At 43.3% G+C, this 57,671-nt stretch carries 43 protein-coding genes (1 of these 43 running past the window's edge); 30 read left to right on the top strand and 13 right to left on the bottom strand.

What is annotated here, in order from left to right:
* The 3 genes from QL919_RS09200 to QL919_RS09190 form a co-directional block, all read left to right on the top strand.
* Nucleotides 1-499, top strand: partial view of a Na+/H+ antiporter NhaC family protein gene (locus tag QL919_RS09200; RefSeq protein WP_290189249.1) — the end only. The gene continues 911 nt to the left of window position 1, outside the view; only the last 499 of its 1,410 coding nucleotides appear in the window; its start codon lies off the left edge, out of view; it ends in the stop codon at nt 497-499.
* Between the two features lie 373 nt (nt 500-872).
* The gene (locus tag QL919_RS09195) at nt 873-2,279 is read left to right on the top strand and encodes an MBL fold metallo-hydrolase (RefSeq protein ID WP_290189248.1); all 1,407 of its coding nucleotides are present in this window, start codon (nt 873-875) and stop codon (nt 2,277-2,279) included.
* 232 nt (nt 2,280-2,511) lie between these two features.
* Entirely contained in the window at nt 2,512-3,384 is an 873-nt protein-coding gene (locus QL919_RS09190) for a pirin family protein (protein WP_290189247.1), read from the top strand.
* On the opposite strand, the gene QL919_RS09185 is transcribed toward QL919_RS09190, so the two are convergent.
* Entirely contained in the window at nt 3,302-3,829 is a 528-nt protein-coding gene (locus QL919_RS09185) for a TVP38/TMEM64 family protein (protein WP_290189246.1), read from the bottom strand. The genes QL919_RS09190 and QL919_RS09185 overlap by 83 nt on opposite strands.
* 75 nt (nt 3,830-3,904) lie before the next feature.
* On the opposite strand from QL919_RS09185, the gene tnpB reads away from it, so the two are divergent.
* The 5 genes from tnpB to QL919_RS09160 all read left to right on the top strand — a co-directional run bounded on the left by tnpB (nt 3,905) and on the right by QL919_RS09160 (nt 13,009).
* Nucleotides 3,905-5,056: an IS200/IS605 family element RNA-guided endonuclease TnpB gene (gene tnpB, locus QL919_RS09180; RefSeq protein ID WP_290189245.1), complete on the top strand. Its 1,152-nt coding sequence runs from the start codon at nt 3,905-3,907 to the stop codon at nt 5,054-5,056.
* Nucleotides 5,057-5,574: 518 nt separating this feature from the next.
* Complete coding sequence (locus tag QL919_RS09175) at nt 5,575-6,708, top strand: M14-type cytosolic carboxypeptidase (RefSeq protein ID WP_290189244.1); 1,134 nt, start codon at nt 5,575-5,577, stop codon at nt 6,706-6,708.
* A 329-nt stretch (nt 6,709-7,037) separates the two neighbouring features.
* Nucleotides 7,038-9,380: an ATP-binding protein gene (locus QL919_RS09170; RefSeq protein ID WP_290189243.1), complete on the top strand. Its 2,343-nt coding sequence runs from the start codon at nt 7,038-7,040 to the stop codon at nt 9,378-9,380.
* Nucleotides 9,381-9,405: 25 nt separating this feature from the next.
* Nucleotides 9,406-10,344 carry a response regulator gene (locus QL919_RS09165; protein ID WP_290189242.1) on the top strand — a complete coding sequence of 313 codons (939 nt, stop codon included), beginning with the start codon at nt 9,406-9,408 and terminating at the stop codon, nt 10,342-10,344.
* Between the two features lie 439 nt (nt 10,345-10,783).
* Complete coding sequence (locus tag QL919_RS09160; RefSeq protein ID WP_290189241.1) at nt 10,784-13,009, top strand: PhoX family phosphatase; 2,226 nt, start codon at nt 10,784-10,786, stop codon at nt 13,007-13,009.
* A 144-nt stretch (nt 13,010-13,153) separates the two neighbouring features.
* On the opposite strand, the gene hutI is transcribed toward QL919_RS09160, so the two are convergent.
* From hutI to hutU, 5 genes are all read right to left on the bottom strand, one after another.
* Nucleotides 13,154-14,500 (bottom strand): imidazolonepropionase, encoded by a 1,347-nt coding sequence (gene hutI, locus QL919_RS09155; protein ID WP_290189240.1) that lies wholly within the window; start codon nt 14,498-14,500, stop codon nt 13,154-13,156.
* A 201-nt stretch (nt 14,501-14,701) separates the two neighbouring features.
* Nucleotides 14,702-15,838, bottom strand: a complete 1,137-nt coding sequence (locus QL919_RS09150) for a formimidoylglutamase (RefSeq protein ID WP_290189239.1) — start codon at nt 15,836-15,838, stop codon at nt 14,702-14,704.
* A gap of 34 nt (nt 15,839-15,872) precedes the next feature.
* The gene (gene hutH / locus QL919_RS09145; RefSeq protein WP_290189238.1) at nt 15,873-17,435 is read right to left on the bottom strand and encodes a histidine ammonia-lyase; all 1,563 of its coding nucleotides are present in this window, start codon (nt 17,433-17,435) and stop codon (nt 15,873-15,875) included.
* Nucleotides 17,436-17,575: 140 nt separating this feature from the next.
* Nucleotides 17,576-18,967 (bottom strand): YjiH family protein, encoded by a 1,392-nt coding sequence (locus tag QL919_RS09140; RefSeq protein WP_290189237.1) that lies wholly within the window; start codon nt 18,965-18,967, stop codon nt 17,576-17,578.
* Between the two features lie 67 nt (nt 18,968-19,034).
* Complete coding sequence (gene hutU / locus QL919_RS09135; RefSeq protein ID WP_290189236.1) at nt 19,035-20,768, bottom strand: urocanate hydratase; 1,734 nt, start codon at nt 20,766-20,768, stop codon at nt 19,035-19,037.
* Between the two features lie 284 nt (nt 20,769-21,052).
* Between hutU and QL919_RS09130 the strand changes: the two genes are divergently transcribed.
* The 3 genes from QL919_RS09130 (at nt 21,053) to truC (ending at nt 23,112) form a co-directional block, all read left to right on the top strand.
* Entirely contained in the window at nt 21,053-21,817 is a 765-nt protein-coding gene (locus tag QL919_RS09130; protein WP_290189235.1) for a UTRA domain-containing protein, read from the top strand.
* A 123-nt stretch (nt 21,818-21,940) separates the two neighbouring features.
* A complete protein-coding gene (ppiC, locus tag QL919_RS09125; protein WP_290189234.1) occupies nt 21,941-22,219 on the top strand; it encodes a peptidylprolyl isomerase PpiC in 279 nt (92 codons plus the stop codon).
* 134 nt (nt 22,220-22,353) lie between these two features.
* Nucleotides 22,354-23,112 carry a tRNA pseudouridine(65) synthase TruC gene (truC, locus tag QL919_RS09120; protein WP_290189233.1) on the top strand — a complete coding sequence of 253 codons (759 nt, stop codon included), beginning with the start codon at nt 22,354-22,356 and terminating at the stop codon, nt 23,110-23,112.
* Nucleotides 23,113-23,414: 302 nt separating this feature from the next.
* Here the strand turns inward: truC and QL919_RS09115 are convergent, their stop codons facing one another.
* Nucleotides 23,415-24,668, bottom strand: coding sequence for an HmuY family protein (locus QL919_RS09115; RefSeq protein ID WP_290189232.1), 1,254 nt, complete (start codon nt 24,666-24,668; stop codon nt 23,415-23,417).
* Nucleotides 24,669-24,761: 93 nt separating this feature from the next.
* Nucleotides 24,762-26,945, bottom strand: a complete 2,184-nt coding sequence (locus QL919_RS09110; RefSeq protein WP_290189231.1) for a TonB-dependent receptor — start codon at nt 26,943-26,945, stop codon at nt 24,762-24,764.
* A gap of 449 nt (nt 26,946-27,394) precedes the next feature.
* Between QL919_RS09110 and QL919_RS09105 the strand changes: the two genes are divergently transcribed.
* The 4 genes from QL919_RS09105 (at nt 27,395) to QL919_RS09090 (ending at nt 31,449) form a co-directional block, all read left to right on the top strand.
* Nucleotides 27,395-28,528 carry a ChuX/HutX family heme-like substrate-binding protein gene (locus QL919_RS09105; RefSeq protein ID WP_290189230.1) on the top strand — a complete coding sequence of 378 codons (1,134 nt, stop codon included), beginning with the start codon at nt 27,395-27,397 and terminating at the stop codon, nt 28,526-28,528.
* A 152-nt stretch (nt 28,529-28,680) separates the two neighbouring features.
* Nucleotides 28,681-29,541, top strand: a complete 861-nt coding sequence (locus QL919_RS09100) for an ABC transporter substrate-binding protein (RefSeq protein WP_290189229.1) — start codon at nt 28,681-28,683, stop codon at nt 29,539-29,541.
* 48 nt (nt 29,542-29,589) lie between these two features.
* Nucleotides 29,590-30,576 (top strand): iron ABC transporter permease, encoded by a 987-nt coding sequence (locus QL919_RS09095; RefSeq protein ID WP_290189228.1) that lies wholly within the window; start codon nt 29,590-29,592, stop codon nt 30,574-30,576.
* Nucleotides 30,577-30,591: 15 nt separating this feature from the next.
* Nucleotides 30,592-31,449: an ABC transporter ATP-binding protein gene (locus QL919_RS09090; RefSeq protein WP_290189227.1), complete on the top strand. Its 858-nt coding sequence runs from the start codon at nt 30,592-30,594 to the stop codon at nt 31,447-31,449.
* Between the two features lie 122 nt (nt 31,450-31,571).
* Here QL919_RS09090 and QL919_RS09085 read toward each other — a convergent pair whose 3' ends face one another.
* Complete coding sequence (locus QL919_RS09085; protein WP_290189226.1) at nt 31,572-32,402, bottom strand: LysR family transcriptional regulator; 831 nt, start codon at nt 32,400-32,402, stop codon at nt 31,572-31,574.
* A 341-nt stretch (nt 32,403-32,743) separates the two neighbouring features.
* Between QL919_RS09085 and QL919_RS09080 the strand changes: the two genes are divergently transcribed.
* Nucleotides 32,744-33,592, top strand: coding sequence for an SDR family NAD(P)-dependent oxidoreductase (locus QL919_RS09080; RefSeq protein WP_290189225.1), 849 nt, complete (start codon nt 32,744-32,746; stop codon nt 33,590-33,592).
* A 199-nt stretch (nt 33,593-33,791) separates the two neighbouring features.
* Here the strand turns inward: QL919_RS09080 and QL919_RS09075 are convergent, their stop codons facing one another.
* The gene (locus tag QL919_RS09075; RefSeq protein WP_290189224.1) at nt 33,792-33,968 is read right to left on the bottom strand and encodes a hypothetical protein; all 177 of its coding nucleotides are present in this window, start codon (nt 33,966-33,968) and stop codon (nt 33,792-33,794) included.
* A gap of 186 nt (nt 33,969-34,154) precedes the next feature.
* On the opposite strand from QL919_RS09075, the gene QL919_RS09070 reads away from it, so the two are divergent.
* From QL919_RS09070 to QL919_RS09050, 5 genes are all read left to right on the top strand, one after another.
* Nucleotides 34,155-35,042: an ABC transporter ATP-binding protein gene (locus QL919_RS09070; protein ID WP_290189223.1), complete on the top strand. Its 888-nt coding sequence runs from the start codon at nt 34,155-34,157 to the stop codon at nt 35,040-35,042.
* A 96-nt stretch (nt 35,043-35,138) separates the two neighbouring features.
* Nucleotides 35,139-36,821 carry an ABC transporter permease subunit gene (locus QL919_RS09065; RefSeq protein WP_290189222.1) on the top strand — a complete coding sequence of 561 codons (1,683 nt, stop codon included), beginning with the start codon at nt 35,139-35,141 and terminating at the stop codon, nt 36,819-36,821.
* A 77-nt stretch (nt 36,822-36,898) separates the two neighbouring features.
* Nucleotides 36,899-37,891 (top strand): ABC transporter substrate-binding protein, encoded by a 993-nt coding sequence (locus QL919_RS09060; protein ID WP_290189221.1) that lies wholly within the window; start codon nt 36,899-36,901, stop codon nt 37,889-37,891.
* 68 nt (nt 37,892-37,959) lie between these two features.
* Entirely contained in the window at nt 37,960-39,102 is a 1,143-nt protein-coding gene (locus QL919_RS09055) for a TIGR03364 family FAD-dependent oxidoreductase (protein WP_290189220.1), read from the top strand.
* A complete protein-coding gene (locus QL919_RS09050) occupies nt 39,102-39,836 on the top strand; it encodes an HAD family hydrolase (protein WP_290189219.1) in 735 nt (244 codons plus the stop codon). Before QL919_RS09055 ends, QL919_RS09050 begins: the two co-directional genes overlap by 1 nt.
* A gap of 1,157 nt (nt 39,837-40,993) precedes the next feature.
* On the opposite strand, the gene QL919_RS09045 is transcribed toward QL919_RS09050, so the two are convergent.
* On the bottom strand, nt 40,994-41,389 hold the full coding sequence (locus tag QL919_RS09045; protein WP_290189218.1) for a lysozyme inhibitor LprI family protein: 396 nt from the start codon (nt 41,387-41,389) through the stop codon (nt 40,994-40,996).
* A 369-nt stretch (nt 41,390-41,758) separates the two neighbouring features.
* Between QL919_RS09045 and QL919_RS09040 the strand changes: the two genes are divergently transcribed.
* The 6 genes from QL919_RS09040 (at nt 41,759) to QL919_RS09015 (ending at nt 51,854) form a co-directional block, all read left to right on the top strand.
* A complete protein-coding gene (locus QL919_RS09040; protein ID WP_290189217.1) occupies nt 41,759-44,119 on the top strand; it encodes a class I SAM-dependent DNA methyltransferase in 2,361 nt (786 codons plus the stop codon).
* Nucleotides 44,119-45,465 carry a restriction endonuclease subunit S gene (locus tag QL919_RS09035; RefSeq protein WP_290189216.1) on the top strand — a complete coding sequence of 449 codons (1,347 nt, stop codon included), beginning with the start codon at nt 44,119-44,121 and terminating at the stop codon, nt 45,463-45,465. Before QL919_RS09040 ends, QL919_RS09035 begins: the two co-directional genes overlap by 1 nt.
* Before the next feature lie 61 nt (nt 45,466-45,526).
* On the top strand, nt 45,527-46,288 hold the full coding sequence (locus tag QL919_RS09030; RefSeq protein WP_290189215.1) for a hypothetical protein: 762 nt from the start codon (nt 45,527-45,529) through the stop codon (nt 46,286-46,288).
* A gap of 167 nt (nt 46,289-46,455) precedes the next feature.
* Nucleotides 46,456-47,178 (top strand): hypothetical protein, encoded by a 723-nt coding sequence (locus QL919_RS09025; protein WP_290189214.1) that lies wholly within the window; start codon nt 46,456-46,458, stop codon nt 47,176-47,178.
* A 226-nt stretch (nt 47,179-47,404) separates the two neighbouring features.
* Nucleotides 47,405-50,686: a DEAD/DEAH box helicase family protein gene (locus tag QL919_RS09020; protein WP_290189213.1), complete on the top strand. Its 3,282-nt coding sequence runs from the start codon at nt 47,405-47,407 to the stop codon at nt 50,684-50,686.
* 550 nt (nt 50,687-51,236) lie between these two features.
* Nucleotides 51,237-51,854, top strand: coding sequence for a trimeric intracellular cation channel family protein (locus tag QL919_RS09015; RefSeq protein WP_201542825.1), 618 nt, complete (start codon nt 51,237-51,239; stop codon nt 51,852-51,854).
* A 391-nt stretch (nt 51,855-52,245) separates the two neighbouring features.
* Here the strand turns inward: QL919_RS09015 and QL919_RS09010 are convergent, their stop codons facing one another.
* Both QL919_RS09010 and QL919_RS09005 read right to left on the bottom strand, forming a co-directional pair.
* Entirely contained in the window at nt 52,246-52,548 is a 303-nt protein-coding gene (locus tag QL919_RS09010) for a helix-turn-helix domain-containing protein (protein ID WP_011512377.1), read from the bottom strand.
* A gap of 1 nt (nt 52,549) precedes the next feature.
* The gene (locus QL919_RS09005) at nt 52,550-52,897 is read right to left on the bottom strand and encodes a type II toxin-antitoxin system RelE/ParE family toxin (protein WP_290189212.1); all 348 of its coding nucleotides are present in this window, start codon (nt 52,895-52,897) and stop codon (nt 52,550-52,552) included.
* Nucleotides 52,898-53,367: 470 nt separating this feature from the next.
* Here QL919_RS09005 and QL919_RS09000 point away from each other — a divergent pair, with 470 nt between their 5' ends.
* From QL919_RS09000 to QL919_RS08990, 3 genes are all read left to right on the top strand, one after another.
* Complete coding sequence (locus QL919_RS09000; RefSeq protein ID WP_045456021.1) at nt 53,368-53,808, top strand: YbaN family protein; 441 nt, start codon at nt 53,368-53,370, stop codon at nt 53,806-53,808.
* Between the two features lie 236 nt (nt 53,809-54,044).
* Nucleotides 54,045-56,531: a TonB-dependent hemoglobin/transferrin/lactoferrin family receptor gene (locus tag QL919_RS08995; protein WP_290189211.1), complete on the top strand. Its 2,487-nt coding sequence runs from the start codon at nt 54,045-54,047 to the stop codon at nt 56,529-56,531.
* A gap of 142 nt (nt 56,532-56,673) precedes the next feature.
* Nucleotides 56,674-57,252 carry a biliverdin-producing heme oxygenase gene (locus QL919_RS08990; protein ID WP_290189210.1) on the top strand — a complete coding sequence of 193 codons (579 nt, stop codon included), beginning with the start codon at nt 56,674-56,676 and terminating at the stop codon, nt 57,250-57,252.
* Nucleotides 57,253-57,671: the final 419 nt, after the last annotated feature.

Raw genomic sequence — 57,671 nt, 5'->3', positions numbered from 1 at the left:
CATGATATCGCGTGGCGGTGTGCAAAGTATTTTCTTTACCCAAGCGATTGTGGTATTGGCACTGAGTCTTGGTGGACTGATGACCGCATTAGGCATCTTGCCAGCGCTGTTGTCAGGTATAAAACAATCACTAACCACATCAGGGCGTGCGATATTTGCCGCTGCCATGTCTGCGCTGAGTATCAACGTGTTAATTGGTGAGCAGTATTTGAGTATATTGTTATCAGGAACGGCCTTTCGTCAGACATTCGAACGTTTGAATTTACATCCTAAGAACCTATCACGCACTATCGAAGATGCAGGAACTGTCATCAATCCGCTGGTGCCTTGGAGTGTGTGTGGCGTATTTATCAGCCAAGCGTTAGGCGTGCCAGTGCTTGATTATCTGCCTTACGCGTTCTTTTGTTATCTGTCGCTACTGCTGACCTTAATATTCGGTTTTAGCGGTATTACGATTAGTCGTCTAAATAGTCCTGCCACTGATAAACGCATGACATAAAGTGCTGCTCTGATGCCTGACATGAATGGTTAACCATCACTTATCAAGCATCAGTTTATCAACTATCAACCTATTAATCGGTCTGTTCGCAGGCCGATTTTTTTGCCATGCAATTATTAAAAAACCCTTAAAAACTGTCTCATTAAGCGTAGCGTTTATTGCTGCTATCTGGCGGTCATAAAGCTACATAAAGACCGCTATGTATATATATGTTGTTATATATTGATGGGCATCCATAGTCTATGCTAACTTTTAGAACTTGATACATCCATTCAAAATATAAACGGACTAAATATATTGGCTATAGGACACTTTCTGCTGTAATTGATAAGTAGCCGTTTCTGTAATGATATAGCTAATAAGGGATACGGTGATGCTGCTCGAAAAAATAAAAACACCTGGATTGTCGCATTTGTCCTATCTAATAGGTTCAGGTAATCAAGCCGCAGTGATTGACCCACGTCGTGATTGTGCAATTTATGTTGAAAAAGCACGTGCGGCAGGGCTTGAGATTACTCATATATTCGAAACCCATCGCAATGAAGACTTGGTCTCTGGTGCTCCCACTTTGGCACAAATAACGGGGGCGACCGTACTTCATGGTCCGAATCCAGAGAAGCCCATTGTCTATGCGCAGACGGCGCATCATGGTGACTGCTTTGCCATCGGTCAGCTTGAGGTTCGAGTGATAGAAACGCCTGGGCACACTGATGACCATCTTGCCTATGCTCTATTTGATACGGCTTATCCAGATAGAGCCGTTGGAGTATTTACAGGCGATGCGTTATTCGTAGGTGACGTGGGTCGCACAGATTTTTATCCAGAGAGGCGCGAGGAGGTGGCAGGTCTGCTTTATGATTCGCTACAAAAGATATTAGCGCTTGGTGATCAAGCGATTATCTATCCTGCTCATGGTGCAGGTTCTGTTTGCGGCTCGGGTATGGCAGAACGAGAGTTCTCTACTGTCGGTCATGAAAGATTGAATAACCCGCGTCTACAGATTATGGACCGAGACGCCTTTATGCAATTCAAAGTCAGTGAAAATCATTATCAGCCACCGTACTTTAGACTCATGGAGCGTTTGAATATGGAGGGTGGTGAGGCACCACCATCTGTCATGCGCCCACGCAACCTGTCGTTACAGCAATTCAAAGACTGTGATGCTGAGCACATTATCGATATTCGGGAGCCGATGGCTTATGCATCCGGTCATTTCCCTAATGCCATGAGCTTGCCAGTAGGGATGATTTCTGCTTTTGCCGGATGGTTCATCGGTGATGGGGAGTGCTCGGTGCTGGTTGCCTCTGATGAAGAGCAGCTTGCCACTGCAATGGAGCATCTGGTGAGAATCGCGCTCGATGATATCGTCGGTGGTTATGTGGGCGTCATTGCAGCTGCCAAGCAAGGAGAACAGATGGCACAAATCCAGATGATTGGTACCGACGAGGTGAAAAGACGTCTTGATGACCCATCATTTGCTAAGATGATTACGAATGCTCGTAGTGAGAGCGCGGCTCATTTTAATAATAGCGGTTGGATATTGCTGGATGTCCGAGATGCTGATGAACGAGCAGCCGACGCCATAGAAGGGTCAAAGCATATCTATGTGGGACATCTAAACGAGCGCTGGACTGAGTTGGACAAAGATTGCCACTATACATTGATGTGTGCCAGTGGCCAACGCGCAACAGTTGCGGCAGGTTGGCTGGTAAGCCGAGGTTTTGATAAGGTTGATATTTATCTTGGCGGCATGAGTGCTTGGAGTGCCAGTCAGACATAGCTCTATAGTGTTATGCTTTTAGTGTCCATAAACTTTTCATTGTTTGAAAAGCTTATTAAGGACAGACCGTTAAGTCAGCTAAGCAGAATGACCGGTGAGAACGTTCTCAAAATAAGAACTCTGTTTTGCTATTTACCCTGTTTATATAGTCATTGATTACCCCATATAGTATTCATGTAGAAATAATCCAATATGGATTGCAAGTATTGAATAAAAATATAGGAGTACAAGTATGAGTACTACATCTGAACAGAATCGTACAATCTTACAGCAGTTGCCTGGTATGCCGACTTCGGACGGCGCTGGGGTAAAATTAACTCGTATTATTGGCACCCCTCAGCTCGATATGTTAGATCCTTTTCTGATGCTTGATTGCTTCGAGAGTGACGATGCTGATGACTATGTCGCTGGCTTCCCCACACATCCGCATCGTGGTTTTGAGACGGTGACTTATCTGTTGAATGGTCGTATGCGTCATAAGGACAATGCTGGTAACGAAGGCGTAATTGAGCCGGGCGGCGTACAATGGATGACTGCTGCTAAAGGTATTTTGCATTCAGAGATGCCAGAGCAAGAAGAAGGCCTGTTAAAAGGGTTTCAGCTGTGGGTGAATTTGCCAGCCAAAGCAAAAATGGGTGAGCCTGAGTATCAAGAGTTTCCGCCGGAATCCACGCCACTTGAGCACCGTGAGAATGGCACTGAGATTCGAGTCATCGCAGGCGAGACCAATCAAGGTACGGTAGGACCAGTCATAAATCAGTACACGTATCCTACCTATATGGATGTCAGCCTACCTGCTAATACAGGTTTTGAGCAGTCATTAGCAATTGATCACAATGCCTTTATTTATGTGATAGAAGGTGAAGTGGCAGTGCAAAATGTTGAAAAAGTGAGCGCTAAAAACTTAGCGATACTAAGTAAAGGCGATACTGTGAGCGTGACGAGTGGGGACAAGGGCGCAAGGTTTTTACTGATTGCAGGCAAGCCGCTTAACGAATCAGTTGCTCGTATGGGACCGTTCGTCATGAATACGCAAGCGGAAATACGTCAAGCGGTTGAGGATTTCCATAGTGGTAAATTTGCGCCAGTTGCGTGCCAGCATTAACGAATACAAAAGTACCTGCGAGCATACCGACTTGGCTGACCCAGTAGAATGTCCTCGCTTTAATCGCGGTGACGCCCATGAGTAAATTAATCAAAAAGAACGGAAATATCGGCACGAGGCGTAGGGTAAATAAGTAAAACCCGCCTTCTTTTTCAACGCCAGCATCAATGGCTGCTAAGCGTTCAGGAAAACGCTGCTTAATCGTATCACGCAGTAAATAACGTGAGGTTAAAAAGGCGAGTGTCGCACCAATGCTAGAGGCAAACGAGGCAACCAATAAACCTTGCCATAAGCCAAATAAAGCCCCAGCTGCTAAGGTTAAAATAGCTGCACCTGGTAAAGATAGGGCGGTGACGATGACATACAGCAAAAAGAACCCACCAATAATTAATAGTGGTGATTGCGCTTTGTAGTCGTTAAATTGCGCCATCGACCCTTTTAACATTTTCAGCGCAGAATTCCCCTACTTCTAAAGTAGAGGGATGAATGCGTCAGACTTTTGATATGGTACAATAGCTTCATGCCAAAACAAATCCTAAAAGCCCATAAAGTAAGATTATACCCCAATGAAGAACAGCAAATATTCTTTGCCAAATCATTCGGCTGTACACGCTTTATCTGGAATAGGATGCTTAGTGACAAGATTGATCATTACAACGAGCATAAGACCGAGCTTAAAAATACCCCTGCTCACTATAAAAAAGAATTTGAATGGCTTAAAGAAGTCGATAGTCTGGCACTGGCTAACGTCCAGCAAAACCTAAGAGCCGCTTATAGTAAATTCTTCAAAGGCGGTTTTGGCTTTCCTAAGTTCAAGAAAAAAGGCCATCGTGACAGCTACACCACCAATAATCAAAAGGGCACAGTAGCGATAACAGCTAACAGCGTTAAACTGCCTAAGATTGGTCATATCAAAGCCAAGTTTCCAGCCATGATAAATGGTTTGATTAAGAGCGCCACGGTCAGTAAAGAGCCTACAGGTAAGTATTTTGTCAGTTTACTGGTTGAGACTATTGTAGAGCCATTACCAAAAACCTACTCAAACATCGGCATTGATTTAGGCTTAACAGACTTCATCGTCTTATCAGACGGTACAAGAGTTGCTAACCCTAAGTTTTTGTCAAAGCTACAATGCAAACTGGCGCGTGAGCAAAAGATTTTAGCCAAACGTAGAGAATTCGCTAAGACCGCTAATCGTAAACTTAGTGACAGTCGTAACTACCAAAAGCAAAAAATCAAAGTTGCCAAAGTCTACGAGCGTATCACGAATTGCCGAAAAGACTTTCTACACAAACTCTCATTCAATCTCATCAAAAACCACGATGTGATTGCCATTGAGGACTTGAACGTCAAAGGCATGGTTAAGAATAAAAAGTTAGCTAAAGCCATATCAGACAGCTCATGGTCAGCGTTTACCACCATGCTGGCTTATAAAGCCGATTGGTACGGCAAAACGCTGGTGAAAATAGACAGATGGTATCCATCTTCTAAAACCTGCTCAGGGTGCGCTCATGTGCTGACTAAGGCTGAGCTACCATTACAGGTGAGATCATGGAATTGTCCGAGTTGCCAGCAAAAGCATGATAGAGATATAAACGCCAGTATCAACATCCTAAACGAAGGATTGAAGTTGGCAACACTCAAAACCGTCGGTGCGACGGGGTTAGCTTAGTCCATTTGCCTAACCGCTGATACAAAACATCGTATCAAGTATGGGTATTACCTAAGAAACCGCCACCTCTTTAGGTGGTCGGTAGTTCATCAGTTTTTATGTGACAGTCATAAGTATCAATCGTTTACTTTATGTTGAGTGATTACTCAAATATAAGCATTATAACTCCGCCACATAACGACTGAAAGGAATTGTAATGTTTTTTGAATGATTGTTCAAGTTTGTTTTATTACGGGTTTCTATAGTCTGGTTCTCAACATGGTGCGTGGGAAATGGTTGATAAGTGATAAGTGATAAGTGCGACTGTTTAAAAGTGGGTTTGATAGTAGGTTAGGATTAGTGAACTGATAATGTTGGTGATACACTAACCATTTTTACATCACGCTCTAATAAAAGATAAAGCGATGGTTGCAATAAAGCAGGCTGCGGCACTGTTTCAACCCTTGACATACTTCTCAAAGAGCCACCATAAAGGTTCATTAGGCATTTATTCACTAGCTATTAATTAAGGAAAGAGTATGTATATCACTGCTAATTTCGACGCAGGTAATATTGACGTTATTAATTTAGATAATAAAAAAGACATTCAATTGGCGATTCGCCCAGACGTTGGTGACGAGTTTTTCCAATGGTTTAACTTTCGTTTGTCAGGTGAGATTGGTGAGCAATATGTTCTCAATATTGTCAATGCAGGAGAGGCATCCTATGTTAAGGGGTGGGAGCATTACCAAGCCGTCGCATCGTACGATCGGGAATATTGGTTCCGTCTGCCTACCACTTATAAAGATGGCAAGCTAACCATCGTGGCAGAGCTAGAATGTAACACCATTCAAATTGCGTATTTTGCCCCTTACAGTTATGAGCGTCATCAAGATTTATTGGCTGCTGTACAAACGCATCCGTTGGTGACATTAGAGCACTTAGGAGAAACGCTTGATAAGCGCGACTTAACCTTGGTTAAAATTGGTGATAGTAATAATGCTGCGAATAAACGCAATATTTGGATCACTGCGCGTCAGCATCCCGGTGAGACGATGGCTGAATGGTTGGTTGAGGGATTGTTGTATAGCCTATTAGACAGTGATAACGCCACTGCTAAGCTGTTATTAGAAAAGGCGAACGTCTATATCGTACCGAATATGAACCCCGACGGTAGCGTGCGCGGACATCTTCGTACCAACGCCGTCGGGACTAACCTAAACCGCGAATGGTTGAACCCAAGCTTAGAGAAAAGCCCTGAAGTGTTTCATGTGATTAATAAAATGGAAGAGACGGGCGTTGACCTGTTTTATGATGTGCACGGCGATGAAGCACTGCCTTATGTGTTCCTTGCCGGCTCTCAAGGGACACCTAGTTATAATGACCGCCTTGCAAGTCTACGTGAAAGATTTTCAGACGTACTAAAGCTAGCCAGTGCTGATTTTCAGTCTGAATTTGGTTATGACATTGATGCGCCAGGTACAGCAAATATGACGGTGGCCACTAATTGGGTGGCTGAACGCTTTGATTGTCTGGCCAATACTTTAGAGATGCCATTCAAAGATAATGATAATCTACCTGATATGGATGCGGGCTGGTCACCAGAACGTTCTGTTAAATTAGGGGAAGCATCGTTAATAGCCATGTTAGCAGTGGTTGATAACTTACGTTAATTGACACGTAGGTTAACCAATGATTTGACGTCAGGGAGTGATTTAATCTAATGTGTGAAAGTTATCTAGGCCTTTAACAACAAGCTGTCAGATAAGAATCCCCTTGTAGCACGGAGTTACAAGGGGATTTTTATTGTGTAATGGTGGGCCTACTAAGAGCAAGCTTAAATTTGAAAGCACTTTAATAGCAAACACGATTCTTGTCATCGTATTGTCATAACCGCACCGTATCCTTGAGCTCACTATAAATAGCGGTTGCGTAGCACTCACATCTTTAGTCATTTATTGGTTTATGGATAATAGTCAGCGCGTAGACATTAGGTGTGTTTATGAAGGTTGTTGGTCGGTTTGCTAGTATCTCTACCCGTATATTGATTATCTTAGCATTGGCTTTTTTGCTTATTGTTTTGTTGGCGTATTGGGTCATCGAGACCCAAGCCAAGCCCCGCATACTGGAGATGACCTCAGAGATAGTGGTGGAGACAGGTAATGAAGCCATTAATAGCATTATGGTCAGTATCAACCATGTTGACGGGCTAGCCAAAGCCACTAGCACAATGGCAGGAGGCTTGCCAAAACAAGACAGGCTTTATAAAGAAACGTTTGGCAACCTCATGCAGCAGACGGACCAACGAATTGTGGGCGGTGGGGTTTGGTTTGATCCTAATATGTATGCTCAAGGCCGAGAACGGAAGTCATTTGTGTGGGCACGTGATGAGTCAGGGGTGATGCAGCCATTAGAGCGTCAAACACCTAATCCTTATTATCGAGACTGGTGGTACATTCCTGCGATGTATGCGCGTCATGACCACTGTGTCTGGAGTCGTGCCTATATTGATCCTGTAAGTAATCAGCCAATGATGACATGTGCCAAGGCTTTGTATGACAGCCGTAATCAGGCTTTTGATGGGGTGGTGAGCTTTAACCTGTTATTGGACAACCTCGGTGCTGCCATGAGTAAATGGCAAGATAAGCTCGGCGGCTATGTATTTTTAGTAGACTTAGATAATCGGTTTTTAACCTTTCCAGATCAATCAATGGTCACGCAAGCGACTGAGAATAATCCGCAAGGTGAAGTCGTAACGGCGCGCCAGTTGGCTGATAGCAATCCTAATTTTAGTCCTATAGCGGACAGCCTAGATAGTATCAATGATAGGCTGATTGATGAAGCGGTGGCCAAAGATGAAGGCCGCTTTACGCTCGCTGCCCGTAGTATCTTAAGCACCACCAATCTGGACAAAATTAGCGAGCAAGAGTCAAAACTGCTCTCCGCACTACTGCTGTTAAATATCGATCAAATGTTTAATTTAGTAGACAGTCATTTGGTTGATACCATCTCTGTGCCCAATGACTTTGTGTTGCAGCAGCCTGCAACTGCTTTTGTCTTTCGTATGCCCTTTACCTATTGGAAAATGGTCGTGGTCAAGCCTGATAATGACATGATGAGCGTGGCAAATGCCCTGTCCAATAAACTGACTCAAGCCATGTTATTGGGCTTTATCCCTATCTTATTGTTGACTGCATGGGTATTTCGTCGCTACTTTACTCGCCCGCTAAAGCATATGGCGCAGGCAGTTGCTGATCTGGGCACGCTGATTGAACAAAAAAAATATCAGCAATTAAGCGCGCACAAACTGCCACACTCAAAAGTCAGTGAAATCCAAATCATCAGTGAGCAGACCAATCAGCTGATTGACCGCATCGTCGAAAACGAAGGCGCGCTTGCTGAAATCAACGTCCATCTAGAAAAGCAAGTCGCTGCCCGTACGCAAGACTTACAGCAAGCCATGAATGAGCTAAAAGCCTCACAAGTGCAGCTGGTACGCTCCGAAAAAATGGCCACATTAGGCCAAATGGTGGCAGGCGTGGCGCACGAGGTCAACACTCCGCTCGGCTATGTGCGCAGTAATATGGAGCTGGTAGGTGATAATCTCACACGTTTTGATGAGTTGATACAGCATACTGATCAATTATTGCACGCCTTAAAAGCGCCAAGTGTCAATCAAGAAAAAGTCGAGCAAGTGATAGAGCAAACATTACAATGCTGCGAGGAAATTAAAGAAGATGAGGTCAGTGAAGATTTGGCAGGCTTGATTAAAGACGGCCTGTATGGCGTCGATCAGATTGCAGAGCTGGTAGTCAGCTTACGCGACTTTTCTCGAATTGATGAATCTAAAGTAAAAGAGGTCGATATCAATGACTGCATCACCACCTCACTTGTCATGGCGCGCAATAATCTAAAAACCTTAGACGTCAGCACCGACCTAACCGAGCTGCCGTTGATTCAATGTAACCCTTCACAAATCAACCAAGTGTTATTGAACCTATTTAATAATGCTGCCCAAGCCATGCCGCTCGATCATAAAGGCAAGTTGCAGGTGATCTCGTCTATCGATGAGGCGCAGCAGCACATTGTTGTGAGTGTCAAAGACAATGGTGTCGGTATCAAAGAAAGTACGCTGGCACATATTTTTGAGCCATTTTTTACTACCAAAAAAGCTGGTGAAGGTACAGGCTTGGGACTGGCTATTAGCGCCCAAATTATTGAGCAGCATCATGGACGCATGGAGGTCAACTCAGTCGTTGGAGAGGGCACTACATTCACCCTTGTGCTACCAGTACAGTCTATTGCGCATAAAAACAAACCTGCCCACGCCTTATTTGAAAGTTAAGAGGCTTTAAAAAAAAGAGAATGTCATGCAAAAACCAAAAATTGCCTTTATTGACGATGAGCCGCGCATTTTACGCAGTTTAAAAATGCACTTTCGCCAGTCGCACGATGTGTTTACGACGACCAATTCCACTGAGCTGATGGAGTATGTCAGCACGCATGATGTACAAGTCGTTATTAGCGACCAGCGTATGCCAGATAAGCAAGGCACAGAAGTATTGCGTGATATTAAAGAGGTTTCACCAAATACCATTCGTATTTTATTAACAGGTTATGCGGACTTAAATGCTGTGATCGAATCGGTCAACGAAGGTGAGATCTATCGCTATATAACCAAACCTTGGCAAAATGATGAGCTAAAAAAAATCGTCAACAAAGCGACAGAAATTGCTCAGCAAACGCAAGACATTTTTCCTACGGTTATTCAAGACAAAGAAAGTCAGGGCTATATGCATAGCAGCAGTGCTAGCAAGCGTCATATACTGGTGTTAGATGATGATGAGAGTGTCTATCAGCAAATAAAAAGTCATTTTAAGAGCGCTTATACAGTGAGCTGGGCAAGCAATCTTGAACAGGCTGCAAATTTATTACAAAAAAGGCGTTTTGGTGTCACCATTGCCGACGCGATGCTAAATGAGGAAAATATCACCCCCGTTGTGTATGCTCTAAAAAATATCCAGCCAGACTTGATGGTTTTGATGTTGACTGAGTTTAAAGATGCACACATGGTGATTGACTTGATCAATAAAGGTCAGGTATATCGCTGTTTACCACGACCGACCAATTTGTCTATGCTGAGTATCAGTCTTGATCGCGCATTTGATCATCATGAAAGGCTGGTGCAGCAGCCGATATTGGCGGCGCGACACCATGTTGAAGCGGTTCCTGCGTCAGAGACTTTCAGTTTTTCTGAGAGGTTAAAAGGTTTTTTTACCAAATTCAGGGGTTGGCGGTTTGGTGGATAAGGCTAATCGATAATTGCCAAAGAAAGAATATTGATAGCGGCTATGACGCGACGTGACTTTAGCAACGACTATATTTGTGAGGGATGGTTTTAAATTGTTAGATGAGACCTGCTTTGTATTTAACGCCCTAACTATAGTCAAAATATCCTAAAAACGCTGCGGTATTGCTGATATCAATTTTTTGTAGCCTCTATCTGCGTAGGCACAGCAAGCAAGAAAATTGATATCAGCAGCGCGTGATGTATCGATATTACTTTTCGCTGACTATATCAACACTACGAGGTTTTTTTATAGGTTGTTATCTAAATATTTGTCATCAGACTGTCATGGAGTTTCAGTAGACTCAAACATAAATCGTATCTTGGTCGTTACAACGATAACGCCGCGATATTTTTATACCAACCAAGCCTACTAAATGCAGCCTAAAAGGTGACTGAACATGACCTCATTGAATAACAAGCAGCCGCTTGCGCACGAAGTTGTTGAAGACTCTAACCTGACTGATAATATTGACTTTCAAACCATTATCAATCGCCGTATGAATCGCCGAAGTATCCTAAAAGGTGGCACAGGGTTGACGGCGGCGGCGTTTTTTGGTGCACTACCTTTGGTTGGCTGTAGTGACGATGATGATAGCAATTTGGCTGTTAAACCCAGCGACGATAACAGTGCCGCTATTCCTGCGCAAGGTAACTTAAAACGTCCTGAGACCTTGAAGTTTGCAGCTGTACCACATTCAACAGCCGACACGATGAGCGTGGCGGCAGGTTATAAAGCCGAGATGATATTACCACTAGGCATGCCGCTGATATCTGGTATCGATGATTGGAAAGACAATCGTGAGCAGTCTGCTGAGTCGTTTGAGTGGCGTATGGGCGACAACCATGATGGCATGTGGTTCTTTGGTAAAAACGGCAATGCGTACGACGCCAAAGCGTCAGAAAATGGTTTGCTAGTCATGAACCATGAATATGTAAACAGTAGTGAGCTTAGCCCATTTGGTTATCATGTCATCCAAGATAGTAACGCTGCGGCAATTTTTCAAAACCGTCGCCTCGCAAGCGACGTGCGCCGTGAGGTCAACTGTCATGGGGTCGCGGTGGTTGAGATGCGCCGCCGCGCTGATGGTATGGGTTATGAGATGGTGCCCAATTCGAAATACAATCGCCGCATTACCAGCAGTACGACTGCCCAATTAACAGGTCCTGTTGCGGGCTCTGATTTGGTTAAGACCAAGTTTGATCCGACAGGGTTTCAAACTCGCGGTATTAATAATAACTGCGGAGCAGGTCTCTCACCTTGGGGTACTTATCTGACCACAGAAGAGAACTTTTTAGGCGTATTTGCCCGAGGGCAAGATGCCAATCAACTGAGCGCTGGACATAACTACGGTCGTGAGCGCTACGGGGCAACAGAGGATTTCCCTGGTTGGGAATATCTGTGGCATACGCCTGATGCCAAAGATGCTACTATCCCTGACGAGTTTTCACGTTGGGATATGACCGCCGTCGGTGCCAGCGCTGCCGACGACTACCGTCATGCATTCAATACCTTTGGTTATATCACCGAGATTGACCCTTTTGACCAACATGCTATACCGCAAAAACGTACGGCATTGGGTCGTTTCGCTCATGAAAACTGTGCCTATGCACCTGTTGAGAAAGGTAAACCCGTGGTCTTTTATATGGGCGACGATGCCCGCGGCGAATATATTTATAAGTTCGTCTCCAAGACAATGTGGTCAAATGCTGATATCGGCGGCGGCTTAAAAGTGGGCAATAAATATTTGGACGATGGCACGCTATATGTTGCTATTTTTAATGAAGATGGCAGCGGGGCGTGGAAAGCACTTGTCCATGGTCAAAATGGATTGGATACCTCTAATACTGTCTTGCCGTTCCATGGACAAGATGAGGTGTTGGTCTTTGCCCGTGCCGCTGCAGATGTCGTTGGGGCGACTAAGATGGATCGACCTGAATGGGTATCGGTCAGCCCGATAACGGGTGAGGTATATGTGACCTTGACCAATAATAAATATCGCGGCGTAAGTGACGATCAACCGCTCTCAGCGTCGAATCCGCGCAGCTATCAAGTTGGTGGCAAAGTGCGCGGTAATGACAATGGCCATATCATTCGCTGGGCAGAAGCAGGTGGCGATCATGCGGCAACAAGTTTTGAGTGGGATATTTATTTGTTTGCTTCACCAGGTGATTTGTCAGCGGAAAACTTATCACAGCTAAATGACAACAACGATTTATCATCGCCAGACGGGCTGTATTTTGATCCACGTGGGGTGTTGTGGATTCAGACAGATGATGGCGCTTATACGGATACCAGCAGTTGTATGTTGCTTGCGGCGCTACCGGGCAAAGTCAGCGATGGTTCGCTTATGACCACTTCAGCAGGGCAGCAAACCCGAGTCGGCATGCCTGCCAGTAATGACAATATCAAACGCTTTTTCGTCGGTCCTGAGGGCTGCGAGGTGACTGGTATCACTATGACGCCAGACTTTAAAACCCTCTTTATTAATATTCAACATCCAGGCAACAGCTGGGGCGCCGTTGCAGGTGGCAGTACCCCGCGCTCAGCGACGGTCATGATTACGCGTGAAGATGGCGATGTGATATTGGCTGAGTCATTTGATACCGTAAGCAGTAGCACTTAAGAATCTTCTTAATCTTCAACAAAAAAACCAATATGCTTGATATTCTTTTCTCTGTTTATGGAGAATAAGGATGCAAGTATATTGGTTATTGTATTTTTAAACGACGGTTTTAAGAATAGGTTATGCGTTCAGTTGTTACTTTGCTTAGGTATGCCACTGACCTTGAACCATAATACCTGCAATAGGATTTAACCCCATTTGATAAGCTAGGTCAGCAGGGCGGGCGATGTCCCATAATGCTAAATCAGCATCGTAACCCACTTCTATTTTACCTTTGTTGGCTAGACCTAACGCTTGTGCCGCATGAACAGTCGTCCCTGCCAATACTTCTTCAGTAGTGAGATAAAATAGGGTACAGCCCATATTCATCGCTAATAACAGCGACGTCAATGGCGAAGTGCCGGGGTTGCAATCTGTTGAAACGGCAATCGGAACTTGGTGTTTACGCAATGCTTCTATCGGTGGCAGCTTAGTATCACGTAGCGTATAAAAAGCACCTGGCAATAGCACGGCTACCGTGTTGCTTGCGGCCATTTTTTTAATATCGTCTTCTACTAAATGTTCAAGATGGTCGCTTGATAGTCCTTGGTATTCTGCTACCAAAGCACTAGCGCCTATGTTTGATAACTGCTCAGAATGCAACTTAACTGGTAAGTCTAATGAACGAGCGACTTCAAAGACGCGCTTGATTTGCGCAGCAGTAAAAGCGATGTTTTCACAAAATCCATCGACCGCATCGACCAAGCCCTCGCTATGCAAGATTGGCAACCACTGACAAACTTGCTCGATATACGCATCGGCATTGTCTTTATACTCTGGCGGTAGCGCATGGGCGGCTAGATAAGTGGTGCTAACATGAATGTTGTGTTTATCACCGAGCGCTCGGGCGACTTTTAGCATTTTTCGCTCAGTTTCTAAGTCCAGCCCATAGCCAGATTTGATTTCAATACTGGTCACGCCTTCTTTTATGAGCGCGAGCAGACGTTTTTCACTTTGTGCAAACAATTCTTCCTCATTCGCTGCGCGGGTGGCGCTAACGGTTGAGACAATGCCGCCACCTTGTGCCGCGATATCTTGATAACTGGCACCTTGCAATCGTGCTTCGAACTCATTGCTGCGGTTACCGCCATAAACGATATGGGTATGACAATCGATGAGTCCAGGCGTGACCCAGTTGCCATCAACGTCTTTGATTTGATCTCTTTTATAATGAGTAAGATGCGGCTTGATTTGCTCATGCGTACCAACCCATGCAATTTTGCCGTCTTTGATACCGATAGCGGCATTTTCTAATTGACCATAAGGGGTGCTTTTATTTTGATCATTGCTTTGATTGGCGCTTTGATTGGCGCTTTGGTTGTCGCGATAAATATCAAACCCGTATTGCTCTGAAAAGGTGGCAAGATTGGCATTGATAATGATGTAGTCAAACGATGTCAGAGTGGAATCGTTTATAGGCATTTGATCTGTAGAATTTATTGTATTAGTCATAATGTGCTCCTGCTTATTTTAGTTTAGAGCTAGCAATTTTGAGTAAGAAGCTACAGTCAGTTCAAATAATAGCGTTATAACTATTATAATGTGCTACTAGAGTAAATTTTCCTTGCTTGCTGTGCCTACGCAGACAGAGGCTGCGGAAAATGTACTCTAGTAGCACTGTAACTTATTTATAATGAACTGACTGTATTTCGTCTATGTTAATAGTAGATGCTGCTCGATAATAGTCGCTAAGAGGCGAGCCGCGACTTTACAGCTGCGCGAATCAACATCAAAGGTCGGGTTAATCTCGGCGATATCAGCCATCTTTACTTTGTTTGACGCCATGATAAGTTTGACCGCGCGCTCAACGAAGCTCAGCTCAATACCATAAGCTGCTGGTGCACTGACACCAGGAACGACGCTCGATGGCAAGCAGTCCATATCAATGGTTAAATAGACTACATCAACGTCGTTAATAAATACTTCTATTTGAGCCGCAATTTTTTTCCATTTCTTATTGGTGCAATCTTCGTCACTGATGATATGAACACCTAACTGCTCAGCACGGTCGAAGAGCGCGGCAGTATTGGAAAACCGACTGACGCCGATACAGCAATAGTGAAATGGCTGACCCTGTTCATCAAGGTGCTCGGCAATCTGGCGAAATGGCGTACCAGACGTGGCGACATCAGATTGGCGAATATCTAGATGCGCATCAAAGTTAATCACCCCGATGCTAGGCATTGTGCTTGCATGGCTTTCAACATGGATTTCAACATTATTTTTGACATCATTTTCAACATTACTTTCGATATTGTTAACGTCATTAGTGGGCTGATCGGTTTCTGATGACAGCGCCTGCCATAATCCTAAAAAACTGCCGTAAGCGATGGCATGACCACCACCAAGTCCAATGGGCAGCCCGCCTCGCTGAATAATATCACTTATCTTATCGGCATATTTTACTTGGGCTTTTTCAAGAGTGCGCTCGGCAAAATCATCATTATCATGACAATGGATATCACCAGCATCACCTAGTAGAGTTGGCAGTTGACCCTCATAGCGTTGTTGTAACTCAGCGATGACTGGCAGCGCCGCAAGTGCTTGGCGAATCAAGGGCGGCGCAGCTCGTGCACCCACGCGTCCTTGATTACGTCTGACACCTTGGTCACAAGCGAACCCGACCAGTCCAATGCGCTGACTGGTGCTATCAAAGGCATAAGGCTGCGCTATTTGATACCAGTAGCGGGCGCGCGCAGACTCAAACGGCTCTGCACGTCCTGTCCACCGACTCATATCAGCTGCGGTGTGGCTTACGGTTGTGCCAGTCCCAGACTTTGATATGCTCATCGCCAATCTCCTTTTGTATTTAGAGTGATACCTTTTATTTAGACTCATACCAATCACTACGCAGTGACTGCCAATATTCGGTGAGCGTGCCATCTAATACCAGTTGCTTTGCGGCTTCAATATCAGGGGCTAGGTAGCGATCTTTATCATAAAAAGTTACTTGCTCGCGTAGTTTCTGATGCGCTGTCTGTAACGGCTCTGAGGTATCTAGTCCACGATGGAAGTCGATACCTTGACCAGCAGCCAATAGCTCAATACCAACGATGGTAGCGGTATTTTGCGCCATCTCATATAGGCGGCGCGCACAATAGGTTGCCATCGATACGTGGTCTTCTTGATTGGCAGAAGTTGGAATGCTATCAACGCTGCCAGGATGGGCGATAGACTTGTTCTCTGAAGCTAGCGCCGCTGCGGTCACATGGGCAATCATAAAGCCTGAATTCACCCCCGCATTATCCACCAAGAATGGCGGTAGGCCACCTGACAAGGTTGCATCAATCAATAAAGCCACACGGCGCTCAGACATAGAGCCAATCTCGGCTATTGCCAATGCTAAAATATCTGCAGCAAAAGCAACTGGCTCAGCATGGAAGTTACCACCTGAGATAGCCATTGGGCCATCATCGTTAGTGAAAATCAGCGGATTATCGGTCACCGCATTAGATTCAATTAATAAAGTCTTGCCTGCTTGGTTGATGATATCAAGGCAAGCACCCATGACTTGTGGCTGGCAACGTAAGCAATAAGGGTCTTGTACTCTATCGTCTTGCTCGCCATCATGGGAGGCGCGGATAGCACTGCCTTTAATCAGCTGACGATGCGCTTTGGCGATTTCGATTTGACCATGATGACCACGTACTTCATGTATACGTGCGTCAAATGGGGCATCCGAGCCTTTGGCAGCATCGATAGACATAGAGCCGACGATGGTGGCTGTCTCAAGTAAATCTCGTGCTAAAAAATAACCCCGTAATGCCAGTGCCGTTGAGACCTGCGTACCATTGATAAGGGCAAGACCTTCTTTGGCTGCTAGGGTAATGGGCTCAAGACCATGCTGCGCTAATGCCTCAGCAGCGGGTACTTTTTTGCCGTCAACATAGACATCGCCTTCGCCCATCATGGCCAGCGTCATATGCGATAAAGGTGCTAAGTCACCAGAGGCCCCAACGGAGCCTTTGGCCGGAATATTTGGCGTAATTTGATTATTAATTAAGCCAAGTAAGCTATCGACCACAGCGCGGCGGACGCCAGAGACGCCTTGCGCTAAACTGGCAACTTTCATCACCATAATTAGCCTGACCACGTTGTCTGGTAGGGCCTCACCCGTACCCACCGAGTGAGAAACGATAAGGTTACGCTGCAGTAGCTCAAGTTGATCGTCACTGATACGGGTCTTTGCTAATAGGCCAAAACCGGTATTGATACCATAAGCGCTTTTATCACGCGCAATAATGGTACGTACATCTTCATGCGAGGCATCTATCGCCTCATAAGCACTGTCAGGTAACGTCAATATGACAGGTTGCTCATAAATATCGCGCAACATCTCAAAGCTTAATTGGCGTGGGTGTAGTGTTAGTTTTTTGATATCAGTCATGCGATTCATCCTAATTTTATGAGTTATATTAATTGTATTTTTTGTTGTCTATACATTTTAGTTTATGCGTTGTTGTTTATAAACAGCTAAAGGCTATGTTGTCTAAATTTCTTTAACTAATCCCGCTTGTTTCAGTCGGTCTAACTAATCCAGCCCAAATATATCGCTAAATGTCCAAAAGGTGCAGCGATTAGAATGCTAAGCACCACTCGCTCAAACCAAATAATGACCATCTTAGGTACTGACAGCGGTATCTCAGTTGCCAATACACAAGGAATCATCGCTGAAAAGAACAGTACGCTACTAATCGAAACTACGCCTGCCACATAACGGGTCAAGACCTCAGCTTCCGTTAGCAGGAGTGCAGGCAAGAACATCTCAGCCAATCCCGCTGACATACCTTTGGCAGCAATTAGTGGCTCGGGCATACCGGTTACCCAAGTGAATGGATACAAGAGCAAACCTAGCGCATCAAAGACTGGCGTATATTTGGCTAGTAAAAGGCCTGTCAACCCTACCGCGATAATAGAAGGCACAATCGCGGCTGCCATCGTCAGGCCATCTCGAAAGTTCGACCACATAATTTGTTTGAGGTCAGTCGCACGGCGCGAAGTAGCCAGTCCCAAATGATAAGCTGCTGCTAAGCGATTGCCTTGTTGGTTTTCCAAGTTTGGACGCTCGACGCTATCATCAAAACCCCGGATAGGCGGAATACGTGCGGTAATGGCAGTGACAATAAAGGTAATAATCAGTGTCGACCAAAAAAACAGATTCCAAAACTCCATTAAACCGAGCGTTTTGGCAACGATGACCATAAAGGCCGCCGACACCGTAGAAAAACCAGTTGCAATAATGATGGCTTCACGAACCGAATATTGATTTTGCAAATAGACCCGGTTGGTAATGAGCAGCCCAATAGAGTAACTGCCAACAAAGGACGCAACGGCATCAATCGCTGATGAGCCGGGCGTTTTCCAAATCGGCTTCATAATAGGCTGCATGAGCACCCCAAACATCTCCAGCAAGCCAAAACCGAGCAAAAAAGCGAGGATTAATGCGCCAATAGGGACAATCATGCCGACTGGTAATGCCAGTTTTTCAAACAAAAACGGCAACATGTCCTTTTCCATGATGATAGCAGGCGCCATATCAGTGATATACATGATGGCGAGTACCAGCCCAATAATCTTAAAGGCGGTTAATATCGTATTGGTAATATTTTTACGCCATGAACCATCGTAAATGGGTTTGCTAACGCCATAAATCATCAGTAAAAACAGTAAAAACACCGCAAGGGTGTGCTGCTGAGTGACTAGATAAGTTGCCCCGTGATCAAATAAAATGGTGCTCTTTTCACCAATAGTGAAGGGCACAAAGAACATCACCAGACCAATAGCACTAAATATGATTAGCTGTATTAGCGCTACAGGTTTGGACAGCAGCTTTTCAGGCGGCGGGCTAGCAGGTGCTGGACTGTCTAGAGGCGTTCTAGGCACGGAGCTGCCTGGGGGCAAAATATCACGTTCAGACATATTATCGTCCTTGATAAAGTGTTGATGATGTCCTTATATCATTTGGGCATATAAGGACAAGGGCAAGCTATTTAATCATCGGTAGATTTAAGCCATATTCTTTGGCTGTTTTAATGGCCAGCTCATAGCCTGCATCCGCATGACGCATAACCCCTGAGCCGCAATCATTGACCAGTACTCTTGCTAAGCGCTTGGCAGCGGCATCTGTGCCATCAGCGACGATGACCATGCCAGAGTGCTGCGAGTAGCCCATACCCACGCCGCCGCCATGATGCAATGACACCCAAGTGGCGCCGCCTGCGACATTGAGCATGCCATTTAATAATGCCCAGTCAGATACAGCGTCTGAGCCATCTTTCATACTTTCTGTTTCGCGGTTTGGGCTGGCAACAGAGCCAGTATCTAAATGGTCACGACCGATAACGATAGGACCTTTTAACTCACCACTTTTAACCATTTCGTTAAATGCCAAGCCTGCTTTATCACGTTCACCAAGACCTAACCAGCAGATACGCGCTGGCAAGCCTTGAAACTGAATGCGTTCTTTAGCCATGTCTAGCCAGCGATGAATATGCTGATTTTCAGGGAACAACTCTTTAATTTTTTGATCGGTTTTGTATATATCTTCTGGATCACCTGATAATGCGACCCAGCGGAATGGACCTTTACCTTGGCAAAACAGTGGACGTATATAAGCAGGAACAAAACCTGGGAAATTAAAGGCGTTTTTTACCCCTTCATCAAAGGCAACTTGACGAATGTTATTACCATAATCAGTCGTTGGGATACCCATTTCTTGTAGATCTAGCATGGCCTGTACGTGTATTGCACAAGACGCGGCGGCATCTTTGGTTAAGGCGGCATGTTGGTCCGGATTTTCTTGTGCCGCTTTCCATTCTTCAACTGTCCAGCCACTTGGCAGATAGCCATTGATTAAGTCGTGAGCGGAGGTTTGATCAGTTACCAAGTCAGGTTTTATCTCGCCTGCATTGGCACGCTTGACCATCTCAGGCAAGATATCCGCTGCATTACCAAGTAGTGCGATAGAGACGGCTTCACCCGCATCCGTATGCTGCTTAATCAGCTCATAAGCATGGTCAAGATTGTCGGCTTGCTTATCGACGTAACCAGTACGCAAACGGAAATCAATACTAGACTGTTGGCACTCGATGTTTAAAGAAGTCGCGCCCGCAAAGGTCGCGGCTAATGGCTGTGCGCCGCCCATACCACCAAGACCAGCGGTCAAAATCCAACGTCCTGCCCAGCTGCCGTCATAATGCTGGCGACCTGCTTCTACAAAAGTCTCATAAGTGCCTTGGACAATACCTTGAGTGCCGATATAAATCCAGCTACCGGCAGTCATTTGACCATACATAAATAGGTCTTTGCGATCGAGCTCGTTGAAATGCTCCCACGTCGCCCAGCGGGGCACAAGGTTGGAGTTGGCAATCAATACACGCGGCGCATTTTCGTGAGTCTGAAAGACGCCAACCGGTTTGCCTGATTGCACCAATAAGGTCTCATCGTCTTCTAATTCTTTGAGTGACGCTAGGATTTGATCATAGCTTTCCCAGTTACGGGCTGCACGTCCGATACCGCCATACACAACCAAGCTTTTTGGGTTTTCGGCCACATCAGGGTGTAGGTTGTTTTGCAGCATGCGATAAGGCGCTTCGGTCAGCCAGCTTTTGCAATTGAGCTTACTGCCAGTCGGCGCAGCAATGTTGCGACTCTCATCACGACGCGTAAATTCATTACTGTTGTTGGTGCCATTGTTGCTTATTTCATTGTCGGTAGTCATGATCATATCCTTTTGATTATCTATACAGTTTGCTGGTGACATTTTGGTAGTAGCATTATTGGGTATAATGAATAAGTTGTATATACAAATTATCAAAGATTATTTTTTCATGCAAGCATTTTTTTATAAATAGTTAAATTATTTATGAAGTTGCTTTGTTAGATAGGCTGTTCTCATGGTGATTATGATAATGGTCATGATATTATGTTGGCACTTTTACAGCTGCATACCTGTATAGTTGCAGTCGGCGGTTGAAGACGAGCATGACAAAGGTGAAACGTGACATGACAAAAGCAGTCCCAGCATATCAGCGGATTAAAAACGCAATATTGGATAATATTCATTCTGGAAAATGGCAGGCGGGCGAAGCTATCTCCACCGAAATGGCGTTGGCAGAAGAGTTTGAAGTATCTCGAATGACAGTAAACCGTGCTTTAAAAGAACTGAGTGAGGAGCGGGTGTTAGAGCGCAGGCAAGGGTCAGGGACGTTTGTTGCACAGCAGCAGTTCAATCATACCTTTGTAGAAGTGCGTAATATTGCTCAAGACTTAAAATCGGCCAATCGTGACTATCAGGCACAAGTGCTGAGCAAACGCGCTATTACTGCGAGCATGTTAGATGATGAGATGCGCCGTAAATTTGGTATTGATGAAGCGGTTGTATCTACTAATGCAAATGAAACTGATAGCACTACTAATAGCACTGAGACGGCTATTTTGTATGAAGTAAAAGTCATTCATTTCGCTGACGGTCAGCCGATACAATTTGAAGAGCGTTGGGTAGATGCGACAAAAGTACCAGAGTTTATCGAGCAAGATTTTAGCGTGGTGAATACCAGCGACTACTTGATTGCTGAAAGTCCACTCGAGCGTGGTAACTATACCATTCGCGCCTTAGCAGCACCTGATGAGATTGCTGAGGCGCTACAGATTGCACCGCAGTCACCGACGTTAGTACTGCGCCGCCAGACTTATTCGGCAGGAGAAGTATTGACCTTTGTGAAGATGTGGCATGCAGGGAATCGTTATCAGTTTTCAGGAGAGTTATAAGCTTTTTTTATAGCTATGTCGATAATGATTTTTGAAGAAGTAACGCATACAAGTGAGGTTAGTAACCAAAGCAAGTAGTGATATAATGCCGCGATAATCGATAATTTATGAAAGGTTTACATTATGGCTCGTACCGCTAGCGCATTACACATTTTAGTAAAAGACAAAGAGATGGCCGAAGACATTATTGCCAAGCTCAAAAAAGGCGCGCAGTTTGATGTGCTGGCAAAAAAGCACTCAACCTGCCCATCAGGTAAAAAGGGCGGTAGCTTAGGTGAGTTTGCAAAAGGTCAGATGGTACCGGCATTTGATAAAGTCTGCTTTAACGGCGAACTATTCACCCCACACTTAGTGAAAACCAAATTTGGCTGGCATGTGGTTAAGGTGCTTTACAGAATGTAAGCATTGAAATCGAAGTCGGAGTCGGAGTTTTGTAGATGTCTTGGCACGATATGATGAAAAGGGTATATCAAAGATAGTAGATACATAGTTATAGGATTCAAAGTCAAGCTATCTAAAGTAAGGACATTAAAAACATGGACATCGAAAGCGGCACCGTTAATCAAATAGACATTATCTATGAAGATGAGTTTCTGGTGGCAATCAACAAAGAAGCTGGTCTATTGGTGCATCGTAGTTGGCTGGATAAAGGCGAGACGCGCTTTGCCATGCAACTCACCCGTGATGCGGTAGGGTGCCATGTATTTCCGGTGCATAGGTTAGACAAGCCTACGTCAGGCGTGTTGTTGTTTGCCAAGAGCTCAGCCGTGGCACGCAGCCTTACCGAGGCTTTTGCGGAACACAACGTTACCAAACAATATTTAGCCGTGGTGCGCGGCTTTATGGCAGACCAAGGAGTCGTTGATTATGCATTGAGCTTTAAGCCCGATGCCATCGCCGATAAGTTTGCTGACTTGGACAAACCCGCTCAAGAAGCGGTGACTCACTGGCAGAGCTTAGCACAGGTTGATCTACCATTTGCAGTATCAAAAAAGCATGACACCACCCGCTATAGCCTGGTGCGCTTAACACCGGAAACTGGGCGCAAGCATCAGCTGCGCCGGCACATGAGACATGTATTTCATCACATCGTGGGTGATACCAGCCACGGCGACGGACGGCACAATCGATTTTTTCGTGCTCAATATGATTGCTCGCGCATGCTGCTACATGCTCAGAGTTTAGCGCTTAGTCATCCGGTCACTGGTGAGCCATTATTGATAAGAGCAGGATTAGACGATCAATGGATGCGCATTTTGGAAGCGTTTTCTTGGGTAGATAGCGTTGAAGGTTAGGCAGTGTCAGATTTAGCATTTATCTGAGGGAATCATATCATTTGAACATTCACTTACTCGCGAGACTATTTCTCTAAATATTACTCCACATAGCGTGTTCACATAATGCGAAAAACCAACTATCTTTCGCACGCATATAAAATATATCAGTAGCTATCTCAATAGACGCCCAGTAAAAAGCCCCTGTAGCATACGGCTTACAAGGGTTTTCTGGGGCGTCCTAATATTTTGTAGCGGTAAAGACAATTACCAACTGAGTCAGGATTAATATCATCATCTGTAATTTCAGTAAAAACACCAGATTAAGGCGCTGGTTGAATGTCTAGTTTAAATTCCCACGAGGTCGCCGTCGTCGCCGTACTATCAGGATAATTGATCTTATCCAAACGCACACGCGCATAGCTGTTACCTTCGGCGGATCTAATGAGCGCGCCTTGAGCACTATCAACCGGTTTGGCGTTTAGCTGATGGGTCATGCCATTGTAGGTGTACCAACCAAAATCTAGGTTCGGATAGTTGCCAGTATACGCAGGGTTGAGATCCGAGCCTTTACTGTCAATCACCCAGCTTCTGGCGCTTAGCGGCTTGTCGTAGTCTGCTGTGCTGGTAAGGTCGGCTAAGGTTGCTGCACTACCATCGGTGATAAACTGACCAGTTATAGGCTCACCTTGTGCGTCATAATATCCTGCTGGTGTGGCGGCAAGATAACCCCCAATCTTACCACTGCCCGAATCCCCACCATTTAAAATCACATCATTACGCTTAAAGCCAATTTGCCAAGCGCTGTCTTTATCGGTGCTACTTTTTCCTGTGCTTAAATCAAAATAGACCCAGCTATCATTGTCCGAGGCATCGATGGTTGTCGTCTGTACCTTATTCGGTAGCGCCGTATCAATCCAGCGAATGGTTGGGTAGCCAGATTTTCCAGCATCATTATAGTAGTTGGTAATCTGCAAGGCATAGATCGGCTGCTGGACGCTGCTGTCTGTCATGGCGCTACTATTGTCTGTAGTGACAAGATAGACGCGATTGTTCGGGTAGAGCTGATGGTTGCCTTTTAAGTTGTACTCAAACCAAGGCTGTGCATCAAATATACCGCCACTACGGTCTTCATTGTAGTGCATGGTGATGTCACGACTGGTATCAGGGTCTTGAGTTGCATTGTTATAAAGACTCAGATCTGACCAATCAATTAAGCCAAAGACGCCACCCAAACCTGCGCCAGAATCACCGCTATTTGACCAAAGCTTGACCGAACGCGCTTGGTTATCAAACTTGATATCCCATTTATCTTCGTCACACGAGCTTTCAGCTTTGGCATCAAAGTCATAACAGGTCGCGGTATTAGGTGCTAGATTGGTGACTTGCCAAGTTGCCGTTTCGCTAAAGCTGGCTGTGCTAGTAGGCGGTGTACTATCACTATTTTCGCTGCCATTACTATTCGAGTCATCACTGCCGCCCCCGCAACCAGTCATGCTGAGTGCTAAAATGCTGCAACTGAAAAATAATGCCAATTTGGTCGGCTTGGTATTCACTAATGGGATAATTGGGGTCATATCAGCTTCCTTGATGGTTGTCGTTTTATATAAAATGTGAAAAATAGCAGTGTAAATACAACTGCTTTAGGGTGATTGTCAATACAAGGTTTCTTACCAATGGTAACTGGCGCCAAGTAACCACTCACGATTATCAATGGGACGATAGTCACTGGCATCGGTGACATCTCGCTGTACGTCAAAGATGTTATTAATCGCCGCGTACAAGCTTAAGTTTGCGGTTGCGTCATAGTTGAGCTTGCTATCGAGCGTCCACCAAGACGGTGAATACACTTGTTCGCTGGTACTAATCAGCTGTTTGGATTCATAATTGAGGCGCGGGATCAGCTGTAATTTGTCATTGATTTGATAGTCTAGTGCGAGCATCGCTTTGTGATTGGGCTTATAGGTCAGTTCGGTATCCGTCACATTGTTATGCGTCTTGAGGTAAGCGTAGCTGGCTTGCAGTTTTGCGCGCTCGTCCATTTGCCAGTCAATACCAATATCACCACCATAAGTTTTGGCGCTATCAACGTTCATATATTTATAAATGGCGATGTTACCGTCAAAGGTAGCGTTGTCCTCATCGGTTTGGATCAGATCGTTCACTTCATTATAAAAACCATTCACTGTTAAATTAACACTATCGCTCAGCTGACCTTGATAGCCGATTTGGTAACTGGTTGAGGTTTCAGGCTGCAAGTCAGCATTGCCCATGACTTTATAGCCCAAATTGCTGTGGTCAAAGACGTAGTAGCGTTCTTTTAGGTTGGGCACGCGATAACCACCGCCAATACTGCTTCGAAAGACATGGTCGCGACCGCTCGCATCCAAATGGTTGTATTTGAGTGATACCTTTGGCGCCGTATGGCCACCAAAGTCCTCATCGTTTTGATAGCGAATACCACTCAACACTTCCCAGTTATCGCCGATCAGCCAATCATCTTGTAGATACAGCTCACCGACATCACGGCTGACGTCATCGCTGATAAGCTCGCTGACTTGGTTTTTCGTTTGGCTCAACTTGTCTTGCTGAACCTGACCGCCGACTTGGATAAGATGAAGGTGCTTATCGGATAGCAATAGCTCAGGTAAGTCGAGCTGGGCTTGCGCCAACGTCGTACTAATCTCTGTATCACGGGCACTAGTGATGGCTTGCTGTGTTTTAGTATTGGATTCGCTTTGATATTCCTCATGCAGCGCTTGAGCGGACAATCGATAAGTCTTGCTGCGATCATCGACATGCGGCGCGATATCAGCGCGTGCACCGATACTAAAGCGCTGCTTGCTGATGTGCTCATCTCTTTGCTGTGCCAAATAGCGCGGCGCGACATAATAATTAAAGCGACTAATATCGTCTTCTTTATAGTGGCTGGCTTCTAGCCAATATTGAGAATTTTTGACCAGTCGGCTATCGTTGCGGTCATTGTTATTACCTGATGTGTCGTTACCGTCAGGGCGGTAGCTGAGGCGGGCACTGACTTGTGATTGCTCGCTGGCATCTTTTAATCTGGGCCATGCTTCATGGTCTAAGCTTAAGCCATCATTGTCCAGATACGAGCCTGATAGACGCGCGTGAAAGCGCTGGTTTTTATCTAACGCCCCTTCCACGCTGGCTTCTACATAGCGCTTATTGGCATCTAACTTTTTACCTGATGGATTTTGCTGGCCATTGCTGGCAATCTCGGTGGTGATATGTCCTGTCGCTGTGCCAATGGGTTTGGTGATGATATTAATGACACCGCCCATGGCCGCGCTCCCAAACTGCGCTGACGCCGCTCCTTGCACCACTTCTATTTGCTCGATATCCATATTCATGTATTGATTCAAGTTTACCGTCGAGCCAGTGCTGGCGGTGATGGGTAAACCATCAATCAATACTAATACTTGATCACCGCTAAAGCCTTGCATGCTGACCTCGTAACCTGTTTTGCCATGGACTTCGCGTAAGTAGACGTTGGGTAAGAGGGCCAGCGCTTCTTTTAAAGTATGAGCATGGTTGTCCTCGAGTTGTTGGCGGCTGAGCACTTGTAGGGAAACTGGTGCATCACTCAATGCACGCTCAGAGCGTGTGGCCGTTACCACGATAGGATCTAAACGTATGCTTGGCATGGCTGCAACGCTTGTAATATTAATATTAGATTCTGTAAGAGGCAGCGCTGCTTGGACTGAAACTGGCGCCAAAGTACACAATGCTAACGTCACACTCATGGCTAATTTGCTACGACGCAACTGTAGCGGATGGGTGTGGTGTAATCTTGTATGAATCAAAGGAAGTTGAGACGCTAAAATCGACATAAATAAAACAACCATCGTAAAAGTAAAAAGTAAGAGAGTCGCACTGCCAAAAGACTTTGTGCTTCAAAAAAAGCAATCTGAAGCGACCGAGTTATCGTTTTAATGCTTAAAGGTTTTGTTGCTTGATTCATTCCTTTGAGTAATAAAGCCTAGCTATAATATTTCAAAAGATAATGATTATCAAGATATAAATGATAATTATTATCGTTTACAAAATGAAAAAATATTGTCATAATAATTTCCGTTCAAGATCGTTTAGCAGAAACAGTAAGCGGCAGTGATGAAAAATATTGTATTGATAGCAAGTCTCTTAGTGAAGTTTCGATAAGAAATGCTGTTTCAAGTACCTGTTGTATGAGCTGTCACCGCTATTTCAATATATTCATCTTTTAAATTAATGAAGCTATGCTGATTGGTTTTTTATTACCAACTATTTTATGGAGCGCACTATGAGTCACCCGTTATCTTTAAGCAAAAAAAATACTGAGTTGTGGAAACAGTACCAAGCGTTAAAAGCAAAAACGCCGATGCTGTTTCCGACAGAAGGGGCGGCTGCATTGGGGGTCAGCGAATTTGAGCTGATGTTGGCATCACCCTATAGCCAGTATATTGGTGATCAGTGCAGAGCCGTTTTAAAGCAGTTTGAGACGTTTGGTGAAATGGAAAGCATCGTCAGAAATGAGCTGGCCGTGCATGAAAAAACCGCGTCTTATCACAACCTTAAGCTTGGCGAAAAAATGGGTCTTGCACTCAACGTGGGTGGTCTAGATTTACGATTTTTTATGTGGCAATGGCAGCATATGCTGGCGGTAATTGATACCAGTCGCACGGATAAGCCATCTTATAGTATTCAGTTTTATAACGGCCAGGGTGCTGCTATCGATAAAGTCTATCTGCGAGAGTTAAGCGATGAAACTATCAATCGATGGCAAGCGATGATTGAGGAGCAGCAGCAAAAGGTGAGTAATGTGACGCTAACTTTAGAGGCACAACAGCCGGTAAATGACTGGCGTTACAAGGCGCTGAGCGAGGCGGGGCGCACACAGCTACAACAAGGCTGGCTGGCAATGACAGATGTACATCAGTTTCATTCATTATTAAAAAATCTCGATATAGATCGTGCTAGTAGCTACCGTCAAGCACCAGAACAGATGACGCAGCAGCTTGATATTAGCGCTATCGAATCGGTTTTTGAGCAAGCGCGTGATGCCAAATGTCCGATTATGATATTTGTCGGTAATAGCGGTCTCGTACAGATTCAGACTGGCACCGTACAGACGCTGAAGCGCATAGGGGATTGGTTTAATATTTTAGACAAAGACCATAATAATTTTACACTGCATCTCAAAGATAAGGCATTGGCGCAAGTGTGGAGCGTTAAGCGTCCGACCAAAGACGGTATCGTCACTTGCATTGAAGGGTTTGATCGTCATGGCGTTAGTATCTTTAGCGTGTTTGGGCAACGTATTGAAGGTACGCCTGAGCTTGAAGAATGGCAGCAGATCGTTGCTAATACGGTACAAAATCATTCATATACAGAAGCCCCAGCGTCAGTGGTAATGGCTGAAGCCGAGAATACGTAAGACCGTCATAAAAACATCAGAAAATTTTTAGGATACTGACAATTACATAACAGCTAAGCCACAGCTGTTATGTGAGCTATTTTGAGTCCTTAATGAACGTTAGTGCTCCTTTCAATAGTGTCATCTTTTAGGTTAGCAAATTAGGAATAATTATGTCTTCTGTATTATCAAAAATAATATTAACGAACAATTTGGTTATAAATACAAAATTTGCCACTCGTACGATCAGCAGTGCTGTCATCATTGGGTCATTGGCAGTGCCATCGCTTTCTGCTCAAGCTTATGAGCGTATCGTCGCTATGAGTCCCGATGTCGCCGATGTGGTTGTGGCGCTAGGAGCGACCAATAAGCTGGTGGGCAAAGATGCGACCAATAACAATCCAGCGTTAAAGAATGTACCAACCGTGGGTCTGCATCGTAATATCACCGCCGAGTCAGTGTTAGCCGTTAAGCCAGATCTGGTACTCGGCAGTTATATGGTACAGCCGGCAAGTATTTATCAGCGGCTAAACGGCTTAAAGGTTAAAGCTGTCAATGTCGCGCCCAAAGAAGAAATCAGCACCTTTGCAAGCAGTATTAAATCTATCGGCAGTTACGTTGATAAAAAATCTGCCGGGTTGCAGCTTGCAAATCGTTGGCAGGCAGAGATGAGCCCAATGGCAAAAACCGGTAAACGCTATCTGCTAAGTTACGATGGTCGTATCGTTGCAGGTAAGGGCACGGTAGGCGATGAGTTGATTCGTCGTGCTGGTGGAATTAATGCGGCAAACGTTTCGGGGTTAAAACCTATGTCGCGTGAAGGCTGGCTGGCAGCCAAGCCTGATGTCATCATTATTGCTGATCACAATCAGGCAGTGGTTGGCGGTGTCAGTCAATTTAGTAAACGTCCAGAGGTTGCGGCCAGTGCTGCTGGTAAAAATGGAGGCGTACACTTTTGGCCAGCCGACGACTTTTTACGATATGGTCTGAACTCACCGCAAGTCTTAAAAAAGCTGAACGCTGTAGCAAGATAGCCTAAGTAAGCAATAACCTCCCTTATATTCAATAAAACGATATCTCACATGGCAAATACGATTTCCGCTTCTATCCCTATACAAACTGGAAAATACAAACATAGCATCTATTATATTGCCGCTACTGTCGCATCTGTGCTGCTAATTTGGTTGGCGCTTGGTATTGGCTTTGGCGAATGGTCAAGCCCTAGCCATCTTGACGATACTATCTGGCAGCTACGCTATCCGCGTGTGGTGACGGCATTGTTGGTTGGTATGGCATTATCAGTTAGTGGTGCAGCATTACAAGCTTTATTTGAAAACCCTTTAGCTGACCCAAGTTTAATTGGTACATCAGGTGGCGCAGCGCTTGGTGTTGTTTTGGTTCTGGCACTGGGGTTTGGGGGCATTGGGATACCGTTTGCTGCGTTTACCGGAAGCGTATTGGTATGCTTGTTTATTCTTGCTTGTCATCGGTTTTTGGGTGGCGGTCAGATGGGCTTGCTGATATTGGGATTTGTGATCAGCGCTTTTTGTGCAGCTGTGGTTAGCCTAATTTTATTCATGTCTGATGACATGGTGCTGCGCTCGGCGACCAATTGGCTGTCAGGAAGTATGGCAGAAGCGGGCTTTGTGCCACTGCGTTATTCAATTATTTCTATGATCTTAGGGCTGGCTATTTTATTGCCATTAGGTCGGCAGTTGGACGGGTTGATGTTAGGTGAGGCAGCTGCTAAGTCCTTGGGTATCAAGGTGGGTGTGGTTCGTTGTTTGGTTGTGATTGCTTCGGCGTTACTGACAGGGGCAGCGGTGTCTTTAGCAGGTGTCATTGGTTTTATTGGTATGATGGTGCCAAACCTGCTGGCCATTCTGTTTGGTGGCGGACGTATGCGCCTCATGGTTTGGTCTGGCTGGCTTGGGGCGATATTATTACTCGTCATTGATGGCACAGCTCGGCATGTCGCTTATCCAGTGGATGTTCCAGTTGGCATCGTCTTAGCGTTACTTGGCGGTCCATTCTTTATTTGGCTGTTTGTGCGTAGTGGCCGCCGTTAATCGAAGAAGGTATTTATGTTTCATTCATTTTTTACCGCTACATCAAAGACATCACCAGTGAATCGAGACAGTCGTATGAATAGTAGTAATATCAAAGGTAGTGATGCAGGCGAGTTGCTATCGATGCAAGATATTCATATCTCGCACGGTCATAAAACATTGTTAAAGATAGACAAACTAACCGTGCCAAGCCAAAAACTGGTCGCCTTTATCGGACCCAATGGCGCGGGTAAAAGCACGTTGCTGCATACGGTCTTGGGACAGCATACGGGAACCGCGCTTAAAACAGATGGCCATATTCTGATTTACGGCCAGCCGATCAACGAAGTCATGAATCACGGCCATATCGCTTGGGTTGGACAACATGAGCGTTTTGAGCTGCCGCTTACGGTACTGGATTATGCCCTATTAGGGGTCTCACCAAATCTTGCTTGGTATCAGCGCCCAAATAGCAATCATGTTGAGCGCGCGCAACACTTACTACAGGATTTTGAATTATTAAGTTTGGCCAGTGCTCGCGTGCAAACCTTATCAGGTGGTGAGAAACAGCGTTTGGCTATCGTGCGTGCGCTGATGCAAGATACTGATATTATGATGTTTGATGAACCGACCAATCATCTCGATATCCGCCATCAGCGCTTCTTACTTCATTACTTGCACAATCTGGTGCGACAGCAGCGCAAAAGTATATTGGTTGTCCTCCACGATTTGACCCATGCACATCGCTATACTGATGAGGTAATTTTGTTAAATGATGGACAAATTGTTGCGCAAGGAACACCAGTTGAGGTAATGACACGTTCACAATTAAGTGATGTTTATGGTGTTGATATCAAAGTACATCAAACTGAGGATGGTTCAGTATTTGTATAGATTTTATAACGAGATCGAAATTGTTTTTCTATAAAGGCTCTTTGTCCTACCTGAGGAGTAAGAATTGAGCTTTATAAGCTTTATTTTGCGGTGTATTTTAATGCTAGCTTCAGCTTCTCGCTCTAAATATGCTGTACACATTCAATTAAATATTCCTTTACTGCATTAAATAGTGGATCAATTAACCGTCTTTCAGGACAAATCAAATAGAGCGGATAGGGGGCAACTTGCCAGCCATCTAACTCAATCTCAAGCAGTCGGCCTGTTTTTATATCAGCTGCGACATCTAGACGTGACTTTAGCGCTAAGCCATGCCCCAATATTGCCCAGCGTCTGACTACATCACCATCTTTGCTACGTCGATTGCCCGATACTGCGACATTGATTTGCTTACTTTCTCGCTCAAACGTCCAATCGCTAAAATATTTATCATTGTGCCCAAGACAGAGACAATTACGCTCAGTCAAATCTTTTGGTGTCTTTGGTTCGTCATATTCTGCTAAATATTCTGTCGCGGCACAAAGCACGGGACGATTGTCCAAAACGATGGGCAATGCTACCAATGAAGAATCTTTCGGGATTCCATAACGCAGTGCCAAGTCAATCTGCTGTCCATATAAATCCACATGACCATCAGAGACATGCAACTGCAAACTCACTTTGGGATGAGTATCCATAAACGTATCAAGCCAAGGTAGCACCCAGTTGCGCCCTAAATCTGAAGGCGCTGACAACCTTATCGTACCGGTTAGCTCAGCATCATTATCATGCAGTCCCGCATAAGCATTATCCAAAATTCCCAGCGCATCCTTACAGTGTTGCAAAAACTGTTCACCCTTGCTGGTTAAGCGTAGCTTGCGCGTCGAGCGGATAAATAATACGGTATCGATATCATTTTCTAAGCGTTTAATAGAGGCACTACTGCTGGCGAGAGGTCCATATGACGCGCACATGCAGACAAGCTGCCCATCCGTGCTGTCTCTATAAAAATACGTAAATCTTGTAGATTTTTCATGATTTCATCTTGTTGAGATATTTAAAATGGGAATATCTAAAACTAAATAGAATGGTTTGATTGGTTATTTTATTGTCTTAAATATAACAAATAATAGCTTAAGTAACCGCTTAAAAATCAGCCACTTTCAAAATAATATTGAAAGTGTTTTCGGGTATAGCCACTGTTTGAATCACAACACTTTCATTACAATGGGCGCTATTACGATGGATAAAATAGAACACACATCCAAAATTTAAACAGTAGCTTAACTAACAACTCAAACAATAAGGACAGCTCATGACTAAGACTATTTTAATTACTGGCAGCACTGATGGCATTGGCAAATTGACGGCTTTAAAACTGGCAGAAGCTGGGCATCAAATGTACTTGCATGGTAGAAATGCCGACAAACTTGCCAGTGTCATTGCAGAAGTCAAAGCGGTAGCGACAGGCGCAGCAGTAGATAATATCGACGGGTTTGTGGCTGATTTTTCTGATCTAACCGATGTACTCAAGATGGCAGCAGAAGTGAACGAAAAGCTGCCAAAGCTTGATGTGCTTATCAATAATGCAGGGATTTATACCACCGCATCGCCAACGACCAAAGACGGATTGGACGTACGCTTCGTGGTCAATTATCTAGCGCCTTACGAGTTAACCAACGCCTTGTTACCACTGCTTAAAAAGTCTAATAAAGCTCGTATCGTAAACCTAAGCTCAGCGGCTCAAGCTCCCATATTATATAAGGCATTTGCAGGACAAGACCGTCTCGCTGATAAAGATGCCTACGCTCAAAGTAAGCTGGCACTAACGATGTGGAGTATGGATTTAGCCGACACAGTCGCGGCAGATGACATCAATGTAATCGCTGTCAATCCAGGCTCGCTACTCAATACAAAAATGGTCGATGAAGCTTATGGGCAACATTGGTCACCAGCGGATAAAGGAGCGAACATCCTAACTGAACTTGCCATCTCGGATGAGTTCGCTGACGATACTGGTAAATATTTTGATAATGACATTAAAGATGGCGTCCATGGTGACGCAAGAGGGGAGTTCGGACAACCGCATGCAGACGCTCTAAATAAAGAAGCTATTGCAGAGCTTGAACGCCAAACTCAGACAGTATTGCAGTCGATTTCATAATAGCGACAAAAGCTGCACCAGTAACGTCATCCTAAAAATAATTTGGTGGTGTTCTAAAAAGTATGCTGGCGCTAAAAGTCAATAAGAAGTCTATGCTAAGTTCTCTGATTATATATGGCTTTTAAAGCTTCAAAAATTGTTCAAATTTTGATCAGCATACTTTTTGACACACCACCCTAAAATTTATTCAATTTTTTAATCAGCATGCTTTTTGATGCACCTCCCTTTTTCGATGTAACGGTCGCGAGCAACGATTAAAAACTCCCCAGCCATAGATGACTTGGCCGGCTGTCCATGTAAGGTAGTTGTTTGCTGCTGCCATCAGCATACGAATGGTGCGCTCTTTAATATCAGGTGTGTAGTTTCGTGCTTTCATCGTCTTGTTCTCTAAGAAAGCTCAGTCTCTAATAATCCCGGGGTGGTTCACTTTTTTGAACGTTTTAGCGACATAAGGTTGTCTAACCTTTATTTTTTCATCGAAATGTCATAACTGACAGATACACTGCTGACCTATCCAAGATAAATAATTAAATTTTAATCATAAGCGATTAGGTGAGTGGATATGTTAGAGCTAAGACACGTTACAAAGAAATATGATGATAAGGTGATATTCGAGGATCTTTCACTCAAAATTAATAAGGGTGAGATAGTCTCAATCTTAGGGCCATCCGGCTGTGGTAAGACCACTTTATTGCATATGATTCTAGGTTTAACTAATATCAATGGTGGCCGAATTGCCTATAACGGTGAAGATATTACCCGCGTCTCTATGAGACAAAGAGGCTTTAATATTGTCTTTCAGGATTATGCCTTATTTCCCAATCTCAATGTCAAACAAAACATCGAATACGGTCTGCGTAACAATCCTAGTGTCAGTACACAACAAGAAGTCGATGAATTGATCGATTTACTCGATATTAAGGCGCATCTAAATAAGCGCATTCATCAGCTATCAGGCGGTCAAAAGCAACGTGTTGCGCTGGCACGTACGCTGGTCATGAAACCCAAAATATTATTGTTAGATGAGCCTTTGTCGGCATTAGATGGGGTGATTAAGGAAACCGTCAAAGAGCGTATTCGTGAGATTGCCGTGCGCTATCAGCTGACTACTTTAATAGTCACCCATGACCCAGAAGAGGCGATGACGTTATCTGATCGCATCTTACTGCTATCAGATGGCAAAGTGGCGCAATTCGCTGAACCCGCTGAAATCATACACAATCCTGCTAATGATTTCGTCACCAACTTCATTCTTAACCAGCTCAATATCAAACGTCGCAATATCTTAAGTTTATTTGCCAACGGTATATCTGAAGCTGATCCGCTAAGTAAATACACTCAAGCCCAAAACTATGGACAGTATGAGGCCGATATTAGCCCCCGTCATGCTGATTCTAAAGCCATCACTGTCCATGATAAGCAAAAGTCAAAAGATACTGTGAAAGGCTGATTTTGTAGAAGCTTACAGTGACTGAATCGGCAACTGAGATACTGACTATAGATGTCTCTCAGTAAAAACCTGACCATTTGATTGTTTTGGACGTTTATGAAGCTTAGTAATCCACCCCAAGCAAAAGCCATTTGGCTATTTGTGACGATTTTATTCATCGCTTTTCTGTTTGTACCCTTAGGTAAAATGCTGGCGTTATCATTAAATGTCGGCGATGGTATTGGCTTAGATAACTATAAAAGTATCGCAAGTAGTGATAGCTTTAAACAGGTGATGTTTAATAGTTTTTTTGTGGCGACGGTAAGTGCTCTGAGCGCCACCATGCTCGCTTTCATCTTAGCTTATACCGTGCACTGGACCAACTTACCGAACGGCTTTAAAAAGGTCATTAAAGTCGCCGCCTTATTGCCTATGTTATTGCCAACAGTGACCTATGGCTTTGCTATTATTTATACCTTTGGCAAGCAAGGTTTATTGACGCAAATACTCGGCTTTCAGCTGTTTGAACATATATACGGCTTCCAAGGAATGTGGCTTGGCTATACGATTTATACCTTACCCATCGCCTTTTTATTACTCAACAATACCTTTCAATATTTAGACAAAAAATTCGTTATCGTCTCAGAATTAATGGGAGATTCGTCTTTGCGCCAGTTTGACATGACGGTCATTCGCCCGTTGATTGGTACTTTTGCGGCGGCAATGGTTCAATGTTTCTTTTTAGCCTTTACGAATTTTGGTATTCCAGCGTCTATTGGTGGGCAATATAAAGTCATCGCTATTGAACTTTATACACAAATATTAGGCGCCTCTCCTTCGTTTGAGAAAGGGGCGGTGGTCGCACTGTTCATGCTCATTCCATCGGTACTAAGCATTGCCATACTATGGTATGTCGCGCGCTTTAATATCCGCTACGATTCAGTTGAAAATATCGACCTTCCTACTTCTAAAACCAAAGACCGAGTCTTAGCGGTATTGTCGAGCGCTATCTTATTTTGCTTACTGATGGTCTTTGCGGTGATATTTATCATTCCGTGGATCAAGACGTGGCCTTATCAAATGCAGTTCAGCACAGAAACAGTCAGCAAGGTCTTAGAGTCCGCCAACCTAATGCGGGTCTATAGAAATTCACTGATCGTAGCAGTATTGACAGCTATCTTTGGTACCTTAATCACTTACTTTTCAGCATTGTTGTGCGAGCGCTCTGGTTTATTCAGAATCGGTAAATTCAGTATCCAGAGCTCAGCGTTGGTGACCAACACGGTACCAGGGATGGTCGTGGGTATTGCTTATCTCATGATGTTTTCAGGCTCTGCTGTCGCCAATACCATTTTTATTATCGTGATAAGTAACATCATTCACTACTTCGCCACACCTTATCTAATGAGTAAAAACGCACTGGCTAAAATGAACTTAGGCTGGGAGACGACGGCGAGTTTATTAGGTGATTCATGGTTTACTACACTGCGGCGCATTGTGATTCCCAATTCATTGTTTGCCTTAATCGAGGTGGCGTCCTTCTACTTTATCAGTGCCATGGTAACGATTAGCGCGGTTATCTTTATCTCTGGTGCCAAAACCATGGTGCTTACCACTAAAATCGTAGAGTTACAGCATTTTGCGCGTTTTGATGAGATTTTTATCTTATCGCTGATGATATTGCTGACCAATATCTGCGCGTTGATACTGTTTGCCATTATTCGTCATTTACATAGCAAACGCCTTTACGGTACCACTAAAGTAAAAGACGAGACACTTGTTGTGCCAACGACAGCTTGAGCAGATCAACTGATCGTTATCGACCATACAAATAAGACTTTAATCATTAAAACTCAACAAAATCGATAGGATAAAAAATGCTCTCATTCAAAACGCTAATAATAGGTCTCACGTGCGGCATGATTTTGACTGGCTGTAGCTCAGCTTCTTCAGAGGGCAATAGCGCAGAGGAGGTCATCATCTATAGTAACGCCGACGAAGAAGCGGTAGAAGTCATCCAAGAAGTATTAGATCAAGCGGGCTATGAAGGTCAATATATCTTCCAATCCTTTGGCACCGGTGAGCTTGGTGGCCGTTTATTGGCGGAAGGTAAAAACACAGAGGCAGACTTGGTCACCATGAGCTCGTTTTATTTAGAGAGCGCGCAGGCAAAGCATTCGATGTTTAAGGATGTCAGCTTTGAGGTCAATCCCCAAGTCGCAGTACCTAGCTACTATGCACCCATCTTAAGCTTTACTGGGGCAATTATTTTAAATACCAAAGAGATGGCCGCGCAAAATCTGCCTAGACCAACCAGCGCCAAAGATTTGGCAAAGCCTATCTACCAAAACAAAATTGCTATGGTTGATCCCAATGGCTCGTCTACTGGTTGGTTATTTGTGCAAAACATCACGGCCACGTATGGCATGGATGCCGAAGGACAAACGCTTATGAATCATATTCGCGAAAATGCCGGGCCAAATTTAGAGTTATCAGGATCAGGTCCATTAAAAAAGGTCATGGCAGGTGAGGTGCCCATTGGTTTTGGCATGCGCCATCAAGCCGTCGTTAATAAAGCAGAAGGGCTGCCCATTGATTACATCGATCCAAGCGAAGGTAATTATACGCTGAGTGAATCAGTCGCTGTCATCGATAAAGGCGACAAAACCAATCAGAATGCGATGAAGATGGCTGAAATCATCGTCAAACATGCACGACCACAGCTGCTAGAGGTATACCCGAACATCATCTATGACGGTGAGATTGTTGCATCTGAGAACCAAATCAAAAATGTAAAAACCTATGCAGAGCCGCTTACCGCTGAGTTATTAGATAAGCACAGGGCATTTTTTCATGGCCAAAAGCTATAAGCGTTATAAACAGTGCTCGCTGAATATTAAAATTTAAGATCACGTTATTAAAAATAGAGAAAGTCGCAATGGAATCAATAAAAAAGCTATCTGAAAAAAAATACGATGTGGTAATCGTCGGTGGCGGCATCATAGGTCTTGCCAGCGCCTATGCCGCAGTAAAAAAAGGACTGAGTGTGGCACTGGTAGAGCGGGAGTCGCAGAATAAAGATGCATCAGTACGCAACTTTGGTTTTGTTACCGTCAGTGGCCAACAAAGCGGCGCGCATTGGCAACGTGCGATGCACTCCCGTAACGTGTGGGCAGATATTGCGCCGCAAGCGGGTATCGATGTGGAGCATAGCGGCTTGCATATGCTTATTCAGCGTCCAGAAGCGATGGACGTGGCTGAGGCGTTTTTACAGACAGAGATGGGCGCGTCTTGTCGATTGCTGACTCAATCTGAAATAGCAAAAAATACTTCTTACCTTAAAGAGGGCTTGGGAGTGTTATATAGTCCTCATGAGCTTAGAGTTGAATCAAAGACCGCTATTAGTAAATTAGCAAATTGGTTACACCAAACACATGGGGTGGATTTTTATAATAAAACCACTGTGCATTCTATCGAGCTACCTATGGTTCATACCAGTCGCGGTATGCTTCATACAGAGCATTGTGTTGTTTGCCCTGGTAGCGATTTGCACAGTTTATATCCAGATACCTTGGCGCAGGCTAAGGCCAAAATTTGCACGCTCAATATGATGCGTGTAATGCCCAAAAAAGCCTTTAAATTAAATGCAGCGGTGATGTCGGATTTAAGCTTTGCTCGCTACGATGGGTTTGCACAGTTACCTGAAGCAAGAGGATTAATCAATTTATTAGACGATATCCAGTCAGCAGAGCGCAAAGCAGGTGTCCATCTGATTGTGGTGCAATCTGCTGACGGCTCTCTCATTATCGGTGATAGCCATGATTATAGCGATAGGGAGTTGCCATTTAGAGATGTGCGAGTTGATGATTTAATCATTAACGAATTCCATCAAGTGATGGATGTTGGTGAGATTGATATCGTGCAGCATTGGTTAGGGGTTTATCCCAGCGGTGATGATGTGGTGTTCACAGCGTCTCCAGAAAAAGGCGTGGTTATCGGATCGGTGACTGGCGGTACAGGTGCTTCAACAGGATTTGCATTTGGTGAAGAGTTAATTCATTTAGTATTGGAGTCAAAATAATGAGTACAGATATTAATAGTATTAAAGAACAATTCAATCATATCAAACTATGCGTTTTTGATATGGCAGGCACGACTGTCAATGAAGACAATTTGGTTTACAAAACAGTGCAGGATGCTATTAACCAGGTACTCGCTGATGCAGGTAAACTTGATAAACAAGTAGATCTGGATATTTGCTTAGTGTTTGGGGCTGGTAAAGAAAAACGCCAAGCCATTAATGACATACTTAACCAGTTAGATATGCCTAATATTGAGGTTAAACAGCTGACAAACACAGCGTTTTCTGTCTTTAAAACCAGTTTGGCTACAGCTTATACAAAAGATACCTTAGCTGCGTTTGAGGGGGTATTGACGTTGTTTGATAAGCTAAAAGCCAGTGGTAGAACAGTGGTTTTAAATACGGGCTATGACGCAAAGACTGCCAATAAGATATTAACTATTCTAGGGTGGTCAGTAGGTCGCGAGATTGATGCACTAATTACAGCTGATGATGTGTCTAATGGTCGACCTGCGCCAGATATGATTACGCTTGCCATGAACAAATTTAGTATTGAAAATGCACAGCAAGTTTTAAAAGCAGGGGATAGTGGTATCGATATTGAAGAAGGTAGAAATGCTGATTGTGGCTTATGTATCGGCGTTTTGACTGGCGCGCAAACCAAAGTACAGCTTGAAAAGTATTCACCAGATATCGTATTGGATAAATTAACTGATTTGGCTCAGTTGATTTAACCATCAAGCCCCAATATTCAGCACATCATCTAAGTAAACCTTCGAGTAATAAAATATTGGTGACATTCATCTCAGCTTCAAGCCCCAATTTTGACAAACTCACCTGAGTAATTTTTCAAACCCAAAAAAGGTGCTGACAATATGCCGTATATAGCGTCAGCATCCTTTTCTGCTACTACCTATATCTAATCATTATCGATATTTATTCATCACACTAAGAATCGAAAACCCTCGTTAACAAAGCTATGAGCATCTAAGAAATTACTACTTGATCCATAAAGTAATTTTACTAAAAGCATATTCATCAGTTAACTTTAGCACTAGCTTGCTTTTTAAAACCTAATAAGCACACAATGATAAATCCTAAAAGGGCTGCTAGTGCGCCGAAGCGATTTAGTACAAGATCAAAATTTTAAGTGAAAGGAGTTGATTGTGTAAGCTAAAAATATCAGTTTTTTAGCTTATAGTAGCTTTGATTATTCACTTGCTAATCAAGTCACTATGGCATGCTCACATACTGCACAAAACCAACTCTCTTTTGCCCGCATATAAGCGATATCAGCAGGTACTTCAATTGGGCAGGCACTTCCACAATATTCACAGCTCACATCATCTAAGCAAACATAGCATTGGCTTATAGTTTCAAATAATACGTGTGAACTAATATTATATTTTTAACAACAACCTCACTGCATAATTAACCGCAAAAAAATGACGTTGTATATTATTTAACAACTTATTTAACAACATTGTAGAGGTGCTAGCAGGTAATAACAAGTAATCAATAAAGACAACTATGTATATGTATAAGGGGTTTGGAGGGTTTGAGGTAATGCGAGGTTATGTCTAAATACAATGATTGGTGCGCCCACCACGCTTCGATCTTTAGGCCAAAAGCCTTTATTATAAAGGCTTTTGGTTATTAATATTATTGTGTGCACAGCAATATGTACAACATTTTTTTATCGCTAAGACATTTTTTTGCTGTTTGTGCAAAGCAATTTTGGTTACAAAGATTATGCTCAACGTGCAAGCCAACCACTAATAATTTTTTCTATTTGATACTTTTTTGCATAGGGTCGAATTGCTAGTGACTGCACGTGTCCAAATAATGCTGTACTAAGTTAAGCATTTTTTTGTGGCTGGCTGGGGTGATTCTATCTTTGGATATTATAAATCTCTTTTTGCAGCTCAATACGCCTCTGATAAGTGTAATTCGTTAAGCACGAGGTGTATTCAATAGCGTGCATACTACCGCCTACCAACTCACGGGAGGTAAAATTGCAGGATTTATCCCTAAAATCAATCCATGCTAACTGAGCTTGCTTGAGGCTGTCTTTTTCGGTTCTATCGAGCATACCTCTTAGCGTTTTGTATGTACTGTTAAGTTTACTGTCCTCATAATCTAAGTTCTTACTGGTACAGTTATTCAAATCAATGGTTGTATATTCACCATCGCAAAATTCGATAGGTGCAGCGCTAACATTACCGATAGCACCTACCAGCAAACTAACTCCAATACCTATATTAACCAAACCTGCATATAACCGCATGTGCAAACCTCTAACTCGATAAAATTTGATTAATTGTATCATTGTCAGTAATCAAAACAGTCAATTAATTTTATCTTTGAGTGGTGACTTCAAAATTACCCTATTCTTAAGTTTTCGTTTCCTGCTATCTACTGATACTAAAAACAACTTGCACTTTGATTGCATGGGGTTGAATTGCTAAACACAGGTAGTACGTCGAATCTTATACAATGAAATATATTACTATACCCATAAATCTCACATTCAGACTTGCCGAGTAATGTCGAATACCCTTATGATGGACATATTTTATCTAAGATGGCTATCACCTCATCTCTGATAGACGATCTACAACTCACATCCTTGCTCAACAAACAATAAGACAACTCCATGACCAAAAACTTCTCTCAAACAGCGGCTTTCATCTGGTCTGTCGCTGATCTATTGCGCGGTGACTTTAAGCAATCTCAATACGGCCGTGTCATTCTGCCCTTTACGCTATTGCGCCGCCTAGAGTGCGTATTAGAAGATACCAAAGCAAGCGTCGTCGCAGAAAACCAGCGCATCGCTGATATGAGTCTGCCTGAAGAAGCACAAGAGAAGTTCTTGATACGTGCCAGCAAGCGCCCGTTCTACAATACCTCGCCGATGGATCTCAGCAAGATGGGTCAAAGCGATATCAAGGATAACCTTAATACCTACGTGCAATCTTTCTCTAAAGACGCGCGTGAGATATTTGAGCACTTTAAATTTGAAGAGTTTGTCGGGCAGCTCGCCGATGCTAATTTACTGTATAAAGTGGTGCAGAAATTCGCCAATACCGATCTAAGCCCTGACGCTATCTCTAACCATGAAATGGGCTTTGTGTTTGAAGAGTTGATCCGCCGCTTTGCTGAGAGCTCTAACGAAACCGCAGGGGAGCATTTTACGCCGCGCGATATCGTGCGCTTAACTACCTCGCTGGTATTTATGGAAGATGATGACGCGCTGACCAAAGATGGCATCATTCGCACCATTTATGACCCCACAGCAGGTACGGGCGGCTTCCTATCCTCAGGTATGGAATACGTACTAGAGCTAAACCCTGACGCGGTGATGCGTACCTATGGCCAAGAGCTAAACCCTGAGTCTTATGCCATCTGTAAAGCCGATATGCTGATCAAAGGGCAAGAGGTGAATAATATTAAGCTGGGCAATACCTTATCCAGTGATCAGCTGGCAGGTGAGCAGTTTGATTATATGCTGTCGAATCCGCCGTTTGGGGTGGACTGGAAAAAGATATCAGGCGAGATTAAAGACGAACACGAACAAAAAGGTTTTGACGGTCGCTTTGGCGCGGGCTTGCCGCGCGTGTCTGATGGTTCGCTATTATTCCTGATGCACTTACTGAGCAAGATGCGTCCGATTACTGGTGATGATAAAGCTACAGATAGCAGCAGCATTCAAAATAGCAATCAAGGCAGCCGTATCGGTATTATTTTAAATGGATCACCGCTATTCACAGGCGGCGCAGGTAGTGGCGAGAGTGAGATTCGCCGTTATATCCTTGAGGCCGATTTACTAGAAGCTATCATCGCACTGCCGACTGATATGTTCTATAACACGGGTATCGCGACCTATGTCTGGGTACTTAGCAATAAGAAAGCAGATGAGCGCCGCGGCAAGGTGCAACTGATCGATGGTAGTAACCTATACAGCAAGATGCGTAAGTCACTTGGCTCAAAGCGCAATGAGATGAGCGATGACGATATCAAGACCATTATTCGTAGCTTTGGTGACTTTGAAGTGGTTGACGCACGTCTGCTCGATAAGCCTGAAGAGGTGAAGTCTAACCGTGGCCGTCAGTCTGCTAATCCTAAGACTGAGCCAGCCAAAACCTTTGCCAGTAAGATATTTGCCACCCATGAGTTTGGCTATCGCCGTATCACCATCGAGCGGCCGTTACGTCTGTCTGCCCAGCTGTCTGATGATGCGATAGAAACGCTACGTTATGCGCCTAAACCATTCGATATGGTCATGCCAGCGTTATATGACGCCTTTGGTGGTAATTGGACGACTGACAACTATGGTGACCTGTCAGCGGTCACCTTAGAAGCACGCGCGATGATTAAGGCCGACTTCTCAGAGCTAAAAGAAAAGCAAATCAAAGACGTGCTTGACTCTAAAGTATGGCGAGATCAGCTTGAGATCATGAATAAAGCCAAAGCCTTGCAAGCGGTGATTGGTGAAAATCAATTCGATGACTTCAATGAGTTTGAAAAAGTGCTCAAACAAGCGTTAAAAAATGCTGATGTGAATTTGGATGCTAAAGAAAAGAAACAACTACTAGATGCGATCACTTGGAAAAACCCTGAAGCAGAACCCGTCATCAAAAAGGTAGTCAAAACCGCTAGTCCACTCTATGGAGCATTTAGCTATACCGATCCTGCCAGCAAGGCCAAAATTGTCGAATTCCAAACAGACAGCGATCTACGTGATTATGAAAACGTACCGCTCAATCCTGAGATGACCACCACTGAGTTGATTGAAAGCTACTTCGCCCGTGAAGTACAGCCACATGTGCCTGATGCATGGATCAATGCTGATAAGACAGATGCCATAGATGAAGAGATTGGCATCGTGGGTTTTGAGATACCTTTTAACCGTCACTTCTATGTGTATGAGCCACCGCGCGCGCTAGCTGAGATTGATGCAGACTTGGATGCGGTCAGTAGCGAGATTATGCAGTTATTGGGTGAGGTGCATTCATAATGGCGAAGTATCAACAGTATGCAGAATATAAGGATTCTGGGGTTGAATGGTTGGGAGAGATTCCTAAAGATTGGGGCGTTACTCATTTGAAGTTTGTAGCTTCTATAGTTGGTAGGATTGGATTTCGTGGTTATACAGTTGATGACATAGTTAATGAAGGACAAGGAGCTATAGTCTTAAGTCCTTCTAATGTACATGATGACCAGTTTTCTTTAGAGAAAAAATCTTATCTAAGCTGGGCTAAGTATTTTGAGTCTCCTGAGATTATGGTGGAAGAGAATGATATTTTACTAGTTAAAACTGGTTCTACTTTTGGAAAATCAACAATTGTTAGAGAGGTTGGAGAACCTATGACAATTAATCCACAAATGGTGTTAATAAAGAAATCTAGTATAGATTCTAGATTCCTGAGCTATTTGTTTAATTCTTCTTTAATTAAAGCAAAAATTGAAGTAAGTAATACTGGCAGTGGAATGCCTACCATGACGCAGGAAAATATAAATAACTTTCCAATTCCTTTGCCTGCTACAAAAATTGATATCAAAATCGCTAACTTCCTAGACCACGAAACCGCCCAAATCGATACCCTCATCGAAAAACAGCAAACCCTTATCCAACTGTTAAAAGAAAAGCGCCAAGCCGTGATCAGTCATGCAGTGACCAAAGGCTTAAATCCTGATGCGCCGATGAAAGATTCGGGTGTTGAGTGGCTTGGGGAAGTGCCTCAGGGTTGGAAGGTTGCAACAGTCAGGCGTTATTTACTTGAACATAGGCAAGGATACTATACATCCGACTCTTATGTTGATGACGGAACCAAGCTATTAAGAATTACTGACCTTAGGGACTTAGGTAAAATAGATACCAATGATAGTCCGAAGGTTCCTAAATCTGCATCATTGAATAACTATCTTTTAAAGGAAGGTGATGTGGTTTTTGCGCGTACTGGTGGTGCAGGATCTTTCGGAGTAATACCTGAAGTAAAAGAAGATATTGCCTACGCATCTTATTTAATAAGATTCAGGTTCTTACCTAAGTTTTTTAATACAAACTATCTCAGATTTATGTTTATTGCTGATTCTTTTCAGTTAGCAGTTAAGCAAAATATTCATGGTGGCGTTAACCAAAATATTCATGCTGAAGATATAAAGAACACATTCGTTGCTTCACCTCCATTAGATGAGCAAGAGAAAATATCTACATACCTTGATATTCAGACAAATAGTTATGCTAAGTTAATCGCTAACGCAGAACAAGCTATTCAACTTATGCAAGAACGCCGCACTGCTTTAATATCTGCTGCTGTTACGGGTAAGATTGATGTGCGGGGCTGGCGGGCGTCTGAGTAGCTGTAAATAGAGATTAAGCGCATATTGCGTTTGATAAAAGAAAATCAATAAAAGGAGTTATATGATGAAAGCAGTTACCGTAGCAGCTCTATTGGCATCAATGGCCGTGACCACCATCGCCCAAGCACAGACCTATAAATGGGAAGATGATTTTTGCAGTATGCAGGGTGACTTTGACAGTAATAAATATACTGCTAAGCAAATCGAAAACTCATATTTTGTGCTAGAGAGCTTAACAAGATCAAATCTAGATAGCTTTTTTCCACCGATGGATATTGACGCGCTAGACAAGTTATCGATGAAAGACTTAGATAAGCTTACTGAAGAATATATAAAAGTTAAGAATAATATTGAACGACTTGATGTGGTGCCTGACGCAAAAGGTTATAAGCAAGAGTTGGTCAAATCTATTGACGGCGAATATAAACAAAATAAATTGACGATTTTGGGATATCTGAATCCCAGTGAGGCACTCAAGCAAAGCCCGCAAATGTGTAAAACTTATATTGAGCCGTTATTAAAGAATGAAACGGCTGTGCAAAATAGATGGAAGCAGTTTGTTGAAGAGCAAATTCAAGAACAAGCAGATATCACAGACGATGGTGGTAAGTATTACCGCAGTTTGGCTACCAAGCGCTATCAGGAAGAAAAAGCCAGCAACCCTACTAAGTACGCCAAGATAAACTTGGTTACTTTTGGTTTTGGTAATTGCGTCAATGAGCAGGTCTATCATGCTGACTCTGATGAAGTGTTTAGTAATCAGCAAAAGCTCAATAAAACCTTGTTTGGTAAAAGCTTTAAGCAGATGTGCGATGAGCCGTAAAACTTGGATTAAGTTTTTTAATGAAGCGGAATAAACCGCCCAACTCGTGCAAGTATGCCGCACCGCTCTAATATCTGCTGCTGTCACGGGTAAGATTGATATTCGTGGCTGGCAAGCGCCTAAAAGCCGTTAAAATAAATACAGAAAACAATAAAAGGAATAATAGGGTGAAAAAGTTTACCGTAGCAGCTTTATTAGGCGCAATAGCGGTTACCACTAGCGCCCAAGCCGAAGTCTATCAGTGGCAAGATGAGCTATGCGATAACCGAGGCGAGTTTGATAATACAAAGTATAGCGCTAAGCAAATCGAAAACTCACATTTTGTCTTCGACCATTTAAATAGCTCAAATCTAAATAGCTTTTTTCCACCGATGGATATTGATGATTTAGATACGCTATCTATGACCGACCTAGAAACGCTGACTGAAGAATATAAACAAGTTAAGCATAATGTTGAACGACTTGACGTGGTACCCGAAGCACAGCGCTATAAGCAACAGCTCATTAAGTCTATTGGTGGAGAGTATAAACACAATAAGCTAACTATTTTGGCTTATTTAGAACCCATACAAGCTATGCGGCAGAGTCCATTGATGTGCAAGCAATACATCGAACCCTTTTTTCGTAACGAAACCGCCGTACAGGATAAATGGCAGCAGCTGGTTGAAAAACGCGCGTTAACAAATAGCTATGCCATGTCCCGTTATCAAGATGAGAAAGCCAGTAATCCTGCCAAGTATGCCAAAATTGACTTGATTACTTTTGGCTTTGGCAATTGCGTCAATGATCAGGTCTATCATGCCGACTCTGAAAAAACCTATATCTATCGGCAACAACTGAATAAAATAGTGTTTGGTGAGAGTTTGACTAAGGTTTGTGCTGAGCCTTAGTTTGCGTAGGCTGCGGCTTTAGCCTAGCATTGTAATTTTGTCAGGTTTTTTGCTAGGCTAAAGCCTTGTAGAGTGCCTGTCATGCACCATAAGATATAGGCTAAAAGTAAGATGAATCCTAATCAACAACTTAGTCAAAATTAAATACCGTATTGACGAGGCTTATCTAAAAGTTCGGTGCTTAAAAAACCCTCTACACAAATAAATCAATAATAAGAACTATGCTATGACCCAGACCAGTACTGCTATCAACGCACATAACGTCACCTTTGAGACTACTTTCCAAGCCGACATCATCACACAAATGCAAACGCAAGGCTGGCAATTGGGTACACCTAGCAACTATACGGCACAGACTGCGCTGTATGAGCAAGACGCGCTAAACTTTGTGCAGATCACCCAGCCGCAGGAGTGGGAGAAGTTTTGTCGTACCTTTCCCGTTGATAGCGAACGCCACTTTATTGAAGCACTGGTAAAGCAGCTTAATAAAGCGGACATAAACGCCACCGATAGAGCCTCGCGCACTTATGGCACATTGGGCGTATTGCGTCATGGTCTAAAGATTCGTAACGCGCGCTTCTCACTTTGCCAGTTCAAGCCTGAGCACAACCTCAATCCTGAGACCATGGCGCGCTATGAAGCCAATATCTGCCGTGTCGTCCCTGAGGTAGTGTATAGCCCTTATACCAGTCTTAAAGACGGCGCTGACGCTAATGGCAAGGTCGCTAAGCGTAACCGTATCGATATCGTGCTATTCGTCAATGGCTTGCCCGTCACCACGATGGAGCTAAAGTCGGAATTTAAACAAGCGGTACAAAATGCGATTACTCAGTATAAGCGCACACGCCTACCAAAAGACCCTGATACTAAAAAACCTGAGCCGCTACTGACGTTTAAGCGTGGCGCATTGGTGCACTTCGCGGTCAGTCAGTATGAAGTCTATATGACGACTAGGCTAGCAGGCGATAGCACTTACTTCTTACCGTTTAACAAAGGCACCAGTGACGGCGGCGCGGGTAATGATACCCCTGACGATATCAGCCAATATGCCACTGACTATCTATGGAATGAAGTACTGACGCCTGATAACTTGCTGGCCATCCTTGGCCACTTTATGCACTTGCAGATCGAAGAGGAAGAAGATGCCATTGGCCGTAAGTCCAAAAAAGAGACCATGATGTTTCCGCGTTATCATCAGTGGGATGTGGTCACCAAGTTAGTCGATGCCGCTATTACTGAGGGCGCAGGTCAAAAGTACCTCATTCAACACAGCGCGGGTTCGGGTAAATCTAACTCTATCGCATGGACTGCCCATCAGCTATCCACCTTATACAACAGTGACGGCGATAAGCAGTTTCACTCCGTCATTGTCATTACTGATCGTACGGTGCTCGATGATCAGCTGCAAGATACTATCTATCAGTTTGAACATGCCGATGGCGTGGTGGGCAAAATTAATCGAAAAGAGGGTGATGGCTCAAAGTCTGAGCAGCTTGCGGCCGCGCTGGTAAAATCGCAGCCGATTATTATCGTCACCATTCAAACCTTCCCATTTGTACTCAAAGCCATTGAAGATTCAAGCGTTCTAAAATCACGCCGTTACGCCATCATTGCCGATGAAGCGCATTCATCACAGACTGGCTCAACCGCTCGCCAGCTTAAAGAAGTGCTTATCTCTGGTGATATAGAGAGTAATGCAGATGATGACGCGCCGCTATCTAGCGAGGACATATTAGACGCCACGCTTGCTGCCCGCCGTAGCAGTCCTAATCTCAGCTACTATGCCTTCACCGCCACGCCTAAACCAAAAACCATCGAGCTGTTTGGACGCTTGCCCAATCCTGACTTGCCAGCTGCTAGCGATAACCTGCCAGCCGCTTATCATGTCTATTCGATGCGCCAAGCGATTGAAGAGGGTTTTATCTTAGATGTCCTTAAAAACTACACCAACTATAAAGTGGTCTATCAGCTTAAGCAGAAGCTGGCCGCCGAAGATGATGAGGTCGATGCTCGCCGCGCCAAGATTAAGCTCAATAACTGGGTGCGCCTCCATGAACACAATATCGCGCAGAAAGTAAAAATCATCATTGAGCATTTTAACGACAATATTAAAGGTTTACTCGGCGGACAAGCTAAGGCGATGGTGGTGACAGGCTCGCGTAAAGAAGCGGTACGCTATAAGCTCGCGTTTGATAACTATATCGCTGAGTACGGTTATAGAAATATTAATGCCATGGTCGCGTTCTCAGGGGAAGTCACTTTCAATGATAATGACCCTGACAGCGGCGCATTGCTTGGTGAAAAGTTCACTGAGCACAATATGAACATTGGTCTCAAAGGCCGTGATCTGCGTAAAGCTTTTGATAGCGATGACTATCAAGTGATGCTGGTGGCTAATAAGTTCCAGACAGGCTTTGACCAGCCGAAACTGTGTGCCATGTATGTTGATAAGAAGCTAACGGGCGTGGACTGCGTACAGACCCTCTCAAGGCTTAACCGTACCTATAAGGGCAAGGCGGAGAGTGGCACCTTTGTACTCGACTTCTTTAATGACCCGCAAGATATTTTAGATGCCTTCCAGCCGTACTATGAGACGGCAACCTTAGCGGATGTATCAGACCCAGATCAAGTGTATGACCTGTATGAGAAGCTACGCGCCAGTGGCATCTTCTTATGGAATGAGGTAGAACAGTTTGTTGAAGCGTTCTACAGCAAGAATAAGTCTAACGCTGCCATCAGTAATATCTGCAAGCCTGCGGTCGAGCGTTGGCAGAAGCGTTATAAGCTGGCACGTGAACAAGCGGAGCATGCCAAGGTGATGCTTGAGCGGACCAAAGCCACGGGCGATGTGGTGCTGATGACCAATGCCGAAAATGACTACAAAGGTTTCAAGGCCGATCAAGATGCGCTGGAGATCTTTAAAAAGGACTTAGGTACATTCACCCGTCAATACGAGTTTATGTCACAAATCGTGGACTATGACGATAAAGAGCTAGAGAAGCTTAGCCTATATGCGCGTAACCTACAGCCGCTATTGCGTGAAAGTGTGGACAACGAAGATAACGTTGATCTGAGTAATATTGTCATGAGCCATTACCGCGTCTCAAAGCTATACCAGCAAGACTTGAAACTACAAGAGGGTAGTGGTGAGTTGGAAGCTGGCGGCGGTGCTGGTACGGCAACCCCTAAAGATATCAAAGAAGCATTCTTATCGCAGATCATTGAGCGCTTAAACGAGGTGTTTGCTGGCGAGGACTTTACCGAGAACGACATGGTTAATTTTCAAAATACCATTTGGGATAAAGTCACAGAAAATGAGATTGTGGTAAAACAGTTTAGTAATAATAGTACGGATCAGATCATGTTAGGCGGCTATCCTGATGCAGCAATGGATGCGCTATTTGAGAGCCAAGAGGCGTATGAGGGCATGACTATGCACTTATTGTCTAATCCTAGTCAGTTCAAGAAGTTTATTAGGCTGATGCTTGATACGAAGTTGGGTGCTTAAGCGATCTTTGCGTGATAAGAATATAGAGCGCGCTAAAGACAAAAGTGGACGATTAACACCTGCTTTTGTCTTTAGCGCAAGCTTCCGAGATGTTTTTGAGAAAAAGTGCTCTCATTACTTCAACTGCAGCAGAGCTTGCAAGCCTTAGTATGAAAAGGAATTCTAATAATATTCTAAAGCAGGTAGAAACAAAAAGATCATCATACACAATGGGTCAAAAGACAGCTCTAGAGGCACGTTATAATAATCCTCAGTTATACAACATGCTTCGAGAGTGTCCTAGGTTCTGTGTAACTGACATTTAGCTTGCATTACTACTTACACAAAATTTAGGAAGGCCTCTCGCTTTATTATTCGTACATTCCTGCCCGACTCTGATACTGAAACCAAATAATGACAATAACGTTGCATTTTTTTGTTTTCCTGTTACTAGAATAGATTGATACTCGATGTTTTCAAAACGATTCAAATTATCATTCGTAATACACCAGCTTTATCTCTAAAATCCCCCTTTATTTACACTATCAGATAGATTTAAGGTGAGTATTCCATGCTTTTGAGTATAGTTTACATTATTGGTATTACAGCAGAGGCAATGACGGGGGCACTAAGCGCGGGACGACAAAATATGGATTGGTTTGGGGTTATGCTTATCGCGAGTGTAACAGCGATAGGCGGTGGTAGTGTCAGAGATATCCTACTTGGTAACTACCCCTTAACTTGGGTAGAACATCCTAAATATTTATTAATCGTTTGTGTGGCTGGTCTTATAACGACTTGGTTGGCTAAATGGGTTGTTAAATTTAATGGCATTTTCATACGTTTGGATGCTTTAGGACTAGCGGCCTTTAGTATCATTGGTTGTCAAGTAGGGCTTAACATGGGACTCCATTACGGTGTTTGTATAGTTGCGGCCATTGCAACAGGTGTATTTGGTGGATTGCTGCGTGATTTAATATGTCGCCAAACCCCATTGGTTTTACATCATGAGTTATACGCTTCAGTTTCTTTAGTCATTGCTTGTTTATATTTGATACTTCAGCATTTTGCTATTAGTGGTAATGTCAGCGTCATTATTAGTTTAGTTACTGGTTACTTAATCCGTATGGTAGCAGTTAGAGCAAAGTGGCGATTACCCGTATTTCGTTTGTTAGAGAATGCGAAATAAAATAGTGATCCTACCGTTGTAATGATGTCTACGAGCAAGCTGTGTTATTTCAGAGAGCCTTCAAGGCTCTCTATTTTTCTACCATCATACTGACTCTTTTTTTGAGTGGTTAACGCCAAAAAGATGCTGATCTAGCTAATTTTTAGCATATTTACAAGCTTCATTAAGGCTTAGTAAGTATGGTATGCCCCAGCGGAACCAACTTAAAAGCTCCAAAAACCTATTAACAGACTACCTATAACAGACCGGTATAGTGGAACCATATATAACAGGCCTTTGAATTAAGGGACTCGCTACTGTGCTTTCCTAATAACATTAGCCTATTCTTAGTAATAAATAAGCCACCCATAATAAGGTGGCTTATTTGCGCTTGAATCACTTGAATTTATTATTACACATTAAAGCCTATGTGCTTCCCTGTTGGCAGCTCAACGTCGATACGAAGCTTGCCACCCATAGCTTCAACATATTTTTTCATGGTCGATATTTTGAGATCATTGCCGCGATTTTCTATAGCAGACAATGAAGGCTGTTTAATACCCATGGTTTGAGCCAGCTCTTTTTGAGAGATCTCTAACTCTTCACGAATACGAGACAGCTGGTTTTCTAAAAGTAGTTGCTCTGCCAATTGTTTAATACGCGCTTGGCTATCTAAAGAACGCTCAGCTAACATCTCTTGTAATGTCTTAGTCATGTTATGGATCTCCTAAAGTTCTGAGGTGACACTCATACTGCTGGTCTGCAGTGGCTAGCATTTCTTTATAAAAACGCTTTTTATTACCCTTATCACCAATACACAGCACAATCGCTTGCCGCTTTGGGTCAAAGGCAAAAAAGGCTCTGAGTGGCTTGCCTCTGTGCTGAATACGCAACTCTTTCATGTTGGTAAACTTTGAATCATACACCGTATCCACTAAAGGGCGACCTAAGCTTGGACCTTGCTGTTCTAAAACCACCAAAGCTGCCAGTACTTTTTCTTGCGTTGATTCATCTTGCTGATCAAACCATTGGTTGAACAGCTCTGTTGTGATGACAGTCCACATATAAAAACCAATATATAGATTATAGTCTATATTATACCGCTAATTTAGACACTCTGCAATTATAGTGAGCGGCTCTTAACAGCCTATGCTTAGTGGCGACCATATTTTCTATCGTTAGCCTATAGAACGCCAAGAAAAATGTGGTTTGACTTTCATTATCAGACTGCGTAAATAAAACCCCTAAGTCAAGTTCTACAGGATTGATAGTATAGGTCTGTAATATAAGTATCTATTAGTTCACATAAAAAAATACTGCCCTACTTTTATCAAAAATATTCAATATAAATCGTAAAACACTCATTCATTGGAATGATTGGGGTAGTAACACATCATAATTTTGATAATTGAATGATTATCATTTACAATAATCTGTAAAAAACTACCTGCAAATACAGTTTATTCTCTAATAAAAATATTCGCAGTTCGCTAAATAACTGGCTGCTACTCTTTAACTATCGAGCTACTTTCTTATGAACAATGTGCAACCTTCAACAAATTCATCGAATTTACAAAAAAAAGTAATGCTCAACCAAATTCATCATAACCGCATAATACGAATATTATTTATGGCGCTAGGCGGTTTTTTCTTCTTCATAGGCTTAGTCGGTATTATTCTTCCAGTATTACCTACCACCCCTTTCATTTTACTAACGGCAGCATGCTGGGCTAAAGGGTCTGATAAATTCAATCAGTGGCTTCTCAAACATAAAGTGTTCGGTGAAATGGTAAAGAACTGGCAGCAGCATCGAGCTATTCCTCGTAAGGCAAAATATTTGGCTTGGTCAATGATGGCTATGTCATGCGGTATGTTGTTTTACCGATTTTCTGATAGTTTGCAGTGGCTTGCTTGGGTTACATGCGCAATATGCATCACTGTTACTGTGTGGATGTCTCGACTGCCGGACGCTTAATTTTTCCTACTATTACAAGACGTTTTCCTGACTCCTTGCTAAGCCTTTGCAAAAAGTAAAATACTCTAAGATAATATATTTTCCTATTTGTTAATGATTATCATTTACAATGTAACTATATTGTTTTATTATATGAAGAGGCTATCAGCAATGTTATTAACAATTAATATTATTTCCTTTGACGACGAGGCTGATGTGAAGAAAATTGTGCTTATTTTTACTATAGGAAATTTGGAATGCACGAGGATTCAACTTATAAGAAGTCGATATATATACCTAGTCTTAAAGGTAAGTCTAAAACCCTATTAAGTATTCTTGTTGGAACTTTGATGTATCAATCAGCCATTGCGGATACTCAGCACCAAGAAGAAAACTTACCGATGTTACATATGGACACGATAACTGTTTATGCTAATAAGCAGCCCCCTATAAATGTAGGGGACGACCTTAAAATGGCCAAGACGATATCAGACAACCTAATTGACAGTGATAAAGATTTAGTCCGTTATAACCCTGATATAAGTGTGGCAGATGCAGGAAGATATGGTAGCAATGGCTACGCCATCAGAGGGGTAGATGGCAATAGGGTAGCTTTAAACTTAGATGGCGTTAGCTTGCCAGATAAGCAAGTCAATGAAATATTTTCAGCTTATGGATATATGTTTGAGGGTCGATTTTCACCCGATGTAGAGCTTCTGTCAGAGGTGGAGTTTGAAGTCGGGGCGGACTCTTTTAATTCTGGTAGTGGTGCAATGGGAGGGTCTGTTAGTTTCAAGACCAAAGACCCAGAAGATTTAATAAGACCTGATCGTCAACTTGGTGGTTATATCAAAACAGGTTATAGCAATAGCAATGAAGAATTTAGTAACGCTTTTGGTTTAGCAGGGAAAAACGATAAGGTTGAGGCAATAATTAATTATGTGCATCGTGAAGGACATGAAACAAAAAATCACCGAATGTTAGATTTCGATAAAAACAAACTAGATCCTGCCTATGATTTTATCAATGATCCAGACTATAAATATCCCTCTACAGGATACAGATCTAATACAGCAGCAATATTACCTGACCCATTAAGTTATACAACAGAGGCAACGTTAGCAAAGTTATACCTCCATTTGAACGAAGAAAACCGATTAGGTTTTCATGCCACTAAACAAAAAACGGATAGAGTATCCAATAACTTTGCCAGAAAGACTTTTGCTTCAAGAATTGGTAAGGATACTGCAGAATTAGAAAGTTATGGCATCAGTCATAGATACCTACCTATTACTAGTGAGTTCATAGATGAGGTCAATACCACTTTAACTCAGCAAAAAATTACAGGAGTGGCTAATACAGAAACTTATAGCCAAGTATGGGGATCTGACTCTTATAGGGTAGATGGAGTGATGCATCGGCCTCAAGAGGACAAAACCATACAACTAAGTATAGAGGCAACAAGCTTACCGTTAGAAACTGAGAAGCTAGGCTCTCATACTTTGTCAGTTAATACAAAATATGCAAAGACGGACCATAGATTGACCTTAGAAGAAACTTATATTCCTTCTTCAGGCAACCCCAGTTCTTGGTACGACTTTATTGGGCCCTCAGTGAAGCAAGATATCTTCAATGTGGCCATTCAAGACAAAATAAATTTAACGGAAAAGCTCGATACGACGATTGGACTTCGGTATGACAATTATAACTACAAACCCTATATGGATGAAATCAATAAAAAAGGCGTCGAGAAGGCGAGCAAATATTATCCGGTACGTATTGATTATGAGAATGGCAAGTTTGATCACAATAATAAAATGGACAATATAGGAGGGATGTTTTCCATAAACTACAAACTTAGCCCATATTTACAGACCCAGTATCAGCTATCTACAGGATTCATGGCACCCGCTACCAGCCAAATGTATTCAGCATTTGAGATGATGGGAAACAGTTTGACGCCCAATGTTCATCTTAAGCCTGAGAAATCTATCAATCATGAACTTAGCTTGTCTGGCCAGTTTCAAGATTTAAGTTTTACAGCTATAGGTTTCTATACTAAATATAGTGACTTTATCAGTTTGTTGAATTCTCAAGAGGAACAACAACGATGCTATGAAGATTATTCGACCGGCCAACCGGTTTGTTCACCCCTTTCTATAAATATACTCAGCGCCCAAAATATTGGTGACGCAGAGACTTATGGATTGCGTTTAGGAGGCGTATGGGATGTTGGACAGCTTGCTGACCTAGAAGGAGATATTCGAGTAATTGCTAATTTAAGTTATGCCAAAGATAAAACTGATAAAGGAACCAACTTACTTGCGACTCAGCCTTTGAATGTCACATTCGGGTTAGGTTATGAAGCCCCTAAAAAGGATTGGCAACTGTCTGCGAATCTAAGGTATTTAGGCAGAAAACATGCTGAAGACGCAAAAGTAGCTACCTTAGAATCAAATGGTTATAACATGCCTTATGAAAATGTCATTGCTCCTTATAAGCACATTGATAAGTCTAAATCGGCTTATGTATATGATGTTTATGGGAGTAAAAAATTAAGTTCTAATTTAAAACTATCAGCAGGGGTGTTTAATTTATTTGATGCTAAATATGTTCCATGGGATAACTTGCGTTCGTTAGCAGAATTAAACGTCAACTCTATGGTAGATGACCAAGGGGTTGGCATTGAAAGATTTACGGCACCAGGAAGAAATTACAAAGTAGGGTTAACCTACGAATTTTAGCCCATATGTCTTGGATAAAATACATAAAAAACTATCAATAAAAACCCAAAAATATTTTGGCGTGCGCTCAATCTAAAAAAAGCTAACTAAATAGGATGAAATGGGAGAGCGCCCCTTAAATTAATAAATATAGGAAACAGTGATGAACTTACCTCTTAGTGAAACATTAAAAAAGCACTCCCGCCAAACACATGATAGTGTTGACATGCTCGTTTTATCTATGGAACCATTTGCCTCTATAGAAAATTACAGTAAATTTTTACAAGCACAAAATGCTTTTCACGAAGTTTTGAAACCTATCTATGAGAATCCCAGCTTAAACCTTAAGATTAAGGGACTTAATAGTCTATCACGCTTAGAACAAGTAGCCATGGACATGCAAGACCTTCATGTTAAGACTATGTTAGTCGATGAGGCTATACCTAGTCCAAGTGAGTTTGAATCTATTGGTTGGCTTTATTGCTCTGAAGGTTCAAATTTAGGCGCCGCAATTTTATATAAAGAAGCTCAAAAAATTGAACTTACAAGTACTCATGGTGCAAAACACCTATCTGCACATAAAGATGGCAGAATGGTGCATTGGCGTAAATTTAAAGAGCAATTAGATGGCTTAGAATTGACACTAACACAACGCCAACAAGCATTAAAAGGAGCTGAAGATGCCTTTGCATTTTTTAAAAGGGTCATTCGACAAGTAAATTATGCTGAAGAAACGGTGTAACGGTCATTTAGATTGAATGGTTGCTGACATACATGGTCATCAATGTAATTCGAACGCGCCTTAAAGCAGACGTTCGGTTTTTTAATGCCATATTGAGTAATCACTGAGCTATGCTGAGGAAACCGTATAAATAAACTTAGTAAACTAACGACTCGATGAGGAGTTTGCCATGACTAAGAAAAAGCAAAGCTATAGTACGGAAGTTAAAGTATAGGTCAATCCTGGGGCGGTCTAGCTCTCTTTTATCGGGGAGTTTCCTAAAAACTGTGTAACTGCTTATAATCCACTAACCGGAGAATAAGCAATGACTACTCAATCTGACATTAAAAAACTGGCCGAGCAAATGGCTGGTAGCATGAAAAGCTTTGATGACATCAAAGACTTCCAAAAGCAGCTCATGCAATCCTTTATCGATACTG

Origin of the sequence: Psychrobacter sp. APC 3426 (assembly GCF_030408035.1) — a bacterium.
In the GTDB taxonomy this organism is placed as follows: domain Bacteria; phylum Pseudomonadota; class Gammaproteobacteria; order Pseudomonadales; family Moraxellaceae; genus Psychrobacter.
This window is presented reverse-complemented; position numbering and strand designations above follow the sequence as displayed.

Excerpts from the sequence above, each read along its gene's own strand:
- hutU (WP_290189236.1), bottom strand. The coding sequence starts at position 20,768 with ATGACTACCGACAATGAAATAAGCAACAATGGCACCAACAACAGTAAT.
- QL919_RS09105 (WP_290189230.1), top strand. The coding sequence starts at position 27,395 with ATGAGTCACCCGTTATCTTTAAGCAAAAAAAATACTGAGTTGTGGAAA.
- ppiC (WP_290189234.1), top strand. The coding sequence starts at position 21,941 with ATGGCTCGTACCGCTAGCGCATTACACATTTTAGTAAAAGACAAAGAG.
- QL919_RS09140 (WP_290189237.1), bottom strand. The coding sequence starts at position 18,967 with ATGTCTGAACGTGATATTTTGCCCCCAGGCAGCTCCGTGCCTAGAACG.
- QL919_RS09060 (WP_290189221.1), top strand. The coding sequence starts at position 36,899 with ATGCTCTCATTCAAAACGCTAATAATAGGTCTCACGTGCGGCATGATT.
- QL919_RS09045 (WP_290189218.1), bottom strand. The coding sequence starts at position 41,389 with ATGCGGTTATATGCAGGTTTGGTTAATATAGGTATTGGAGTTAGTTTG.
- QL919_RS09165 (WP_290189242.1), top strand. The coding sequence starts at position 9,406 with ATGCAAAAACCAAAAATTGCCTTTATTGACGATGAGCCGCGCATTTTA.
- QL919_RS09195 (WP_290189248.1), top strand. The coding sequence starts at position 873 with ATGCTGCTCGAAAAAATAAAAACACCTGGATTGTCGCATTTGTCCTAT.
- QL919_RS09055 (WP_290189220.1), top strand. The coding sequence starts at position 37,960 with ATGGAATCAATAAAAAAGCTATCTGAAAAAAAATACGATGTGGTAATC.
- QL919_RS09160 (WP_290189241.1), top strand. The coding sequence starts at position 10,784 with ATGACCTCATTGAATAACAAGCAGCCGCTTGCGCACGAAGTTGTTGAA.
- QL919_RS09020 (WP_290189213.1), top strand. The coding sequence starts at position 47,405 with ATGACCCAGACCAGTACTGCTATCAACGCACATAACGTCACCTTTGAG.
- QL919_RS09000 (WP_045456021.1), top strand. The coding sequence starts at position 53,368 with ATGAACAATGTGCAACCTTCAACAAATTCATCGAATTTACAAAAAAAA.
- hutI (WP_290189240.1), bottom strand. The coding sequence starts at position 14,500 with ATGACTAATACAATAAATTCTACAGATCAAATGCCTATAAACGATTCC.
- QL919_RS09130 (WP_290189235.1), top strand. The coding sequence starts at position 21,053 with ATGACAAAAGCAGTCCCAGCATATCAGCGGATTAAAAACGCAATATTG.
- QL919_RS09170 (WP_290189243.1), top strand. The coding sequence starts at position 7,038 with ATGAAGGTTGTTGGTCGGTTTGCTAGTATCTCTACCCGTATATTGATT.
- QL919_RS08995 (WP_290189211.1), top strand. The coding sequence starts at position 54,045 with ATGCACGAGGATTCAACTTATAAGAAGTCGATATATATACCTAGTCTT.
- truC (WP_290189233.1), top strand. The coding sequence starts at position 22,354 with ATGGACATCGAAAGCGGCACCGTTAATCAAATAGACATTATCTATGAA.
- QL919_RS09115 (WP_290189232.1), bottom strand. The coding sequence starts at position 24,668 with ATGACCCCAATTATCCCATTAGTGAATACCAAGCCGACCAAATTGGCA.
- hutH (WP_290189238.1), bottom strand. The coding sequence starts at position 17,435 with ATGACTGATATCAAAAAACTAACACTACACCCACGCCAATTAAGCTTT.
- tnpB (WP_290189245.1), top strand. The coding sequence starts at position 3,905 with ATGCCAAAACAAATCCTAAAAGCCCATAAAGTAAGATTATACCCCAAT.
- QL919_RS09185 (WP_290189246.1), bottom strand. The coding sequence starts at position 3,829 with ATGTTAAAAGGGTCGATGGCGCAATTTAACGACTACAAAGCGCAATCA.
- QL919_RS09030 (WP_290189215.1), top strand. The coding sequence starts at position 45,527 with ATGATGAAAGCAGTTACCGTAGCAGCTCTATTGGCATCAATGGCCGTG.
- QL919_RS09015 (WP_201542825.1), top strand. The coding sequence starts at position 51,237 with ATGCTTTTGAGTATAGTTTACATTATTGGTATTACAGCAGAGGCAATG.
- QL919_RS09100 (WP_290189229.1), top strand. The coding sequence starts at position 28,681 with ATGTCTTCTGTATTATCAAAAATAATATTAACGAACAATTTGGTTATA.
- QL919_RS09085 (WP_290189226.1), bottom strand. The coding sequence starts at position 32,402 with ATGTGCGCGTCATATGGACCTCTCGCCAGCAGTAGTGCCTCTATTAAA.
- QL919_RS09050 (WP_290189219.1), top strand. The coding sequence starts at position 39,102 with ATGAGTACAGATATTAATAGTATTAAAGAACAATTCAATCATATCAAA.
- QL919_RS08990 (WP_290189210.1), top strand. The coding sequence starts at position 56,674 with ATGAACTTACCTCTTAGTGAAACATTAAAAAAGCACTCCCGCCAAACA.
- QL919_RS09110 (WP_290189231.1), bottom strand. The coding sequence starts at position 26,945 with ATGTCGATTTTAGCGTCTCAACTTCCTTTGATTCATACAAGATTACAC.
- QL919_RS09065 (WP_290189222.1), top strand. The coding sequence starts at position 35,139 with ATGAAGCTTAGTAATCCACCCCAAGCAAAAGCCATTTGGCTATTTGTG.
- QL919_RS09175 (WP_290189244.1), top strand. The coding sequence starts at position 5,575 with ATGTATATCACTGCTAATTTCGACGCAGGTAATATTGACGTTATTAAT.
- QL919_RS09005 (WP_290189212.1), bottom strand. The coding sequence starts at position 52,897 with ATGTGGACTGTCATCACAACAGAGCTGTTCAACCAATGGTTTGATCAG.
- QL919_RS09075 (WP_290189224.1), bottom strand. The coding sequence starts at position 33,968 with ATGAAAGCACGAAACTACACACCTGATATTAAAGAGCGCACCATTCGT.
- QL919_RS09010 (WP_011512377.1), bottom strand. The coding sequence starts at position 52,548 with ATGACTAAGACATTACAAGAGATGTTAGCTGAGCGTTCTTTAGATAGC.
- QL919_RS09090 (WP_290189227.1), top strand. The coding sequence starts at position 30,592 with ATGTTTCATTCATTTTTTACCGCTACATCAAAGACATCACCAGTGAAT.
- QL919_RS09035 (WP_290189216.1), top strand. The coding sequence starts at position 44,119 with ATGGCGAAGTATCAACAGTATGCAGAATATAAGGATTCTGGGGTTGAA.
- QL919_RS09095 (WP_290189228.1), top strand. The coding sequence starts at position 29,590 with ATGGCAAATACGATTTCCGCTTCTATCCCTATACAAACTGGAAAATAC.
- QL919_RS09070 (WP_290189223.1), top strand. The coding sequence starts at position 34,155 with ATGTTAGAGCTAAGACACGTTACAAAGAAATATGATGATAAGGTGATA.
- QL919_RS09190 (WP_290189247.1), top strand. The coding sequence starts at position 2,512 with ATGAGTACTACATCTGAACAGAATCGTACAATCTTACAGCAGTTGCCT.
- QL919_RS09080 (WP_290189225.1), top strand. The coding sequence starts at position 32,744 with ATGACTAAGACTATTTTAATTACTGGCAGCACTGATGGCATTGGCAAA.
- QL919_RS09040 (WP_290189217.1), top strand. The coding sequence starts at position 41,759 with ATGACCAAAAACTTCTCTCAAACAGCGGCTTTCATCTGGTCTGTCGCT.
- QL919_RS09150 (WP_290189239.1), bottom strand. The coding sequence starts at position 15,838 with ATGAGCATATCAAAGTCTGGGACTGGCACAACCGTAAGCCACACCGCA.